This is a genomic window from Herminiimonas sp. KBW02 (assembly GCF_003852535.1).
In the GTDB taxonomy this organism is placed as follows: Bacteria; Pseudomonadota; Gammaproteobacteria; order Burkholderiales; family Burkholderiaceae_D; genus Oxalicibacterium.
The window spans coordinates 424,896-471,696 of sequence record NZ_QAJP01000005.1; the positions used below are offsets into that span (position 1 = coordinate 424,896).

Here is a 46,801-nt window from a genome sequence, read left to right on the forward strand (position 1 = left end):
ACGAAGCGCATTGCGTGTCGCAATGGGGGCATGACTTCCGTCCCGAATACATACGTCTGTCGGTATTGCACGAGCGCTTCCCGCAGGTGCCGCGTATCGCATTGACGGCGACCGCCGATCATCAGACTCGTGCTGAAATTGCTCATCGTTTGCAGCTGGATGATGCGCGCATGTTTGTCTCTTCCTTTGACCGGCCGAACATCCGCTACCAGATTGTGGAAAAAGCCAACGGCCGCAAACAGGTGCTGGACTTCATAGAAAGCGAGCATCCCGGCGATGCCGGTATTGTCTACTGCCTGTCACGCAAAAAGGTCGAAGAGACCGCCGAATTCCTCAATGAAAACGGTATCACGGCCTTGCCGTATCACGCCGGCATGGACTTCGCTACGCGCAGCAAAAACCAGGCGCGTTTCCTGCGTGAAGAAAACATCGTGATGGTAGCGACCATTGCGTTTGGTATGGGTATAGATAAACCGGACGTGCGCTTCGTTGCGCATCTGGATTTGCCGAAAAGCATAGAAGGCTATTACCAGGAAACCGGACGCGCCGGCCGCGATGGCGGTGCCGCGAATGCCTGGATGGCTTACGGCTTGCAGGACGTGGTGCAGCAGCGCCGCATGATAGATGAGTCGGAGGCTGACGATAGCTTCAAGCGGGTACAAAGCGTCAAGCTGGACGCGATGCTGGGTTTATGCGAGACGCTGCATTGCCGCCGCGCGCGTTTGCTGGATTACTTCGGTCAGACGGCGACGCCTTGCGGTAACTGCGATACCTGCCTGAATCCGCCGCGCTCTTTTGATGCGACTGTCGAAGTGCAGAAATTACTATCGACGATATACCGTGTCGGCCAGCGTTTCGGCGCGATGCATGTGCTGGATGTATTGCGTGGCGTCGACTCAGACAAGATCAAGCAGTGGCAGCATGAAGAAGTGTCTACCTTTGGCATCGGCTCTGATCGCAGCGAAGCCGAATGGCGCGCTATCTTGCGTCAGTCGATAGCATTGGGTCTGGTCAGTGTTGATCATGAATCGTATGGCGCGCTCAAGCTGACCGAAGCGGCACGTCCGGTACTGAAGGGCGGCGAAAAAGTACAGTTGCGTGAATACCAGAAGCCGCTTAAATCCAAGCGTGCCAGCAGCAAGCCCAAAGGTTTTGTGGAAACCGATTTGTCGGCGGCGGAGCAGGCTGTATTCGAGAAGTTGCGCTGGTGGCGCATGGAAACGGCGCGCAAGCACAATGTACCCGCGTATGTCATTTTCCATGACGCGACGATGCGCGAGATCGCCAAGGCGCAACCAGCGTCGCTGGATGATTTGCGCGGTGTCAGCGGGGTCGGTGAAAAGAAACTGGAAACCTACGGTGCAGATATCGTGGCCCTGATTGCCGAGATGAGCTGAGGCCAGCCCGGTTCAGGAACGCGGATTTATTTTTTCTCGAACACCAGATCCCACACGCCGTGACCTAACTTCAAGCCACGGTTTTCAAACTTGGTAACAGGGCGGTAGTCCGGCCGTGGCGCATAGCCATCAGCCGTATTTTTCAAGCTCGCCTCACCACTCAATACTTCCAGCATTTGTTCTGCATATTCCTGCCAGTCGGTAGCGCAATGCAGATAGCCACCTTTTTTAATGCGTGACGACAGCAGCTCGACCAACGGCGGCTGGATCAGGCGACGCTTGTTGTGTCGCGCTTTGTGCCACGGGTCAGGGAAGAACACATGCACACCTGCCAGTGATTCCGGCGCGATCATATTGGTCAGCACTTCAAATGCATCGTGCTGGATGACGCGCAGATTGCTGAGGTTTTGTTCACCGATCAGCTTGAGCAAGCTGCCGACGCCGGGCGTATGTACTTCGACGCCGATGAAATTTTTCTCCGGCATACCGGCAGCGATTTTGGCGGTGGTTTCACCCATGCCGAAGCCGATTTCAAAAATCGTCGGCGCAGTGCGGCCGAAGGCCTGGTCTATATCCAGTGGTGCTTTGTTGTACGGAATAAAAAACTGCGGTCCCAGTTCTTCGATGGCGCGCGCTTGTGCAACTGACAGGCGACCGGCGCGTGTCACGAAGCTGCGGATGCGGTGCTCGGTCGGATCGTAGAAAAGGGGCTTTTTGCCGTCGTCGGCTGTGTGATCGGTCATGCTGGATATCTTCTGTGCAGGAAATAAATTGCGCACTTGCCTTGGAGAAAAGCCCAAAACGGCTTACGCCAAGTGCGCTGGCGGGGCGTATTGTACCGTGCAGGCATAGTTCCGGCCTTATTCCCGTTGATTTATGCGTGTGAACGGCAAGTAGTGGTACTACAATATTTATCTTAAAAATAGCTTGCAATTAAATAGCTTGCTATATATTATTCGTTTCATGAAATCGAAATCCGCAAAAACCGATAACGCGCCACGGCTGGATAATCAGCTTTGCTTTGCGCTTTACTCTACGTCATTGGCGATGAGCAAGGTTTATCGCAAGCTCTTGCCGCGGCTCGGCCTGACCTATTCGCAGTATCTGGTCATGATGGTGTTGTGGGAGCAGGATGAATTGACGGTGTCGGATATAGGCGAACGTCTGTTCCTCGATTCTGCCACGCTCACGCCTTTGCTCAAGCGGATGGAAGCAGCAGAACTGATTACCCGTGTACGGGCAGCAAATGATGAGCGCCAGGTCATTATCACGCTGACCCAAAGCGGTGATGCCTTGCGCAGCAAAGCGCTGGAAATGCAGGGTGAAGTATTGTGTGCGACGGCATGCAGCCTGGATGAAGTCGTGGCGATGAAAGAACAGCTGATCGCCTTGCGCGGCAAGCTGGCTGGAAATGGCTAGGTTTTAAAGCTGATTTTTAAAAATTCGTGGGGCAGGTGTATAAATGTCCCATTAATACTTGTATTTATATAGTGCGCTATTTAATAGTTTGCAATTAATAGGCTTGTAACTTTTGTTTTGTAATTTCGGTATGCAGCGAGCCGTATAGATTAAATCGCTGAATTTCTTAAATGATGCAACCTTCAGGAGAATGACCATGTCGATCGAAAAAGTCCTTTACCGCGCTCACGCAACTGCAACCGGTGGCCGTGACGGCCGTGCCGTTTCATCCGATGGCGTACTGGACGTCAAATTGGGTACACCGAAAGAACTCGGCGGTGCTGGCGGCGCCGTTACCAATCCGGAACAATTGTTTGCCGCTGGTTATTCGGCTTGCTTCCTGGGCGCGTTGAAGTTCGTCTCTGCCCGTGAAAAAATCGCCTTCCCGGCAGATGGCTCGGTACAAGGCAATGTCGGCATTGGTCAAATCCCGACCGGCTTCGGTATCGAAGTGGAACTGCAAATCAATCTGCCAGGCCTGGATCGCGCAGTGGCACAAGGCCTGATCGAGAAAGCACACATCGTTTGCCCATACTCGAACGCGACCCGCGGCAACATTGACGTGACGCTGACCCTGGTGTGATAGCACTCAATTAGTTTACAAGCGCTGCAACGAAAAACGGACTTGCTGAGGCAGGTCCGTTTTTTTATGTGTCTGAAGGAAGACGTGACTACGTCGGTTTAGCTGACTTGCCACGCACCGTCGCTATAAACGACTTCATCATCGAGATAGACCGCATCTGTCACTGCAAACACATCGACGTGATAGCGCGCGGTGGCACGCCGGATGAGTGCTTTGTTGTAGACACCGTGTTTGGCGCCGAGTGACAAATGGATGCCGCACATGCGTTCATAGGTGCCGATGTCATCCACCAGGCATGTGCGAGAAAACGCGCGGTTCATGCCGAAGCCAAGTTCACGTAACCAGACTTCGCCTTCGTCGGCGCGGATGTTGGCCATGACCTGGTCGAAGGCTGGGGTAGAGTCGATGACACCTGTCACGCGTCCATGATCGATAACAAGGGTAATCGGGTGTTCTGGTTTGTTGACACGGAATGCGGTGTCGCCAAAAACGAAGATTTTTACCTTGCCATGTACGGCTTCCAGATCGCGCGCTTCAGTGAATACTTCGCCTATCGGGAACTGGCCGCCGACGTTATTCATTTCGCTGTAGTCGCCGATGTTCAGTTTGGCCGGCTCGAACGGTGATGCAAAATGCAGGCGTGCACCGTCGCCTTCCACCGCACCACTGCTGGCTTTATCTATGCGCGCTTTCAGGGCCTGCCCGACGCCGCGGTAGTAGTCCTGATCGTAGGCCAGCGATGCGATGTAATGCAGTGCCTGCGTGCCCGTCATGCGCGACAGGTGTGGATGTTCTATGACCTTGAGTCCGCGTTTGAAGAGTTCGACGCGGATGCGGAACGCCTCGAGGCGGAAGTTGGTGGACTGGATTAATACCACCAGATCACCGGCCTGCAGTTCGGCAAATGCAGCGAGTACATGTTCCGGGCTGGTACTGTCAAAGTCTATGAATTGTGCACCCGGTAGGTTACGTCGGTAAGCCTCGCTCAATGTGCGTGACAATTCACTGCGCGTATCCATGACGACCAGTGCGGCATGTCCGGGTGTATGTTGTATCGCCAGCGCCAGGACGTCGCGCAAGTGTTTTTCTGCGTCGTCTATGGTGAGGTCGCTAATCGTGCTGCTGGCGGTATGCGCGTTGGGGCTGGTCATCGAATGTTGCTCGGCAAAGGAAGGAGCAAGGCGTATGTCGGTACATGGCAAACGAATAACGGTATGTTAGCGTCTGGGCAAGCCGGCACAGCGATGCGGTGACGCATGTTACACCATGCGCCACCGTGACAGAGCATCAGCGCGGATGGGCGAGCAGGTGTTGTGCCAGCGCGTGGTAGGCGGGGAGTGAGGTCGGGTCGTTGGCCGCGTTGCCGGCGACCGGATTGGATGCAAAGCGCACGATGACCATCTCCGCCTTCGGATCGATGTAGATGGTTTGTCCATGTACGCCACGGGCTGTGTAGGCGCCGTCTTCATTGTGCGTGACCCACCACATATTGCGGTAGCTCCAGCCGGGTAAGAGTGTGTAGCCGGCCTTGGCGAAAGCTTCTTTGTCGCCGCCGCGACGAATGTCGTCGACCACTGATTTCGGTACGATTTGCTGGCCGTTGTAGCGACCGTTGTTGCGCAACATTTCGCCAAAGCGGGCGAGGTCGCGCAATCCCGCATTGAAGCCGCCACCTGCGAACGGTGTGCCTATGGAATCGACAGTAAAGTAGGCGTCCTGTTCAGCGCCTAGGCGCCGCCAGATTCGTTCGGATAACAGTTCCGCAACATTGCGTCCGCTCACGCGTGCAATGACCCAGCCCAGCACGTCGGTATTCACGGTCTTATAACCGAAGGCGGCACCATGCTGTCCTTGTGGCTGCACGGTTTGCATGAATTCGTAATAACTGCGCGGACCAGTGTAATCCCTGGGTTTGGGCAAGGGATTGCCGGCCTGTGCATGCGCCCAGACTTCGGCATTCGGATCGGCATAGTCTTCACTGAATTTCAGACCAGTAGTCATATCCAGCACTTGGCGTATGGTCGCGTTGCCAAAGGCGGATTGGGTCAGTTCAGGCACGTAATCGGCGACGCGTTTGCCGGCGTCGATACGTCCTTCAGCAACCAGTGTCGCACCCATGATACCGATCACGGATTTGGTCACCGACATCGCGCCATGCTGGCCATCCGCTTTCAAGACGCCGAAGTAGCGTTCATACACAACGCGCCCTTTATGCAGCACGACGATGCCATCGGTATAGTTGGCCGCGAGTGATTCTTGCCATGTCATGCCAGGTTTGCCGTTCAGTGGCATAAAGCGCACATCGTCTATATCGTTACGTAATGCGCGCGGCAAGGCCACAGGTGCTGATAATCCACGCGAGACGTTCATGGTCGGCATCAGCTGGCGGAAATTGGATACGCTCCAGCGTATAGCCGGGAACTGGAAATAACTACCGTCTTCGAAACGCAGTGTGCGATCAGGTGGCGGCGGTGCACCCACCATCCAGCCCATTCTGGCCGGATCGCTGGCTGTGGCGTCGGGGAAGTTGGGTTTATCGTCGGCATGGGCGCTGCTGTACAGGCTGCAAGCAAGAAGGATGGTGATGATGGAAGTGCGTTGCATACGTGTTTTCAACATAATGTCCGCCGTTTCTGTGGGGGTAATGTGCTTGCAGCCGGGTAGGCATATCGACCATATACTGCCTGATTTCATGCATCAGTAACGGATATTGCAGAAAAAGGTCGGTGTGACCGGTCAATTTGCACGTAGCAATTGGCATCGCAGAAATAGATACACTCATCGATATAATGCTGATCAACTGTTCCTTCCTCTAACCCAGCAACGCAAAAAATAATGCATACCAAACGTTCCAGCCTGTGGCATACCGCATCCTTATTGGCGTTTAGCGCGTTACTGGCTGGTTGCAGCAGCCTGGTGCAATACAACATCAATGAACCGCTGACCGAGTACAAGCCGGATCACGGTTACACCATCAAGTCGATAGACCTTGCGCCCGGCGACAGCAAGATGTTTATGGTGGTGCTGTTTTCCGGTGGCGGTGCGCGTTCGGCTGCTTTGGGCTATGGTGTGCTGGAAGAACTGGCACGCAATAAGTTTCTGCAGAATGGCAAAACCAAACGTCTGTTCGATGAAGTTGACCTGGTCTATGGCGTGTCCGGAGGCTCCATACTTGCCGCCTACTATGGTTTGCATGGGCAGGATGTCTTCCCCAGTTTTAATGACAGGTTCCTGAATCTGGATTTCCAGGACAAGATCGTCAGCCAGATTATTTCCTTTTCCAATCAGTGGCGGCTGACTTCGCCGCGCTTTGGCCGCTCTGATTTGCTGGAAGAGCAGCTGGACGAAGTTCTGTTTGATAAAAAGACTTTCTCCGATCTGAAAAAAAAGAAACGCAAAGGTCCGTTGACCATCATTAGCGCCACCGATATGTCTTCCGGTGCGCGTTTCGACTTTATTCAGGAGACCTTCGATTTCCTGTGTTCCGATTTGAACCGCTTCCCGATCTCACGTGCAGTGGCTGCTTCGAGTGCGGTGCCTTTATTGTTCTCGCCGATTACCTTGTGGAACTATGCCGGTACCTGTGACTTCCACGTACCCGATACCCTGATGGCAGCGGCAGACAATAAAAACCGTGGGCGAATAGCCGCAGTCTCACGCACGCGTGCCAAAGAATTATTCAGTTATCTGGATCCGATCAAACGGCCTTACATCCATCTGCTGGATGGCGGCTTGTCCGACAATCTCAGCATACGCAGCATCCTGGATATGGAAGCGCTGGTCGGCAGCGAAGAGGTCAGACAAGACTTCCGTCTGGACGAAATGGAGAAGCTGGTGCTGGTGGTCGTGAATGCGCAAAACAATCCTGAGAACACGATAGACCAGAGCGCCGATGTGCCGGGCTGGCGCGATGTGATACGTGCGATCAGCGATATACCGATAGCGCGCTATACACAGGAAACCGAGCTGGCAATGCAGTCGTCGATAGAGCGCTGGCAGGAAGCAGGCCGCTTGCGCGCCGAGAAAAACCACACTGCACCTCCTTCGGTTTACTACATCAATGTCTCGCTGAAAAATATGACGAATGAAGAAGCCAGGACCGATTTGCTGAATGTGCCGACTTCTTTATATCTGCCGAAAAAAACCGTACGTGAGTTACGTGCAGCAGCGACCACACTCTTGCATGAGTCGCCCGAGTTCCAGCGTTTGCTGAAAGATATTTCCGCTAAACAGGACGATTGAGCGGCATACTCACATCTATATATGAAATGAGTTCCAGTAAACGAGGTGCAGCATGGGCAAGGATGATGAATTGCAAAAAGCGATTCTGAACAACATTCCCGATCAGGCATGGCTGAAAGATAAAGATTCCCGCTACATCCTGGTGAATGAAGCGTTCATCGCGGCATGTCGTTTGCCGGAAAGTGAAATCCTGCATAAAACCCCGGCCGACGTGTGGCCCGAAGAATGGGGCAACAAATACATAGACACCGACAAACGCGTGATGGAGCAGGGTGAGCGTTTGCGCTATGAAGAATGGCGGCATACCGAGGACGGCACCTTACGCTGGTATGACACGATCAAGACGCCGATCCGTAATGAGCAGGGCGAGGTAATCGGTACCACCGGCATCTCGCGTGATATCACCGACCGCAAAATGGCCGAGCAGGAATTACTCGCTTCGCGTACTCAATTGCGTGAGCTGTCGGCTTATCTGCAAGTGGTGCGCGAAGAAGAGCGCACGCGTATTTCACGTGAATTGCATGATGAACTGGGGCAAGCGTTGACGGCGATTCGTATCGGCCTCAGCGTGATAGAAACCCAGCACGAAATGCACGACGATGAATGGCTCAAGAGTTTGGCCGGATTAAAGAAAATCGCTGACTCTACCGTAGAGTCGGTACAGCGCATCGCTGCCGATTTACGCCCGTTGATTCTGGATGAACTCGGTTTGTTGCCAGCGATAGACTGGTTGCTGGAGACTTTCTCTGAAACCAGCGCGATTACCTATGAATTGAGTTTGCCGGCGACACCGCTGGACTTCAGCCGCGAAGCGAGTACTGCTATATTTCGCATCCTGCAGGAATCGCTGACCAATATCAGTCGTCATAGCCAGGCGACGCTGGTAGTGGTCGCGCTGAAAGAAACAAAAGATTTCATCACGATGAAAATTACCGATAATGGCAGCGGTATCGATAGTTCGGTATCGCGGCAAAACAGCCTGGGTTTGCTCGGCATGCGTGAGCGTGCCCTCATGCTGGGTGGCAAATTGCGGATACAAAGTCGTACCGGGTCCGGTACCAGCGTCGAGCTGCGTATCCCGAAAACCAGTGCCGCGCTTGCGGGAGAAAGAAAATGATACAAATATTGATTGCTGATGACCATGCCATCATCCGTGACGGCCTGAAGCAAATCATTTCTTTCGTGTCGAATATGGCGGTGGCTGGTGAAGCATCGAACGGCGAAGAAGTGCTGCAAAAAATTCGCGCGCTGAAGCTCGATGTACTGGTGCTGGATATGTCCATGCCGGGCAAGAGCGGAATAGCGCTGATCCAGCAAATCAATGCGATCAAACCGGACTTGCCGATACTGGTACTGAGCATGCATCAGGAGAGCCAGTATGCGGTGCAGGCGATGCGTGCCGGTGCGTCCGGCTACATCACCAAGAATACGGCGTCGAGCCAGCTGATCGAAGGAATACGCAAGGTGGCAGAGGGCGGAACCTTTGTGTCGCCGGAGATTTCCGCCAAGTTGATCAAGCAGTTACACAAGCCGGAAACGGATTTGCCGCATACCAAGCTGACGGCGCGGGAATTTCAGATTTTCAGCATGCTGGTGGAAGGTCATTCGGTCAACGACATCGCCAAAATATTGTCGCTTAGCAACAAAACTATCAGTACCCACAAAGCTGCCGTTTTACAAAAAATGGAAGCTTCCACCACCGCCAGCCTGGTGTATTACGCGCTGAAACACGGTTTGATCAATGAGGGGTACGATTGAACCGTGAGCACGCCAAGAAGCCTAGGAAAATCCCTAGATTCGAATCAGGGAATCCTGATTCCCACCTGAGGCATTGATCTTTATGCTCATCTTCCATGAACCCGATTCCTGGAGAAATGATGAGAACCACCCGCCCAGTCAGTTATGCCGAACACGGCATGGTCGCTACCGCCCACTACCTGGCGACCGGCGCAGCACTGGACGTGTTGAAGGAAGGCGGTACGGCAGTAGATGCAGCAATCTGCGCGGCCGCTACCATGAGCGTGGTATTGCCGCACATGATAGGCATAGGCGGCGATGCATTCTGGATGATCCACGACGCCAAATCAAATACCTTGTCCGCGCTGAACGGCAGCGGTACCTGCGGTAAAGACATCACACTGGATACTTACCGCGGCATGGACGCGATTCCTAATCGCGGTCCGCAATCTGCGATTACCGTACCTGGCGCCATCGATAGCTGGGCATTGGCACACGAACGTTTCGGCACCATGCCACTGAGCCGCTTGCTGGCACCGGCCATCCGCTATGCGAGTGAAGGCGTGGCGGTCACGCAAGATATCAGCCGCTGGATAACAGACGACACTGAAGATTTCCGCAAGGATCCCGGCTCGGCCGGCATCTTCCTGAAAAACGGCAACGCCTATCAGCCTGGCGAACGCCTGCAACAACCGGCATTGGCCAAGACGCTGGAAAATATCGCACAGCACGGTCCGCGTTACTTCTACGAAGAAACTGCCCAGTCGATCGTGTCTTACCTGAAGAGCCAGGGCGGTTTGTTGACGGTTGAAGACTTCCAGAACTACCACGCGAAATGGGTCAAACCGATCTCGACCAACTATCGCGGCTTCCAGGCTTTCCAGGTGCCGCCACCATCGCAAGGTATCGCTGGCCTGATGATCCTGAACTTCCTGAACGGTATCGATCTGTCAGGACTGGATGCGAATTCGCCTGAGTATTACAACGCCATGATCCAGGCCATCAAATGGGCTTTCAACAAGCGCGACAAGTACCTGACTGACCCTGAGTTCTCCGATATTCCTATCGAAAAATTGCTCGACCCGGAACTGGCAAATGCCGAGCGCGCAGAGTGGCTGGCCGATACCAGACGTACCCACGAAAATCGTCCGGGCGGCAGTGACACCACCTTCATCAGCATCGCCGATAAATACGGCAATGCAGTCGGCCTGGTGCAAAGCCTGTACTTCGACTTTGGCTCTTGCGTTACTGATCCGGGTTCGGGCGTGCTGATGCAAAACCGTGGCGCGTTTTTCTCGCTGCAGCCGGATCATCCGAACGTCCTCAAGCCAGGCAAGCAAAGTGCATCGACGCTGATGTCGGGCATGTTGTTCAAGGACGGCAAACCATACATGGTGTATGGCACGCAAGGCGGCGAAGTGCAGCCACAGACGCAGACCTCGGTCGCGACACGCGTGGTTGATTTCGGCCTGAACGTGCAGGAAGCCATCGATGCACCGCGCGTGCTGTATGGTCGCTCATGGGGCGATACATCGAACAAATTATTGCTGGAGTCCGCAGCACCGGAAGCAACCTTCGACGCCTTGCGTGAACAAGGGCATCCGGTGGAGCCGGCACAGTGGCCATTCCCGCGCATGGGTACGGCACAGGCGATTCGTTTGCCGGGCCCATGGTCGCCGTTCTTTGAAGGCGGTGCAGATCCGCGAGGCGAGGGGATTGCTTTAGGTTTTTAGTTGTTTCATCCAGAGGAGAAGGTTATGGAGATGGACTTGTTAATACACAATGTACGCGTGTGGGATGACAAACCACTGATGGACATTGGTATCAAGGATGGAAAGATTGCTGCCATAGAAGAAGGCCTTGAAGCCTCGGCAAAAGAAGCAATCGACGCAGAAGGCCGTGCCGTTATTCCAGGCATGGTTGAACCACACATGCATTTGGAAAAAGCATTCTTGCACCGCCGCTTGCCGCCGGTCCTGGGTACGCTGGAAGAAGCGATCCGCGTGACCGGTATCCTGAAAAGCAAACAGGAACGCAAGGACGTGCTGGATCGCTCGCGCCAGGTGCTCGACATGGCCGTCAAAAACGGTACGGTTGCTTTGCGCGCGCACCCGGACGTTGATTTGATCCAGGGCCTGATCGGTGTGGAAACCCTGGTCGAGCTGCGTGACGAATACAAAGATCTGATGGATATTCAGATCGTTGCATTCCCGCAGGAAGGCATCATCAAATCACCAGGCACTACGGACCTGATGGAGAAATCCATGCAGATGGGTGCGGACGTGGTGGGTGGTTGCCCCTACAACGAACTGACGTGGGAAGACACCAAACGTCATATCGACATCGTGTTTGACATGGCGATCAAACATGATGCGCCTATCGACCTGCACGCGGATTTTTCCGATGATGCCAGCGATCAGCGTTTTGCGGCCACTGCTTACGTCGCACAAAAAACCATTGATACCGGCTATCAGGGACGCGTCTCGATGGGTCACGTCACCAGTCTGGGTTCACTTGATCCGGATGAACTGAAGCCAGTAATCGAATTGCTGCGCAAGGCAGACATCAGCATCGTTACCTTGCCTGCAACCGATCTCTATCTCGGTGGTCGCAACGATGTGAAAAATCGTCGTCGTGGTTTGACGCCAGTACGTTCACTGCATGAAGCAGGTGTTAACGTCGCTTACTCGTCGAACAATATCCGCAACGCGTTCACGCCGTTCGGTAAGGCAGACATGCTGGTGATCGGCAATATGCTGGCGCACGCAGTGTCGTTCGGTACGCCTGCACATCAGGCCGCCATCCTCGAAATGGGTACCACCAATGCCGCACGTTCCATCGGCATCGGCGGTACCTACGGCGTCGCTGTCGGCAAGCAGGCTGATCTGGTCATCCTCGATACCTATCAGGTTGCCGATGCCTTGCTCGATATCCCGGCGCGCTCATGGGTAATCAAGCGCGGCAAGATCACTGTCGTTACCCAGCACAAAGCGGAAATCCATCGTCACGGCTGTTGCGGTGCGAAAGACCATGGCGCGAAAGACCATGTCTGCGAACCGGCTACCGCCAAATAATAAATACATAAGACACACATCATTTGATTAATCAGGAGACAGAAATGAAAAAGCCACCACACGCCGTTGTTGCATCACTACTCGCAGTTACCACCGTCCTTATGGTTCAGTTACCGTGGCATTTGCCAGTCTGGGCGATCTTTGTCAGCTGGGCCGGCACCTTTGCCATGGGTGGTCCGACCATCGCTAACATGAAGCGTATCTGGCCGACGCTGGCCTTCGGTTCCTTTACCGGCTTCCTGGTCGTCACCTGTTTTGGTATCGCATCGAAAAACTTCTCCGGCACCAATCTGGTGATCGCAGAAATGATCATCCTGTTCATCCTCAACACAGCGATGATCATGATGGCGCGCGTACCAGGCCTGAGCTTTGTGCCAGGTATGTTCTTCGGTTTCGCTTCGTTCTTTGCGACCATGTTCGGCGGTTTCGGTCCTACACCTAAAGATCCGCTGTCGGCACTGGGCGTTGTGATTGTGATGAATGCGCTGGGTCCTATCTATGCATGGATCACAGCTAACTTCTCGCATCGTCATGTGCCATTGGAAAATACTTTCCCTGCAGCAAAACAACAGCAGGTACAACAAAAAGTATAAGCCTGCAAGTGTCACCGCCCCCTCTGAAAGACGGGGCGGTTTTTTTTCCCCTATGCGATTACTTCGCGGCTATTATTGGCTAGCCGTAACGTTGCATGCATTACCTAAAAGAAAATAGGCAAGCTCGCATCAATCGCTGTGGAATTTGTTGGTGCGTGTCTTGTCTCAATTAAAAAATGGAGAAGACATGAAGAACAAGATGTTTCAGGATATGACGAGACGAGACTTTTTATCTGCTTCCGGTGCTATGGCACTGGGCTCGCTGGCGCCACTGTCGCTGGCACAGGATGCCAAGCCCAAAAATGTGCTGGCAACCTCGACCAAAGGCATGGTCACCAGCCCGCATGAACTGGCTACCAAGGCCGGGCTGGATGTTTTGAAATCGGGTGGTAATGCGATTGAAGCAGCGATTGCAATCGCCAGCTGCCTGAATGTCACGTATCCCCATTTCTCGGGATTTGGTGGCGACGCTTTCATGATCATCAGTGATCGCAATGGCAAAGTTCAGACCTTGTCCGGCATCGGCCAGGCTCCCCAGATACTCCCGCAATACAGCGGTTCCATTCCGGTACGTGGTCCCGGATCCATGCTGACGACAGCTGCTAACGTCGATACGCTGGGCAAAGCCTTCGATATCAGCAAGGAGCTTGCAGGACGCAAGAGCTGGGCGGAATTATTGAAGCCGGCAATAGGCTATGCACGTAACGGTTTTCCGGTGACGCCATCAGAGCGCTTCTGGATGGATTTCCGCCAAAAGGAATTGGCAGATATGCCGGCCATAGCCAATCATTTTATGGTGAATGGTAAAGCGCCGGAAGTCGGTGACTTATACAAGCAGCCGCAACTCGCCGACACACTGGAAATGCTGGCGGTGCGCGGTTACCGTGACTTCTATGACGGCAAGCTGGCTGAACGCATTGCGAAAGGTTTGAAGGAGGCAGGTTCACCATTGACTGCATCCGACCTGGCTAAAACGCAGGCCCGCATAGAACCGCCGTTGCGTGTTGCGTATCGCGGTGGTGAGTTGTTGGCCAACCAGCCGCCGACCCAGGGTATTACCACGCTGGAAATCATGGGCATACTGGACAGATTCGATCTGAAAAAAATTCCGGAAGGCAGTGCCGACTACTATCACGTCGTGGTGGAAGCAGTGAAGCGCGCTTTCATAGACCGTAACCAATACGTGGCTGATCCGGAGTTTGTACATGTGCCGTCCGCAACGATGCTGTCCAAATACAACCTCGACAAATGGGCGGGTCGTATCAAGATGGATCAGGCACTGGCCTGGCCGCATGTATTTAAACATGGCGATACGGTCTATATAGGCGCGACCGATAATCAAGGTAATTCAGTGTCCATGTTGCAGACTGTGTACTTCGACTGGGGGAGTGGCGTGATGGCGGGCGACACCGGCCTCCTGTGGCATAACCGTGGTGCTTCTTTCACCCTGAAGCAGGGACATCAGAATGTACTGCAACCAGGCAAGCGTCCTTTCCATACGCTCAATCCGGGTATGTACCTGAAGAATGGCAAGCCGCAGATCCTGTACGGCACGCAGGGGGCAGATGGTCAGCCGCAAACACTGGCGGCCATCCTTACTCGCATGATCGACTATGGCATGGATCCGGCGACGGCTTTGGCCAGACCGCGCTTCTTGTTGGGTAAAACCTTCTCGGATACACGAGATAGCTTGAAGCTGGAAAAGGATGCAGGCGAACAGGTGTTCCGGGAATTGGCGCGACGTGGTCACGAGATGAGTGTCATACCGGCACAAAGTCCATTGGCAGGGCAACCTGGGGCGATCATGATCAACCAGAAAACAGGAGTGTTTACTGGTGCGCATGACCCACGCAGCGACGGCAGGGCTTTGGGCGTTTAATGCAGGGAGCGTTCCTTGACGTGTTAACGACACGTTAAGGGAATCGCTGTGTTGTACGAAGCGAGCGCGCATAAAAATGCCCGATCAGTATCCGGTCTGATCGGGCAATAAAAAAGACAGGCAAGACCTGTCTTTTTTAATTACTGCGAATTACTTGGCTGGTGCAGCTGCTTTTGCTTTCTTAGCTTTTTTGTGTTTTTTAGCGTGTGTTTTGGTTGCTTTGGCTGGGGTTGCAGCTTCTGTTTTTGCAGCGACTGGAGCTGGGGCAGCAGCAGGTGCTGGAGCAGCAGCTTGTGCAAAAACGGTGGAGGCAAACAGACCGGCAACCAGGGCAGCGATTAATTTATTCATTTGAGTGCTCTCTCTAAAGTATTAGGAAATTTTTGCGAACTGCTTAGTCAGTTCGTACGTATATAACGCCAGCCAATTAATGCGGTTGACGCGTTTACGCAAATATTTTGAAGTGATTTTCAGAGGGAAAACTATGTGTTTTTCGTGAAAAAATCGTTAAGGATTTGTGACGATTTTTGATCTTCCGCAGTCATCTCTGGCAGCGTCCGACTACTGCATTTGCAGTATTTACTCCCGGTAATCCCATTGCTATTCTCGCCGCCATCAGCCGTCTATGTATACGGCGTGGCCAGGGAGAAGCACATGTACTTATTTACCTCTATATATAGATCCGGCTCCGTTATCTCGGTACGGCAGCAATGGGTGTTGTGTTGTGCTGCGCCGGTCTTGTTGACACTTGTTTCGCTGAATCCCGCGCTGGTCAGAGCACAAGACGTGCAAGGTATCGATGTGGATCTGGGACGGGCCATGCAGCAGCGGCCTCTTGTCCAACAAGAGCAGCAGTCAGGTAGTCAGCGCGCGCCCGCTCCATTGGCGGATAGTACGTTGCAGCGTATTGCAAATACGCTCAAGAACCTGACACCTGCAGGGCGTGACATAGTGCTGAGCAAGGCCTACACGGCGGAGCAAAGACAGCAGATTCTGAATTACATGCAGGTGCAGACTAAACAGCAGGAAATCACACCGCAACCTCAGCAATTAACGCTGGAGCAGCGCAGGCAATTGATGCTGACATCGCCGTCCGAAATGACGCAGCAACAGACTGTGCCGGAAGAAAAAAAGAAAACCGAACAGCTGACAACGCAGCAGCAAAAGCTGCCGCCGAAGACCTTGCAGCAGCAAGAGCAGGTGAAGGAAGAAATTAAACAACCGACGAAACTGACGCTTGAAGAGCAGAAACTGTTATTGCTGCCACAGCAGCTGGAGCAACAGAAGAAGATAGAGCAAGTTCAGACTGAGCTGGCAAAAGAACAAATCAAGCAGACTGAAAAACCGACGCCAGAACAGCAAAAGCAGCTGTTGGTGATAAAACAGTCTGAGCCACAAAAGCAGCCGGAAAAAATTCAGCCACAGCAATTGAAAGAAGTCATCAAGCAAGTCGAGCAACCTGCCCCGGAACAAGCAAAGCAAATCTTGCAGACCACGCAAACCAGCCCGCCAGCAGTTCTGCCCCCTAATAGCCCGGCGCAGTTGAAGTATCAGACCTTGCTGGATGCAGGTGTGTTCTCCGCCAGTAGTGGTACGACGTCAGTTCCGGATGCAACGATGACGCGTGCACAATTCGCGATGATTGCTGCCAGGCTGCAGGAATTGGCGACCCAATCAGGCGCTACCTTTTCCGATATACCAAGCTTGCCATGGGGTGAACTGAGCGGAGCGCAGACGATCGGCACGATAGAGGGCGTTGCTAAGCCTTCTGTCACTGTCGTTTCCGATGACAAGAAAACTTCGGCTGATTTTATGGAACTGCTGGCGGCATACAGCAAAGGAAAATTGAGTCAGGCAGAGCTCGATCAGTTGATAGCAAAAATCGGTTCGGCTAATTTACCGACGAGCCAAACTACAACTCCCGTAAAAAGCGATGCTCCTATCCTTAACGCAAATAAGGCCGTCGAGGGGATAGTCGTACCTGGCGGAACGGCTGTGGCAGCGGGTGTCGCGGGTATAACAGCTGGTACGCTAGGTATGATACAGGCGGCATTAGCGGCAGCGCAGGCGGCTGCCATTGCAGCATCCAGTAGTGCGAACAATATCGATCTGGAAACCGCCGTAACAGTCGGCGCTAACTACACGGTGGTCACGCCGCGTGCCAATTTTCCCGCCAATCTGAATGCAACTTTTAATGGCCGCATGACCGGGACCCTGAGCGATAGTTCGACAGTCGGCGCTAACCTGACCATGAACGTCAACTTTACCAACATAGGTAATGGCACACCGATAGGCGGCAACGTCCAGTTCGACAACAACAAAGGCAGTGCAAGCTTTAATAGTGTTGCTTACATCGGCGGATATGTCGGTGGTGGCATGAGTGGCACATATAACAATCAAGCTATGACTGGCTTTATTCGAAACGGACAGTTCTTCGGCCCGGCTGCCAACGCAGTCAAGGGTTCCTGGGATATGACCACAAACAGCGTCAGTGGCGGCGGCAGCTTTGCTGCTACACGTTGATGTCACGCCAGACATTTACTCCCTACCCATTTCATCCATGAATCATATTCTCCGTTCGGCTATCGTCGTCTTAATGTTTTCTGTTCCTGTGGCTTACGCGGCGACAGCTACTCCCGATAGTCAAAGCGAATTATTGGTGGCGCGTTTGATGCAGGAAAACGGTCGGCCGGATATGGCATGTGCATTGCTGGCAGATACGCCTGTAAACAGTGTGGATGCAGATCGTCTGTATGTACTCGCGCGCTGCAATGCGTCCCTGCAGCGGATAGATACGGCGATTGCCTACTATCAGCGTGTGATCGCTTTAAAGCCGGCGGAAGCCAATCCGCGCGTTGAGCTGGCTGCGATCATGGTTGCGCTGGATCGCAAGGATGAAGCGGCACAGCTATACAAGCAAACCTTGCCTTTGCTGCCAGCCGGACAAGTATCGACCCAGATGAATAACCTGATCGAGCAACTGGGGCGTGATGACCCGGCTGCCTTCGCACGCCAGGCATCGGGCAAACCCTGGTCGCTGGAGTTCTATGCGGGGCTGGTACATGACAGCAATATCAACGGCGGCCCCGTGTCGAATATAGTCCCGGCGACTGTCGGTGGTTTTCCAGGCAATTTCATTTTGTCACCCGATGCGATGCCGCGTTCTTCATGGGGTGCAAGTGGCAGTCTGACCGGCAGTTATCTGGTGCCGCTGAACGAGCGCTGGTCGGTGCTGTATCAGGGTGTATTGCTGGGGAATGGCTACTTCGATACGTCCGATTTCAATAATGAATACATGTCCTTGTCGGCAGCCTTCATTTATCGCGCCCAGGACTGGAGTATGAGCATACAACCGAATATTGGTTTTTCGCGCCAGGCGAATCGCATGAATGAAACGACACCTGGTGTAATCGCACGTTTTTCGCGTAGCCTGAATCCGACCTGGTCACTGACCGGTTCGCTCGGCTACATCAACCGCACCGTGCATCTGGATAACAATAGAAACGCAGATGGTGTGCTCGGCAGCATCGGCGTAGTCGCGCAAGTCCAGCCGAATTTGCAGGCGGGTACTGATTACAATGTGCAGCGTGAGCACGCCGATGCTGCGGTGTACTCGCGTCGCCTGGAAGGGCCTAGCGTGTTTGCTGTCTATCGCATTAAGCCGCAATGGACGGTAGTCGGCAACTATAGTCATTCCAAGGTGAAGTATGACGAAGGCAGCTTCTTCTTCCCGGCACGTAAAGATACGCAAAAGACTGCCAGCCTGACCAGTCTGTGGGACATCAGCGCATGGGCCGGACGCAATATGGTGGTGCGGGCGCAATATACCCAGATCGATAATCCGTCGAATATCGGTTACAGCAATTACTCACGCAATATCTTCAGCGTGGGTATGCAGACGCAATTCTGATACGTGATTTAAAGCAGGCCCTGATGCATCGCATAACGCGTCAGTTCAACTGCGTTGTGCAGCGATAGTTTGGCCATCAGGTTTTGTTTGTGCTTGCGGACGGTGAAGATACTGAGTTGCAGCGTATCGGCGATCTCCTGTGATGACTTGCCCGCGGCGACCAGTTTCAGGATTTGCTGTTCACGCGGCGTGACGGTCTGATCTTCCTGATCCTGGAAGTGCGTCAGCGGCCCCAGTAGTTTGCTGACATAGCGTTGATTGCTTAGCACGGTCGGGATGGCTTCGAGTAATTCGCTGCTGTCCTCCAATTTTAGCAAATAGCCGTCAGCGCCCGCAGCAAAAGCCTGACGCACACTGTTCTGATCAGTTGAACCGGTCAGGATCAGGATTTTGATGTGCGGGTGTTGCTGCTTGATGCGCGCAGTGAGGGTAATGCCGTGGCAGCCGGGCAGGTCAAGATCGAGCAGCAGCAAATCGACGGAGTGCTGTGTCAGCAATTCCTCGACTTGCATCCCGCTACCGGTATCCGCGACGATCTGCATGTCCGGGACGTGCGCCAGTAAGGAGCGGAGTCCTTCGCGGATCAGGGTGTGATCTTCTGCAATGAGGATATTGGTCATGGAGCCGGGCGCGTGATAATTTCCGCTGGGACTTATATTGTTGCACGGTAATAATAAGCAGATATTACACTGCGGGGCAGCGAGCATCCATTTTCCTTGTTTTTGGCGGGACATCCATGAACTATCAGCCAGCTGCGTCAGCAGTTGAGATGCGCATATTCGACGAACTGGTGAATGTCCTGTACCGGCAGGCGACGCCTATTTTTTTTGGCAACTTTTCAGTTGTCATCCTCTCGGTTTACCTGCTTTGGAATGAGCTGGCACACAGCGTATTGCTGTCATGGGCCGCTGCCATCTTCCTGCTGACGCTGATCCGGATCGTGATCGTACGCCGCGATTTGCGTCTGACGCATCGTCCGGATCAGGCGGCACGGCGTGCATGGATTTATACCTTGTTCGCCGGGTTATCCGGCTGCTTGTGGGGTTCTATCGGGATATTTTTCTTTGCGCCTGATAGCACCATAGTGACCGTCTTCATTTGCATCCTGCTGGCTGGCATGACCGGTGGTTCAGTTGCATCGCAGTCTTCCTTTCCGCCGGCGTATTACGCGTTTGCCTTGCCCACTGTCTTGCCGTTTGCCATCCGCTGCTTCATGTATGGTGGCCCCTTGTTTTCGGTGCTGGCCTTGTTGTCGCTGTTCTTGCTCGGCGTGAATCTGGCCTACAGCAGGAATGTCCATCGCACCGTACGTGAGGCGGTATCGCTGCGTTTTGAAAATAACGAACTGATTGCGCAGCTGCGACAGGAGAAGGAGCGTGCCGAATCGGCCAGCCGTTCCAAGTCGCAGTTCCTGGCCGCCGCCAGCCACGATTTGCGCCAGCCTACGCATGCACTGGGTTTGTACATCGCCACCTTGCGCGCCATGTGCAACGCGCCCGCAGTACGCGGTGAGGAGGTCGGCAATATCGCCGGTAAATTGCAGACTGCCTTAAAAGGCCTGGTGCAGTTGCTGGATGTATTGCTGGATATTTCCAAACTGGACGCCGGGGCGGTCAAGGTCAAGCGTGAAGTATTTGATTTGCAGGATGTACTGGAAACGATAGACCAGCAATTTTCCGCGGTCGCGGTTGAGCAAAAACTGCGCTTCATTGTCAGGCCGGCTGCGGTACTGGTACAAACTGACCGTGCCTTGCTGCACAGCATACTGGCGAATTTTGTGTCGAATGCCTTGCGTTATACCGAGCGTGGCAAGGTATTGGTTGGCGCGCGCAGGCGCGGGGATTTTGTCGAGGTACAAGTGCTGGATACCGGCATTGGTATTGCGGCCGGGCAGTCACAGCTGATTTTCAGCGAGTTTTATCAGGTGGGGAATGCAGCACGGCGTCGTGAGCATGGCCTGGGCCTGGGGCTGGCGATCGTCAAGCGCACGGCAGACTTGCTGAAGATACGCATAGGACTGCGTTCGACACCCGGGCGCGGCTCGGTCTTTTCCGTCTGGTTGCCGCTGGCTCCGCCGGTCGAGGCAGTAGCGAACCGGGAAAAGCCGGTGCCTGTGGCGTCCGGTACCGCGAAAAACATACTGGTGATAGATGACGATGCAAGTGTGCTGGATAGCATGCGTTTACTGCTGTCATCCTGGGGGCATCAGGTTACTGCCGTTTCGTCGCTGGGCGCGGCTTTGCAGGCGGTGAAAACACAGCAGGGCGGGAGCGGGCTGGCGTTTGACCTGATCCTGAGCGATTTCCGGTTGACGGAGAATGTCAGTGGTGTCGACGTGGTGCAGGCGGTACGGCAAGCCAGTGGCTATACCATCCCGGCGGTGGTGATTACAGGTGATACCTCGGTGGAGAGCATACGCAGTATCGCCGATGCGAATTTACGTATCCTGCATAAGCCGCTGGCGCCGGAGATGTTGCAGGAAGTGTTGCGTGATTTGCACTAAATTTTGGTTTTAACCGTCAATTCAGTTCATAAAATCTGCATACTTACGCAAACTGCGTTTAAAGTAAGTCCGAGAAGTAGATCCGAGCCGTCATGGTATACGCTTGTTAATAAAGAAAAATTTCGTAGATAGAAATCTTTCCTAAAACTATTAAAGCACCAGTGCATCTAAAAGATGCATGCTACCAATGCAGTAGCCACGGGACATCGAATGCGACCAAAAACACCGGAGCGCTTGCGGCTAGCTACCCTAGTGACGATAGGGGTGTGCGCGACCGTGATCGTAACCATGCTGACCTTGCTGGTGCTGATCGATCATTTCGCCGCAACCTACGCCAAGCAACAGGCGCAAGAACGATTGCAGCAACTATCGTGGCAAATGCGCGATTCGATGGATCGCGGTATGAGCCGCATGATAGATCATGCGCAAGTGATAGCCGACCTGGCTCCGGTACGTGACGGACAGAATCCTGCCGAGATCAGGCGCGTATTCGACAGCGTGCGTAAAAACTTCCCCAATTACGCCTGGATAGGCTTAACCAACCCTGAAGGCGTCGTTTACGCTGCAGCCAGCGGCTTGCTGGAAGGCGCTGATGTCAGCCAGCGCCCATGGTTTAAAGGCGGGGAAAAACGGATCTTTGTCGGCGACTATCATCCTGCGCTATTACTCGAAGATAAATTACCAGAGACCGAAGAGCGCTGGCGCTTTGTTGACGTCGCCTTGCCCGTCACGCACAGCGATGGCAGCTACCGTGGCGTATTGGGCGTACATCTGAGCTGGAACTGGGCGCGTGGCATAGCGAATAACCTGCTGATCCCGGCAGACCGGCAATACATGGTGGAAGTGCTGGTGGTGCGCGCAGACGGCGTGGTGATGCTGGGGCCGGATTATCTCGAAGAAAGCACCATCGTGACTGCCAGCCTGGATTTGGCACGTACCGGAAGCACTGGCGCGATCGCCGAAAAATGGCCGGACGGACGGCGCTATCTGACCGGGTATGCGCAAACCGGCACACAGATACGGGCAGGACAGCCGTCACTGAAATGGGCCATCCTGATCCGGCAGCCGGAAGAAATTGCCCTGGCTGATTTTCGCGACCTGCAACGTCAGGTCTTGTGGGTAGGTAGCGCCATCGGCTTGTTGCTGGCTTTGATCGCGGTTGCCCTGGCGCGCCAACTGGCGAAGCCGCTGGATGAGTTGAGCGTAGTGATTACGCAGCGCAAGGAAGGCACGGCGGCCGCTATTCCTGTGATAGATGGTTACCATGAGGTGCACTTGTTATCGCGCACCCTGGCCGACATGGTGGCACGTGAACAGCAACACGTGGGCAAGCTGCGCGCGTTGAATGAGAACCTCGAAAACCTGGTGCATGAACGCACCCAGGAGATAGAACAAAAAGCCCAGGCGCTGGAAGACGCCTTGCAACAGCAATTGGTAATACAGGACAGATTGCAGGAGAGCGAAGCCGAGCTCAGGGCGACGCTGCAAAACGCCAACGATGCATTCATCTCCATGGATCAGGACGGCATTATCGTCGACTGGAACGAGCAGGCCGAACACTTGCTGGGCTGGACCCACCATGAAGCAGTCGGGCAGTCGCTGGTCGAGCTGGTGGTGCCGCCGGCGATGCGGGATGGATATGCGAAAGACTTCCGGCATTTCCTGGAGACTGGTCAGAGCAATATTATCAATCGCCGTGTCGAACTCACCGCCTTGCGTCGCGATGGTGTCGAATTCCCGATAGAGCTGGCGGTTGGCTGTGTCGCCCGTCGTAAAGGTTATTTATTCATCGCCTTCCTGCACGACATCACGGAAAGAAAATTAATGCAGGCGTCATTGATGGGGATGGCGCTGAAAGATCCGCTGACCGATTTGCCGAATCGACGTGCGCTGATGCAAAAGTTGCCGGAGTCTATCGCGCGCGCAGCACGTCTTGGCAAGCCTATCGCAGTACTGTTCCTCGACCTTGATGGCTTCAAAGGTGTGAATGATGGTTATGGCCACGAAGCGGGTGACGAACTATTGCGCACGATAGCGCAACGCATGATAGCTGCAGTTCGTACTACGGATACCGTGGCGCGCCTGGCAGGTGATGAGTTTGTGGTGGTGCTGGAGATGTTGAATGGCGATCAGGATGCGATGGAAGTTGCAGACAAAATCCTGCACGCACTGCAAGAGCCGTTTGTCTTATCGGCGGCGACAGTATCTATCTCGGCCAGCATAGGCATTGCCATGCACTGGCCGGAGGACCATACCACGCCGGAGCAATTGATTACGCTGGCAGACGGCGCCATGTATGCCGCGAAAAAGCAGGGCAAGAATCGCGCCGTTGCGGTTTAGTCCTGGCTCTCCCGTATTACTCCACGGTTTCCCACGCATTCGGTTCTTGCCTTGCATCGAGGAAGCGGCGATAGGTTCGGCCTCCCAGCCACAAGCCGAGTGCGATCAGCGTAAAGATCATCTGACCTGCCGCCAGCGCGATGGGTGTATGCGAGAGAACCGGCGCAATTACGCCTGCAACCAATGCGCCGAGTATCGTCAGCACAAAGGATTGGCAGGAGGCGACGATGCCGCGGATATTCGGGAACAAATCCAGCACCAGTAGTGTGGCGCCCGGCGCCACCATGGACATGCCGAAAGTATAGAAAAATAAAGGCGCGACCGACCATGGCAGGGCCGGAGGAAACAGCGCGTGATAGGTCACGTTAAACACAGCCGCACCGATCAGGAAACCAAAACCGATCAGCACCTGGCGTGAAATCGGGATATTGCCCGCCAGTCGATTCGCGGTCAGCGCACCACAGAAAATGCCTGCCACAGTAGGGATGAATTGCCAGCCGAACTGATCCGGCCCGAGTCCGAGATGCTCAACCAGGAACACCGGAGCTGCCGCAACATACAGGAACATGCCGGCAAAGTTGAAGGCGACTGCTCCTGCCTTTAAATGAAACAAGGGTGAACGGAATACGCGCTTGTAGCTGTGATACAGGAAGTGCGGGTTGAAAGGCTGACGCTTTTCCGGTGGCAGTGATTCAGGTAAACGCTTGTAACAATAAATCAGCAACAGCACTGCATAAGCGAACAACGCGAGGAAGATGGTGCGCCAATCGCTATGTTTGACTATCCAGCCACCGAGTATCGGTGCGATGGCTGGTGCGATGGAAAAAATCATGGTCACCAGTGACAGCAAACGCTCGGCTGCCGAACCTGCATACAGATCACGGATGATGGCGCGCCCGATCACCACACCCGCACCTGCAGAAATCCCTTGCAGCATGCGGAACACCCAAAGGTATTCAATGCTATGCACGGCAGCACAGGCGAGCGTTGCGACTGCAAAAACTGCGAGCGAAACCAGGATGATATTGCGGCGTCCGAATGCATCGGATAAAGCGCCATGCCACAGGATCATGACGGCGAATGAAAACAGGTAAGCAGTCAGCGTTTGCTGTACTTCAAGCGCGCTGGCGCCGAGCGAAGCCTGGATATTCGGGAATGCGGGCAGATAGGTATCTATCGAAAACGGGCCGAGCATGGACAGCGCGGCCAGCATGACAGCCAGCGCGCTGCTGTTGATAACCACGGCTGCGGCTGTGCTTGCAGGCAGCGTGTTCGTTTCTTTTGTGTCTGACATCGGTATAACTCTTTATTGTTGGTACTACGCTTGTGACCGATGTGATGGAGCCATGTAGTTGTGCGGGTTCAGATACCGCCCATGCACAGGTATTTGATTTCCAAATATTCTTCTATGCCGTACTTTGAACCTTCACGACCCAGGCCGGATTGTTTGACGCCGCCAAAGGGCGCAACTTCATTTGAAATCAGGCCGGTATTGATGCCGACCATGCCGTACTCGAGTTTTTCAGCGACGCGCCATACGCGACCGATATCACGTGAATAGAAATAACTGGCCAGGCCAAAATCGGTGTCGTTGGCGGCGGCGATTGCTTCTTCTTCGGTTTTGAACCTGATGACCGCTGCCACCGGGCCGAAGGTTTCTTCATGCATGATCAGCATGTCGGTGTTGATGTTGGACAGCACGGTCGGTTCATAGAAGTAACCGCCCAGCGCATGCTGTTTGCCGCCGGTCACGATGTGCGCGCCTTTGTTCACGGCGTCGCTTACATGTTGTTCCACTTTTTTGACGGCTTGCGCATCGATCAGCGGTCCTTGCAATACGCCCTGTTCAAAGCCGTTACCGACTTTGATCTTCGCTGCACCTTCTCCCAGCTTTTGTACGAAGGCATCGTAGATCGATTCATGTACATAGAAGCGATTGGTGCAGACGCAGGTTTGTCCGGCATTACGGTACTTGGATTGCAAGGCGCCGACCACTGCTGCATCCAGGTCGGCGTCATCAAAGACGATGAAGGGCGCATGGCCGCCGAGTTCCAGCCCTATCTTTTTAACCGTAGGTGCGCACTGTTCCATCAGGATGCGGCCGACCGGCGTCGAACCTGTGAACGATACATGGCGCACGATAGGGCTGGAGCAGAGTACCTTGCCGACAGCGATAGACTGGTCAGCATCCGACGTCACCACGTTAACGACACCTGCCGGGATGCCTGCACGGTGCGCCAGTTCTGCGATGGCCAACGCGGACAAGGGCGTTTGCTCGGCGGGTTTGATGACGATGGTGCAGCCTGCTGCTATTGCCGGAGCGACCTTGCGCGTAATCATCGCAATCGGGAAATTCCACGGTGTGATCGATGCACATACGCCGATAGCTTGCTTGAGTGTGACCGTGCGTTTGTCGCTCCAGGTTGATGCCATCACATCCCCGCTGACGCGCTTGGCTTCCTCGGCAAACCATTCGATGAAGCTGGCGCCGTAGATAACTTCGCCACGTGACTCGATCAGCGGTTTACCTTGCTCCGCTGTCATCAGTGCTGCCAGGTCGTCTGCATTTGCGATGATGAGATCAAACCATGCACGCATGATGTTGGCGCGTTCCTTGGCGGTTTTGGCAGCCCACGCAGGGAAGGCGACATGCGCCGCCTGTATCGCCTGCTCGGCTTCCGTTGCGCCCATATTCGGCACTTGCGTGATGTGGCTGCCATCAGCCGGATTATTTACGTCGAAGCTGGCCTTGGCCGTCACCCATGCGCCGTTGATATAGGCCTGATTGCGCAAGAGGCTCAGGTCTTTTAACTGTAAGGTGGCGTGGTTCGACATGGCATGCTCCTGCGTGGCAAAAGGAAAAGCATAGCCCAATCAAGGCGAGCGCGCTGACGACGGCCGTAAACGTTGGCAAAGCTATCACGGACACTTATGCTGGATGCGTTTAGTTGCAGTCCATCTGACGCTTCATCGCGCGCACAAAGTCGGCCAGGCGACGGCCGCTGACACCAGTGTAGGAGCCGCCATCGGCCAGCGTCTGTACGCGGTCCAGCCGGAACGAGCGGAAATCGCTGCGGGTTTCGCACCAGGCGGCGATAGACCAGGTATTGCCCCAGAAATATAGTGCCAATGGCCAGATGGTGCGGCAACTGGCTTGCTGTTTGGCATCGATGTAATTGAGCAAGAGTTTGTTTTGCTTGCCGATAGCTTTGCGTATGTTTTCCAGTCGTTCACCGTGGCTGGCTTCGATATGAAAGTCCGGTGCAAACAAAGGTGTGGCTTCGACGAAATCACGTTTTTCGCGCGGCAGGGCGAGTGTGATCTTGGCCAGTGCTGCAGCTCCGGATGCGGCCAGTTGTGGGCCACCCCAGGCTTGCACCATGCGTACACCGGCGACCAGCGCTTCGATCTCGTCGCTGCTAAACATTAACGGTTGTAAATCGAAGCCAGCCTTGACGCGATAACCGACGCCTGCTTCACCTTCAATCGGTACGCCAGACAGCGACAGGTCACGGATATCGCGGTAAATCGTACGTTCGGAGACGTACAGCCATTCTGATAATTGCAGGGCCGTGGTCAGCCTTCGGCCACGCAAATACTGTGCGATCTGGAACAGGCGTTCAGCGCGGCGCATGGTGTTGGTTCCTGATCAGACTTGGCTGCATGGCGAGGAGGTACATGGTGAGCGGAAGAGCGGTTGGTGCAACAAACAATGTAGCAAAGGATGCCGCAAATGAAGCTGCCACATTTTGACAAATGCGCGTACCACCGTCCAGTTGTATCGGTGGACAGGCAGTGACAGGAGCGCGTCCGGTCTTGTGTGTGCTTAAGGTGGTGTAGCAGTACAAGCCGGATATCCGGGTACCGTGATATGTTGCCCGATCAGTGTCCTGGGTGTGCCGGGATAAACATTGAATGCTTCCAGCACCTCGCCGTCAATGGCGGCTCCCTCGATGCGATGACGTACATTGCCAGTGGCTAAGATACGGGCACCGTCTGCGCTGCAGAGGACTTGCATCGCCTGGTGCTGGCGTCGCGGCAGTTGCCGTACTATTCCGCTGTGAGCGATCTTGATCACCACCATGCCTACCCGGCCTGAGCGTCCGGTTCTCATGTTCGCGACTTCGGGGCGTACATCCAGGCGATATACTTGTTCAGTGCTTATTTCGCTCAGTGGCTTGAGCGTGATGGGTTTGCTTTGACCTGGTAGCAAGGTCATGCGAAACGGTGTGGCGTATAGGGTCGGGCTTGCGGTCTCGCTGACGGCCTGTAATTGTTCGTCTTCCAGTGGTACCCCGGGATTCTGCAGCCGCGATAAAGTTACGGAAACATACTCCGGCTCTGCCCCATGATTGGAGACAGTGACTTGCATCTCTTGGTCCTGTACCGCGATTTCCCTCGGATCGATGCCGATGTGGGCGTGCGCGATGGCAGGAACGAGCAGAATGAGCACCAACATAATCGAATTCGTAGGCAGCATATACATTTTTATAAAATCATCCGACGGTGTTGACGCGACTTGCCGTTGGCAGGGGCGGCAAGTCAGGGTTGCAATTTGGCGAGCAGGCACATCATTGCTATTTCATCAGGGTGGATTCGCTATAGTGAGGTAGAGCGTGTCCATATAGTCACCGGGCTTCGAGGTGGGTAGGACTTGGGTCGTATAGCTCGCGTCAAAGCAGGTTCTTCCGCTGTTACTGAAATTCTTTACCCAGAATGCGGTCGGGCCTTGGTTAGGCATTCTGTAGGCGCCACCAACCAAGGCCGTTCCGCGCAAGAGCATGCTATAGGGTATGACCGCAGTGGGATCGTCACGATGTACCAGCTTGAACATATTCGTGCCCATTTTTCCATTGAGGTTGCTTACGTTTAATGTGAGCTTTTCGCTATAGATGGTAGAGGGATCGTAAGACAAACAAAATTTTTCGCTCAATGCGATATCTTGATCCGCCTGGGCCGTATCCAGAGTTCCGAAATTCCAGTCGGGAGCCTCGACCAGGAGGTTTTTCTTTTTCGGTCGTGGTGGCTTGGTTCCTGGCAAAAATTCCTTGCATGCGCTGCTATTCAATGCACTGCTTTCTGTAAGGTAGACTCCAGGGGCATCTAAAAATATGTCGGACATGGTGCTGCGTATCGACATGTTGATACCGACGCCAGGCCATTCTTGTATGTCGATACTATTCACCGCGACCTGGATGTCGACCTTGCCTGCCGATATGCGGTGCCAGCTATTTGCATATGCCGGTATGATCGTATCGGTTTGTGGACCTGAGAAAAATTTCACCAAGGGAGCGGGTCTAAAGCCGTAGCCATCTACAGAGGGTATCTGATTCAGCTCAACCTGCACACTGGAAGGTACGGTTTTCATATTCCCATTGCGATCCAAAAAAGATACGCCCACACCCCAGGTAGAGAATTGCCTCCCTTGCTGGGACATCATTCCAAACGCTCCTACCAGATAGGCGTTGACTCGAAAAATGGTTTTCCCGTTTGGGGTAGTTGTCACCGCACAGTTGTTATATCTGGCTCCCGTTGTAAGGTAAGCAAGATACTGTGCATGGGTGGTACGCGGAATGAGCATGCCGCTCAGTAGCAATACTCCACACAGAAGATAAAGAATGAAACGACCGTGCGATTGCGCAACGCGATGGTACGAACCATGCAGATGTAGTGTCATGATGCTTCCCTTTTTGTAGTCATCAGTCGTACGGGTGTCCGATGCATAATTTTCTTTATCGATGGCTGTATAAACCGTACTGCTAGTGCGTATTCCATAAGAAGGCGACTCAAGAAGACGATGTAAGGTGGCGACTTAAGGAGGGGTTTGTGCTACAGGTTCAAAGATCATCGACAGTTGTCCTGTATAAATGCCGCCGACTTCTTGCACCCTCCCGTCTGGAGGTTGAGCGCGGATTTTCAGCATGTAGTTGCCTGTACTGATATCTCCGGGGCCCGGTGCTGTCCCACCACTGCCTGTGAGGTAGATTGTGTTGGTGAAGACGAGTATGGCGGGGGTGAGCGGGATTAATTGTGCGGCGCCGCCCGATGCGGGTTCCAGCTTTACTTCGACAGATTGGAAGCGGTGACTCTCACTGACCAAAGTCGGATTCGCTGCCAGACTTACCTGAAACTTGGCAGGTAAGGACCGCACCATCAAATTCAGTTGGGCCTCGAAGGGGGAGTTCAGGCCACCGGACTGTTCCAGCACCAGCACATTTGGCCAGTGACCTTGCGCGTCGGTGACCTCGATGTATCTTTTGGCTACAACTTTCGCCCGAATGACACTGTGCGTCTTGCTGCCTGCTACGATTTCGATTTCGCACCATGCTGCGCCAGGCATCAGCATCTGGGCGAGCAACATAGCGGTTAATAAGAATTTTTTCACAGAAGCTCCATTTCAAAATAGCCGGGGCTGATTTATTTGTCCGGCATTTGATAGATCAGTACGCCATACCCGATGCTGAGTGACAGCGGGGCAGCGGCCCCATCTGTCAACTCTCCTGCGATGGTGATTTTTTCGCGCGGCTGGAATGTCACACGCCACACTTGCGGTGTGCCCGGCCGCTGTAGTTCCCGTAGCTGGATCAGGTAGCGTTGCCCCGGTCCAAGTGCCAGTCGCAGTGGCGCCACCAGCAAGGTCGGTTGTTCGATTTCCTGCAGCGGCACCAACTGCTCGGGCCGCTCGCCAGGGTTGCGCAGCAAGCGCTGCAGGACATCCAGATACAACATGGAATCGCCGACGTTCTCCGCATATAGTTCCGCTGTACTTTGGTTCGGGCCCAGCCAAATTTCGACATTCGATAGCTTCAATACACCGGCAGCCATGACGTCCGTCATTGACCATAGCGATAGGCACAAGAACAGCACACAGCGCGCGCGTCGCGGAGCCAGGATGGTCAGTTTGGCACGCCATAAAGATGGAGCTAGGGACTGCATGTCTTATCCATGACATGCCAGTGTTTTGGGTTGGTCGTTTTCTACCCAGTTCAGCTGTTTGCCTTCTATGCGCTGCGTTGTGCCGGGGAACAAGGCGCGTGAAGCCGGCGTGGTTTCCTTATCACTGCTGACATCGGTCAGCAAGACGCGCACGCTGCCGGTGTTTTCCAGCACGATCGCATTGTTCTCGCAACGGTGCGACCAGCTTTCGATTTGCCTGGCTGGTGGCGGCATATGACGCAACAGGACGCCGTAAGCGATAGTGATGGACATCGGTGCGGTGATCTTGTCCTGCGCTGCGCCTTCTTCCAGCTGTATGGCGCGCGCGGGTACGACATACAGGCGGTACAGCGCTTCTGTACTCGGTTCGTACAATGATCTGACGAGAACCTTTCTTGACTGGCCTGCACCCAAAGTCACGCGTTCCGGGCTGGCGAGCAAACCGGGGCGTTCCACTTCGGCCAGCGGTACTTTGTCTTCCGGCATCAGGCCTGGATTCCTGACTTGCAGGAGCGAGATATTCAGGTATAGCGGTGCGCTACCCATATTTCTTAAGGTGACGAAGTAGTCGTGGCCCTGAAAAACCTTGAGGGTGGCCGGCATAACCATCAGTTCACCATCCGCTTGGGCAGATGATGTGCCCAGCAGCGCAAGCAGAATGATCCAGCGTATTTTCTGTAATGCTTTCATCGTTTTAATTCACCTATATGTGGCAGATCTGTTTCATTTGAGGGCGACTTCACCCTGCTCACGTTTAGCCCTGGGCAGGTCGTCTGTAGTTACTTTCGGTTGGCAGCGGTAGTAGCCATCCCGGATCTGCTGCGACAGATCGCAGAGGTAAATCAGGCCATTTTTTTGTTGTACCGAAATGCTGGTGAGTATGGTCTTGACCGAAATTGCGAACAGGCCGTTGGGATAGGCTGTGTCGCCGGTTTCGACGATGTGCCCACCTACCGGTTGCTCGTCAGGGCCTATCAGCAAGCCGTTGTAAGCCATGTTGAGATCGACCTTGGCTTCGGCGCTATAGACCTGACCCGGATGCGCGCGCACGATATTTGCCGGTACCTCGATGTTCATATCCAGCACCTTGCTGCTGCTATCGACGCGGGCGAATGACACATCGCCATATGAGGTGACAGGCACTGCATAGGTGCCGCCACTGCCGACCGGATTGCCATTCACGTTGAAGCCATAGGGAGTCCCGGCGAGGTCAGGTGTTTTCAATAGCATGGCGCTGCCGCCAGAGCTATAGCGTCCCAGTGCAATGCCGTCCGCGTTGGCGGCGAGCATGCCCTGGATGTTCAGGTTCATGTTGGTACGGCCATCACTGGTGGCGCCTACGTTGAGGGTTGCATCTCCGCGTGTGCCTGAACGCGAGACATAGGCATTGATGCCCTTGCCCATGGTTTGGCGTACTGCATTCACGCCGACCGAGGTGGTGCCGTAGTTGTCCTGGAAGCTGCGCTTGTAGTCACCACTTAGTTGCGTTTGACCGCCATATTGCGAGGCGCGGATACTGCCCTGTGATTTGTCCAGTGTCCACGTCGTATTGAAGTAGAGCGCGTAACCACCGTCGCGGCCTACCATGTACCCGCCTTTTTGCACGCCCAGTGCAAAGGTTGACCATAGCCCGTTCGGGTTGTAGTTCCAGCGTAGTTCGGCCTGGTGCGCGCTGGTAGTGCTGTACTTGTAATAGTTGTAGAACAGTAAGGCGCTACCGGTCAATGCGCGGTTGTACGAAAAATTGGTACTCGGCGAGCCACGGTAAAAACGTGATATGTCCGATATCTGATAACGGCTCATTGTCAGGTTGCCCAGCACCGGATCATTCAGCATGAGATTGCCGTAGATACCGTAGCCGCGTTCACCGCCCAGCAGGCCTATAGTCGGCGTGATGTTCATGGTGCCGATTGCGCTGGGGCGAGTCAGGTTGAGCTCACCTGCCCAGCGTCCTTTTTCGCCAGTGACGACTGAGCCGTTCACATAGAACTGGCTCAGGTTGCGACTGACTGAGGCTTGTATCAGACGTTGACCGCTATCCATTTCCTGGCCTGCGGTGACGCGCCATGAATTGCTGCCACCGGAAAAATTCAGGTTGTTGATGTCGCGTACTTCGGTACTGAGTATGTTGCCGTTACGATCAAGCAGGCGTATCTCCAGCGGGTAGTAGCCGCCAGGCAGCGAAGCGAAGCTGATTTCATTGCGCCCCAACTCGGCGGGACGCCGCCAGATCAGACGACCACCGCGATAAAATTCGTAATTGCCTTCGACCGTCGCGTATAGCACCAGTGAACCAAGATCACGCGTGTTGCGCAGATTTTCCTGGTTACCGATGGTGATGAATTTATCGAAGCTGGGCGTGAGCATGGTGCTGACTGCACCGGATCCATAGTCAATCGCATTTTGTTTGCCTATGCGCACATAGGTTTCAGAGAAATTCTTTTGCACGTAGTAGGAGGAAATTCCCTGCATGCTGCCTTTGCGTCCCTGCAACTCGCTGCGGCTTGCGTACCAGTTCATGTAGCCAAAACTGCGTTGCGGCAGTCCCAGGTAGGTATTGCCGCTGGTATAGATGGAGCGGTAACTGTCGGACGAGCCGCTCAGGTTCAGGGAGTAGTTGTTGACGAATCCCCAGTTGGTCTCCGGTGCCAGATAGTCGGAGCGGGTGCTGCGTATGACGAGCGTACGACGCAGCTTGTCTATCGTGACGTAGTAACTGGCATATTCTTTGTCGCAGCCGTTGACGCATTGCTTGTAGTCGATCAGTGAGACCACTTCCCTGATTTTTGCAATTTCTTCAGCCGGTATGCCGTTGGCGGCATATTGTTTTTCGTCGAATACGAGTTGCTCCTGTTGCTGTGAATAGCGGATCAGGCCGGGCAGTGTTTTGCCATCGAAGGTGGACACATAGCTCGCTGTGTTGTCCATTTCAACAGCATCGAACCCTTCAGGCACGCCATAGCTGATCTTGACTTGTGCATATGCAGATAGCGATATCATCGTACACAGTTCAAGACCTAGCTTTGCGAGACGAAAAGGAAGCCATCCGGTGTGCATACCTATGCTTGTTTGTATTTGATCAGGAGAGAGAAAAGAAAAGGCGGGCATGGTGCTGTCCAGGCCCGCCACGGTGCATTACATGTTCAGCAAAAACGGGATTAAGGAGTAATCGTCGTTGCTTCGAATACCATTGCCAGATCACCCGTGTACGCGCCGTTGCGGGAAACGCCTTCTGGTACTGTCGGGGAAATCGCTTCGATTTCGAGGTCGTACTGCTGATCAAAGGAACCTGCCGGAGTGCCGGAGCCTGCCGGAGTGACCATTTTGATTTTTTGTGCAGTACTCGATAGCGTCACGCCGGCGAGTTTCGCTGTGCCGGTCATGGTGAGGCCACCATTAGCCAGTTGAAATGGCGATGCCAGCAAGACCTGGAAACCGTTTTTGGTGGAGTAGATGCGGACAGGCAGTACTTTGGTGAACTTCGTTTGCAGGAAACCGTCCGGTTCCAGTTCTTCAGTACCGTACCAGCTCGAGCCATCAGGTTTCGATACAAAAATCGAATCGTTGATGGTCGCCTTGAGGTTGATGGACTTGTTCAGCGAATCAGCGGAGGCAACGCCTATAGACGCAGCACCCACAGCAATTGCAAGTATAAGTTTATGTAGTTTCATACTGACTTCCTTCAGAAGGTGATATTCGAATCCCCGCAACTTAGGGGCCTGAGATTTCCAGGTTAGATATTGCCAACCTGGATGGCTAGCCATTCTCGAATAGTGATTGGTATGAAGCTACGAGAGAAATCCTGAACAAATTAAGTTTCCATATGGAAACTTAATTTATCGGAATTTCCATATTGTTTTTTGTTTGGAAAGTGTTTACAGGTGACCAAGGTGCTTCACTTGGCTGTAAATTGTTGGCGGCTGAATAGCCCGGTCAGGTGTGCGACGCTCCCCATCCCCTGCAGCACAAACGTGTATGCAGGGTGACGGAGAGATACTTACATCGAATGCAATGCGTGACGCTTAAGACATCGCATGCAGTCCGATCAGATTGCCTTCGGTGTCGACGAAATGCGCCATATAGCCGATGTCGTCAGGCAGCTGTGTCTTCGGTACATATACTTTGCCGCCGGCCGGTACGACGCGTTGTATGACGGCATCGATAGATGCGCCTGCATCCAGGTAAATCATGGTGCCGTTGCTGCTGGGTTTTTGATGTTCGCTGTGTGTGACACAGCCACAGCTGTCACCAGCAGGGCTGGTGAAGATAGCCATCTGCATCAGGTCGGCAGTGGCGCCTTCTATCTGTAGCTTGGTATCAAACAGCGTTTCGTAAAAACGTGTGGCACGAGCAAAGTCGTTGGAAGGGATTTCGAACCAGTTTATTTTTGTTTGCATGATGTCCTCGCATGAAATGCCAAATGGCAGCGAGCATCATGCGCGGGTGCTCCTGACAGCATACTGTCAGGAGACTTCAGGAAGTTTACTGTTTAGTTTCAGTCTTGGGTATCGCTTGTTCACGGCGGTTGAAGCCAGCGACCATATCGAAACGGAACAGACGGCATTCCAGCGCTCCGTTGAAGAAAGGTGTTTTACGCGCTTCTTTCAGGCGCAGTAATTTCGGCAAGCCGAGATCAGCGGTAAAGAGGAATACTTTCCAGCCGGCGAAACGTTGCTTGAGCGTGGTGCCAAATGCGCTGAAGAATTCCTTCGCCATATCATCTGCTTCCATCGTGCTGTCACCACGCACACCGATACGTTCGCCGTAAGGTGGATTGGTCAGCAGGATGCCTGGTGTTTCACTCGGCGCTTTGACTTCCTGTGCTTCGATTTGCTTGAGCGGGACTTCGAAGCGTATGCCGGCCTTGTTCAGATTGTTGCGTGTCATGGCGACCATATCGCCCGAGATGTCGCTGCCGAAGATGGTAGGTTCAGTCGGCAATGGATTCGGTTTGACGCTGGCTTTGATAGCTGCCCATTCTGCTTTGCTGAAACCAGCGAATTTTTCGAAGGCGAAGTCACGATGCAAGCCGGGTGGGATGCCTGCCAGCATTTGCGCAGCTTCTGCCAGGATGGTGCCGGAGCCGCACATAGGATCAAACAAGGTCATGCCCGGTTTCCAGCCGGAAGTGCGCAGCAAGCCCGCCGCGAGGTTTTCGCGCAGTGGAGCGTCGCCGGTTTCCATGCGCCAGCCACGTTTGAACAGGGCTTCGCCGGATGTGTCCAGGTAGAGGGTGAAGGTACGTGCATCGAGGAAGCCGACGATGCGCATGTCCGGCATTTTGGTGTCGACCGAGGGACGGCGATTATAGATGTCACGGAAGCGATCACAGATGGCATCCTTGATTTTCAGCGTGGTGAATTCCAGGCTGCGCAATGGCGATTTGATTGCGGTGACGTCTATGCGTATGGTGTGGTCGACTTCAAACCAGTCTTCCCACGCTTGCGCCAACGTCAAATCATAAATATCGTTTTCGGTGGTGTAGCTGGCGTGCGCCATGCGCATCAATACACGCGACGCGATGCGCGAATGCAGGTTGATGCGATACGCATCCTGCAAGCTGCCTGAGCAATGCACGCCGCCCGGAACCTGGGTATGCACCTTCAGGGTTTTATCGAGCAGGGCGATTTCGTTGAGCTCTTCAGCAAGAGCGATTTCCAGACCGCGTGGGCATGGGCAGAAATAAGAAAATGATGAAGACATGTGGGGAACCCTTTATCCGTTATAAAAATAGACGCGCGACCACATCGTGATGTGTCGCGCGTAGCTTGTTGCAACTATTGCGCTTATTTTTGGAAAGCGCGTTCGACGAAGTCCAGTCTGTCCTGACCCCAGAACGCTTCTCCGTCGACGATATACCACGGTGCGCCGAAGACACTGGCCGCCATTGCATCATTGGTAAATTGTTCGTACTCGTTTTGCACGCTGGTGGTTTCCGATGCTTTTACCAGCGCGTTACCGTCATGTCCGGCGGCACTTGCCAGTCCGCTCAGGGTTTCAGCATCCATGATGTTTTTATCGTCGGCCCAGAATGCGTGCATGATGTCACCCGTCAATTTCAGGGCGGCGTCAGTGCCATGCGCAAACTTGGTCGCGATGATTAGTTTGGATGCCGCATCACCGGAGGCAGGTGAAAACTTGGGCTGCAAATTCAACGGCAAGCTCAGGTGTGCACTCCAGCGCTTGAGTTCGACCAGACGATAAGCCTGGCGTTGTGGCGGACGTTTAGCCAGTGGCAAGCCACCGGATACGCTGAACAACTTGGGCAAATCGATAGGTTTCATATCGATTTGCACATCGTATTGCTGCGCCAGTGCGATCAGGCGCGCATGGCCGAAGTAGGCCCACGGTGACTGGGGTGCAAAATAGTATTCGCAGATCTTGGCCATGAAGGCTCCGAAAAATGTTTAAAACGGTTTGACCACGACCAGGATCACGATGGCGAGCAGCAGGACGATAGGTACTTCGTTGAACCAACGAAACCAGGTGTGACTGCGCTTGTTGACGCCATGCTCGAATTTTTTCAGTAAAGAGTTGCACGCATGCTGGTAGCCGATCACCAGGATGACCAGCACGACCTTGGCGTGCAACCAGCCATTGCCCGGCCCCTGGCCGAAGCCGTAAAACAGCAGGCCGACGCCAAACAGTACCGCTGGCACCGCCAGGATGGTGGTGAAGCGATACAGCTTGCGTGCCATCAGCAGCAGGCGGGTGGTCGCAGTGGCATCGGTTTCCATCGCCAGATTCACGAAGATGCGCGGCAGGTAAAACAAGCCGGCGAACCAGGAAATGACGAATACGATGTGCAGTGCTTTGATCCAGAGCATGTGATTTTCCTGCTAAGTGAGAAGGACTTACGCAGGGCAATCATCTGCGCCTGCGGAATTACATCGTACTAGCTACGAACCTCTCCATGACCAAAGACGACATATTTCAGTGACGTCAATCCATCCAGACCCACAGGTCCGCGTGCGTGCAGTTTGTCGTTGGAAATGCCTATCTCTGCGCCAAGGCCATATTCAAAGCCATCAGCAAAACGGGTCGATGCATTGATCATGACCGATGCCGAATCCACTTCACGCAGGAAGCGCATCGCACGGGTGTAATCCTCGGTCACGATGGCGTCTGTGTGTTGCGATGAATAGGTGTTAATGTGATCGATGGCTTCATCCAGGCTGCCGACGATTTTGACCGACAGGATGGCGGCCAGGTATTCAGTGCTCCAGTCTTCTTCGGTCGCACTGGCCAAATGCGGATAGCCCTGCAGGATGGCGCGCGCTTCATCATCGCCACGCAATTCAACTTCTTTCGTCGCGTACAGTTTGGCGAGCTCAGGCAAGACGGCTGCGGCGACGCTGCGTGCGACCAGCAGGGTTTCCATGGTGTTGCAGGTGCCGTAGCGATGGCACTTCGCGTTGAAGCAAATATCCAGCGCTTTTTTCAGGTCAGCCTTGTCGTCGATATAGACGTGGCAAATACCATCCAGGTGCTTGATCATAGGTACGGTGGCTTCGCGCATCAGGCGTTCGATCAGGCCTTTGCCGCCGCGTGGCACGATGACGTCGACGTACTGCGGCATGGTGATGAGTTCACCGACTGCAGCGCGGTCTGTGGTTTCGACGATTTGTACGGCATCGGCGGGCAAACCGGCAGCAGCCAGGCCTTCGTTGACCAGTTTTGCCAGTGCCTGGTTGCAGTGGATGGCTTCGGAGCCGCCACGCAGGATGGTGGCGTTGCCGCTCTTGATGCACAAACCGGCAGCGTCGACGGTCACGTTAGGGCGTGCTTCGTAGATGATGCCGATGACGCCCAGAGGCACGCGCATCTGGCCGACCTGGATGCCGGTCGGACGGTATTTCATGTTCGAGATTTCGCCGATAGGATCGGGCAGTGCAACGATTTGCTCCAGGCCTTCGGCCATGGTCGCAATCGCTTTGTCAGACAAGGTCAGGCGATCGAGCAGGGCGGGTGCCAGGCCGTTGGCACGGGCTGCTTCCAGATCGCGCTGGTTGGCAGCGCGCAAGGTGTCTGCTTCGCGTCGTATCGCCGCAGCGATGAAGAGCAAAGCCTGATTTTTGGCTGCGGTGTCAGCTTTGGCCATGGCGCGCGATGCCTTGCGGGCGCGCAGACCAACTTCTTTCATGTATTGCTTGATGTCCATTTTGCTAAGGAATGGTTGGTGTGACGATTGATGAATAACTAACTGTTGATACTTAAGGCCTGAACAACTATATGCTGGGCGTCCCTCGATATTGCAAGTTGTGACAACTGCAAACTAGCCGCGTGCGATTTTCAATCCCAGTTGCAACATGGCATCCCAGGCATCGCCGGAAAATTGTTTCGCCCGTAAACCTTTCACCATCTTATCGATTTGTGCCGCTTCTTGCAGCGCACTTTCCAGCGTCGATAATTTGAGGCGACGTAGCGCAGGTTCTATCAGGCGTTCGCGCGGCCCCCAGATACGATATTCTTTCGTCAACTGACTCAGCGGGCGGCCTTGCGCTACGCCGGATTTCAGTTTCAGCAAGGTACGGACTTCTTCGGCGACGGCCCACAGTACCAGCGGCAAGGCTTCGCCTTCCCCTTTCAAACCTTCCAGCATGCGTACGAGGCGGGTGGTGTCGCCGCTGAGCATGGCTTCATTCAGTTTGAACACATCGTAACGCGCTACATTCAGTACGGCGTCGTGGATTTGTTCAAAACTTAAAGGCCCTTCCGGATAGAGCAGGGCCAGTTTCTGGATTTCCTGATGCGCCGCCAGCAAATTGCCTTCGACCCTATCCGCGATGAAGTCCAGGCATTCGCGGTTTGCGCTCTGCCGTTGTGCTGTCAGTCGTACGCCCAGCCAGGCCGGTAATTGCGCGCGTTCAACCAAAGGAATGTCGATGTACACACTGGCTTGCTGCAGGCTGGCAACCCAGGCGGCCTTTTGCGTGGCCCAATCGAGTTTGGGTAGCGTAATCAAGGTCACGTTGTCGGGGCTGAGCGATGCAGCGTAGTCCTGTAGTGCCTTGCTGCCATCCTTGCCCGGTTTGCCGGTCGGGATGCGCAGTTCGATCAGCTTCTTGTCGCCAAACAGCGATTGCGACTGATTCGCAGCAAGCAATTCACCCCATTTGAAACTGCGATCGACCACCAGCACTTCACGTTCCGAATAAGCTTGCGCGCGCGCCGCCTTGCGTATCTTGTCAGCGGCTTCCAGTGCCAGCAAATGCTCATCACTCGTGATGACATACAAGCCGGCCAGCGGCTTGTTCAGATGAGCGTCTAGCGCATCAATTCGCAGTTGCATTGTCCACCGGCTTGATGGCGGCGATGCGGCGCAGGATCTGTTGCACCAGGTCAGATTGCATGTCGCGGTACAGCATCGACTCTTCTGCTTCCTTCGCCAATACTTGCGATTCGTTATAGCTGAGGTCGCGCTTCAGCGTAATCGTGGTCGGCGACATGTATTCGATGCCGGCATTGTTACGTACGCGAACGGTGACGAGGTAGTTCAACACGTATTCACGTACACGTCCCTGGCTGTTCAGCGACAGGATGACTTTGTTGCGTTGCTCACTGACGATATCCAGGATGGCTTCTGCGTCTTCCGGCCTGTCCTTGATGGCCAGCTCACCGCTGCCGCGGATATAGCGACGTAATTCACCACCTAGTGTGGAGGTTGCCGGCGCGGCGATGTAAATTGACTTGAACGGCAGATCACCGCCCAGTATGGTGCCGCGCAGCTTGAAGCCGCAAGCAGTCAGCAAGAGGCTGGAAGCCAGTACCAGGGTCAGGAGACGACGGTTCTTTAACATGAATAATCCTGCGTCAGTTGTACTTCAAATGTTGTGCACAAAATTTAAGCAACGATGTTGACCAGCTTGCCCGGGACCACAATGATTTTCTTTGGTGTGCCTTCGATGAATTTCTGCACGCTTTCATTCGCCAGCGCTGCTGCTTCTATGCTGGCTTTGTCGGCGTTCTTGGCGACGATAATGCTGCCACGCAGCTTGCCGTTCACCTGAATCATCATTTCTATCTCGGCTTGTTCCAGCGCGGCCGGATCGACTTGCGGCCATGGCGCATCGAGGATGTCGCCGTGTACTTTAGCAAATCCGAGTTCCTGCCACAGTGCATGCGTGATGTGCGGTGCAACCGGATTCAGGACGCGCAGGAAGATGCTGAGACCTTCACTGATGACGGCATTCGACTCAGCCGAATCGTCCAGCTTTGCCGCTTCCAGTGTGTTGAGCATCTTCATGCCGGCTGACACCACGGTGTTGTACTGAATGCGTTTGTAATCGTTGTCGGCTTGCTGCAAGATCTTGTGCGTTTCACGGCGCAAGGCTTTATGCGTTTCCGGCAGCTTGTTCAGATCGACAGCAGTCGTGTTAGCCACGCGTGCCGCCTGGTTGTATGCATACGCCCAGACCCGGCGCAGGAAGCGGTTGGCACCTTCGACGCCGGCACCTGACCATTCCAGTGTTTGTTCGGGTGGCGAAGCAAACATGGTGAACAGACGGGCGGTATCTGCGCCGTACTGATCGATTTGCGCTTGCGGATCGATGCCGTTGTTTTTCGACTTCGACATTTTTTCCGTGCCGCCGATTTCCACTGCCTTGCCATCGCTGTTCAGGACGGCGGAAACAGGACGACCCTTGTCGTCGAGTTGCAGTTGTACATCGGCCGGGTTGAACCAGGTCTTCTTGCCGCTGGCATCTTCACGGAAGTAGGTTTCGTTCAGCACCATGCCTTGTGTCAGCAGATTGGTGAACGGCTCGTCGAATTTGACCAGGCCGAAATCACGCATGACTTTGGTCCAGAAGCGCGCGTACAGCAAATGCAGGACTGCATGTTCGATACCGCCGATGTATTGATCCATCGGCATCCAGTAATCATTCCGGCTGTCGACCATGGCGTCGCTGCTGTTAGGCGAGCAATAGCGCATGTAGTACCACGAAGAATCGACGAAGGTATCCATGGTGTCGGTTTCGCGACGTGCAGGCTTGCCGCATTGCGGGCAATCGACATGCAGGAATTTTTCATGCTTGTTGAGCGGGTTGCCGCTGCCGTCCGGCACGCAATCTTCCGGCAGTACGACAGGCAAATCTTTTTCCGGTACCGGTACATCACCGCAATCCTTGCAGTGAATGATAGGAATAGGCGTGCCCCAGTAACGCTGGCGCGAGATACCCCAGTCGCGCAGGCGATAGGTGATTTTCTTTTCGCCGAGGCCGAGTTCTTCCAGGTCAGCGGCGATGGCGTCCACCGCTTGCTGGTAGTTCAGGCCATCGTATTTGCCGGAATTGATGCAGCGACCATTTTCCTTGTCGCCATACCACTCATGCCAGGACACATCGGAGAAGGTTTTGCCTTCTACGGCTATGACCGGATGGATAGGCAGTACGTATTTTTGGGCAAAGGCGAAATCACGTTCGTCGTGCGCTGGTACGCCCATCACGGCGCCGTCGCCGTAGGTGATTAGTACGTAGTTGCCGACCCAGACTTCGACCAGTTGGCCGGTCAGCGGATGTTTGACGAAGAGGCCGGTAGGCATGCCTTTCTTTTCCATCGTTGCCATATCGGCTTCGATGACGCTGCCGAGTTTACATTCGGCGATGAAGTCGGCGAGTTCTGGATTCGATTTGGCAGCGTAGGTCGCCAATGCGTGTTCCGGTGCCACGGCGCAGAAAGTAACGCCCTTGATGGTGTCGGCGCGGGTGGTGAAGACCCACAGCTTGCCGTCATTGATGAGCTTGCCTTCGTCGGCGATGTCGTGCGTGAACGCAAAGCGCACGCCAGTCGATTTGCCGATCCAGTTCGATTGCATGATGCGTACACGTTCCGGCCAGCCTGGCAATTTATTGTCGACGTGGTCCAGCAATTCTTCCGCGTAGTCGGTGATGCGTGCGTAGTACATCGGGATTTCACGCTTTTCGATCAGCGCGCCCGAACGCCAGCCGCGACCATCGATGACTTGCTCATTGGCGAGCACGGTCTGGTCGATAGGGTCCCAGTTCACGGTACCGGTTTTTTTGTAGATGATGCCTTTTTCCAGCATCTTCAGGAACATCCACTGGTTCCATTTGTAGTATTCAGGACGGCAGGCGGTCATTTCGCGCGACCAGTCGATCGCCAGGCCCATGGAGGCCATCTGCGTCTTCATGTAGTCGATGTTGGCGTAGGTCCATTGTGCCGGCGGTACATTGTTCGCCATCGCCGCGTTTTCAGCAGGCATGCCGAACGCATCCCAGCCCATAGGCATCAGCACGTTGTAGCCGTTCATCCGCAGGTAGCGGTACATCACGTCATTGATGGTGTAGTTGCGCACATGCCCCATGTGCAGCTTGCCGGATGGGTACGGCAGCATAGAGCAAGCGTAGAATTTCTTCTTGTCGTTGCCGTTTTTATCCTTGGCGTTTTCGACGGCTTTGTAAGCGTCGATTGCCTGCCAATGGTCGTGCGCCGATTTCTCTACTTCGGCGGGGCTGTATTTATCTTGCATGACGGATGGAGCCAAAAGTGAATGTGAACCTGTGATTATACTGGTTCACCACCTAGAACTCATTTCCTAAATGCGTGCGGTGCGACTGCGGCTGCTTATAGGGGCGCTAAATCAGGCCAGTTTGAGTTCCAGTGCGGGATTTTCACCGTAATCGGCGTAGCGTTCGTTGATCGCTTCTATGCAGAAAGCGACATCTTCGAGGATGTCCGGGGCTTTTTTCTGCAGAATATCTGCGTGATCGACGATGATCTGGAGTTTTTCTGCCGGTTTTAAACGGAATTTCGTCATGCCGTCTTCATCGCGCAGATAGCTCATGCAATCGACCCAGGCATCCATGTTGTCGCCATAGAAATCCGGAAAGCCGAAAGCAGTCTTGCAGGCGCTGTGAAAGGATGGCCAGTCGGTGATGTGTTCACCGTTTAAATGTACGACGGCCATGGACTTATTTCTTGGTGGATTGCGGTGTTTCGGTCACAAAGCCTAGCTTGGCGATGCCATTGCCCTGCGCCGCTGCCATGACTTGCGCTATGACTTCATAGCGAGTGCCTTTGTCAGCGCGCAATTGCACTTGCGGTTGTGGCTGCTGCTGCGCGGCGGCTGACAGCCTGGTGTTCAGGTCGTCCAGTGTGACCGGATCGTTATTCCAGAATACTGCGCCCGCGCCATTGATGGAGAGCGAAATCGTGGTCGGCTCGGTCGGCGCCGGCGCTGATTTGGCGCTAGGCAGGTCGAGTTTGATGGCGTGCGTGAACAGCGGGGCGGTGATGATGAAGATCACCAGCAATACCAGCATGACGTCCACCATAGGCGTGACGTTAATGTCGGCCATAGGACCGGCTTGCTGCTTGTCGTTGAATCCGCCGAATGCCATGTTTCTCTCCCGGATTACTTGCCGACGCGTGCGCCGGTAGTCAGGTAGGCGTGCAAATCATGCGCGAAGGCGTCAAGTTCAGCCAGCGTGATGCGATTGACGCGGGTGAAGGCGTTGTAAGCCAGTACCGCCGGGATCGCGACCGCCAGACCGAGCGCAGTCATGATCAGCGCTTCGCCGACCGGGCCTGCTACTTTGTCGATTTGTATGGTGCCGGATGAAGAGACAGCAACCAGCGCGTGGTAAATCCCCCAGACTGTACCGAACAAGCCGATAAATGGCGCGGTAGAGCCAACGGATGCGAGCAGTGTCAGGCCGGTTTCCAGGCGCGACGATACACGGTTGATTTCCTGACGCAGTGTGCGGGTGATCAGTTCGCCCGGATCGGTATTGGCGTTGAGCGAATTCGCATGCGGCTTGATGTTGGCGGCTTCGACACTTTGTGCCGCCAGCGGTGTGTAGACGTTTTCGCTGTCGCTCCGCTTGATGGTCGCGATTGCATCTGTCAACGTTGGTGCTTGCCAGAAACCGTCCAGCGCGGCTGCGCTGCGACGGATGCGCCATGAGCTCCAGGCCTTGGACAGGATGTAGTACCAGCTGAGGATGGACATGATCAGCAGCACATACGCAACGCTATGCGAAACGGCATCGCCCTGTGCCCAGTAGTGCGCGAGTCCCAGGCTTTGCTCTGCTGCTGTTGAGTTCATGTGGTCTATCCGAGAGTTGTTTTAGTCAGTCCGGCAGGGATCAGCGCAAGCCGAGTACGTCCTGCATATCGTACAAACCGGTTTTCTTGTCGGCCAGGAAGCGGACGGCGCGTAAGCTGCCGTGTGCGTAGCTGACGCGGCTCGACGATTTGTGCGAGATCTCTATGCGTTCGCCGGTGCCGGCAAACAGCACAGTGTGGTCGCCGATGATGTCGCCGCCGCGTACGGTGGCAAAGCCGATCGATGACGGGTCACGTGCACCGGTCACGCCTTCGCGTGCCCATACCGCAACATCGTTGAGTTCTTTGCCCAGCGCGCCGGCAATCACTTCGCCCATTTTGATCGCGGTACCGGATGGTGCATCGACCTTGTGGCGGTGGTGTGCTTCGATGATTTCGATGTCATAGCCTTCGGAGAAATTCTTCGCGGCCATTTCCAGCAATTTCATGGTGACGTTCACACCTACGCTCATATTCGGTGCAAACATGATGGCGGTCTTTTCAGCGGCAGCAGCGATTGCCGCTTTGCCAGCCGCATCGAAGCCGGTGGTGCCGATGATCATTTTGATGTTGTGCGCGGCGCAGTATTCAAGGTGCTTGAGCGTGCCTTCAGGGCGGGTAAAGTCGATCAGGAAGTCGGAATCTGCCAGGCCCTGGGCGAAATCGGATGCGATCAATACGCCGGAAGGTTTGCCGAGGAAAGCTGCGGCGTCAGTGCCGATGGATGGTGAGGCTGCGATATCCAGTGCGCCTGCGAGCTTGGCATCCGGTGCTTCCAGGATGGTTTCGATCAGCATATGGCCCATACGGCCGGACGCACCGGCTACTGCGATTTTCAGTTGATTCATGTGTTCAGAATTCGTTGATTATTTGTTTGCTGCTTTGGCTTTGTCCGCAATGCGTGCCAGGTAGTCTTTTTCGGTAGGCAGGTCGCCACCGCCTTCGTAGGACGAGACCAGCTTGTCCTTGAAGTAGACTGTGACGCGGCTGCTGGTGATTTCGCCATTACCTTTTTGCATGCGGAACGCGTAGTCCCAGCGATCAGCATGGAATAAGTCGGTCAGCAAAGGTGTGCCGAGCAGGAAGACAACCTGATCCTGCGTCATGCCTTCTTTCAGTTGGGCGACCATTTCTTGCGAAACGAAGTTGCCTTGCTGGATGTCAGGACGGTAAGGGGAGAAAATGCCGAGGAAGCGTTTTTCACGTTTGACCTGTACGCCGCTGGCCGTTGTGCTTGCGGCTGGTGCCGCGGCTGCAACTGCCGGTTTGGCTGCGTCTGCGGCTACTTTTTCTTCGCTGGCTGCTACCGGTGCTGGCTGGGCGGCTGGTTTAGCTGCAGGTTTGGCCGCAGCAGCTACTGGCGCGGGTTCGTCTATCAGCGGGTTTTTCGAGGCGCAGCCTGAGAGTACGCCTGCCAATGCCAGGCAAAATGTACCAGCGAGGAGCGGGGCGCGATTAGAATGACGGGGCAGCATTTGCATATGGGGTCTCAAGGGATTGAGCAATTGTACGAAAACACTATATGATAAGGCAGATATCCTTAATATGAGCAAGAACATGCCGAACAATCCATCCGAGTTAAAAGCCAGCGGTCTCAAAGCGACGCTGCCACGTCTGAAAATCCTCGATATTTTCCAGACTGCCGAAGTACGCCACCTGAGCGCAGAAGACGTCTACAAGATGTTGCTTGCTGACAATCTGGATGTCGGCCTGGCAACGGTTTACCGTGTTTTGACGCAATTCGAGCAAGCAGGCCTGCTGCAGCGCAATCACTTTGAAACCGGCAAAGCCGTGTTCGAACTGAATGAAGGCTCGCACCATGACCATCTGGTTTGTCTGGATTGCGGCAAGGTGGAAGAGTTTTTTGATGCTGAAATCGAAAAGCGCCAGGTGCGTATCGCTGAAGAGCACGGTTTTGAAATTGCCGACCATGCTCTGGCTCTGTACGGACACTGCAAGAATTGCAAAAAAGCTAAAAAATAAGTATGGCTTTTCATGAAAACCATGCTGGCGGAAACGCCCGCATGGTTTTTTTACAGCTTTTTATTAGAACTCATTTCATAAATATCCGCGAGTGCGAAC

General features: G+C 54.3%; 43 protein-coding genes (1 of these 43 running past the window's edge). 15 read left to right on the forward strand and 28 right to left on the reverse strand.

Translation table 11 applies throughout. The annotated features are described in order from the left end of the window. Positions 1 to 1,397, forward strand: partial view of a DNA helicase RecQ gene (gene recQ, locus DBR37_RS11415; protein WP_124574589.1) — the 3' portion only. The gene continues 427 nt to the left of window position 1, outside the view; the window shows 1,397 of its 1,824 coding nt (coding positions 428-1,824); its start codon lies beyond the left edge, outside the window; its stop codon occupies positions 1,395 to 1,397. 26 nt (positions 1,398 to 1,423) lie between these two features. On the opposite strand, the gene trmB is transcribed toward recQ, so the two are convergent. Beyond that, positions 1,424 to 2,140 carry a tRNA (guanosine(46)-N7)-methyltransferase TrmB gene (gene trmB / locus DBR37_RS11420; protein ID WP_124574590.1) on the reverse strand — a complete coding sequence of 239 codons (717 nt, stop codon included), beginning with the start codon at positions 2,138 to 2,140 and terminating at the stop codon, positions 1,424 to 1,426. Between the two features lie 220 nt (positions 2,141 to 2,360). Between trmB and DBR37_RS11425 the strand changes: the two genes are divergently transcribed. Together DBR37_RS11425 and DBR37_RS11430 are read left to right on the forward strand one after the other, a co-directional pair. Continuing rightward, on the forward strand, positions 2,361 to 2,816 hold the full coding sequence (locus DBR37_RS11425; RefSeq protein WP_124574591.1) for a MarR family winged helix-turn-helix transcriptional regulator: 456 nt from the start codon (positions 2,361 to 2,363) through the stop codon (positions 2,814 to 2,816). Positions 2,817 to 3,012: 196 nt separating this feature from the next. Further along, on the forward strand, positions 3,013 to 3,438 hold the full coding sequence (locus DBR37_RS11430; protein WP_124574592.1) for an organic hydroperoxide resistance protein: 426 nt from the start codon (positions 3,013 to 3,015) through the stop codon (positions 3,436 to 3,438). 98 nt (positions 3,439 to 3,536) lie between these two features. On the opposite strand, the gene DBR37_RS11435 is transcribed toward DBR37_RS11430, so the two are convergent. Beyond that, positions 3,537 to 4,589 carry a hypothetical protein gene (locus DBR37_RS11435; protein WP_124574593.1) on the reverse strand — a complete coding sequence of 351 codons (1,053 nt, stop codon included), beginning with the start codon at positions 4,587 to 4,589 and terminating at the stop codon, positions 3,537 to 3,539. Between the two features lie 136 nt (positions 4,590 to 4,725). Further along, positions 4,726 to 6,057 (reverse strand): serine hydrolase, encoded by a 1,332-nt coding sequence (locus DBR37_RS11440; protein WP_124574594.1) that lies wholly within the window; start codon positions 6,055 to 6,057, stop codon positions 4,726 to 4,728. A gap of 216 nt (positions 6,058 to 6,273) precedes the next feature. Here DBR37_RS11440 and DBR37_RS11445 point away from each other — a divergent pair, with 216 nt between their 5' ends. From DBR37_RS11445 to ggt (DBR37_RS11475), 7 genes are all read left to right on the forward strand, one after another. Next, positions 6,274 to 7,680, forward strand: a complete 1,407-nt coding sequence (locus DBR37_RS11445) for a patatin-like phospholipase family protein (RefSeq protein WP_124574595.1) — start codon at positions 6,274 to 6,276, stop codon at positions 7,678 to 7,680. A gap of 52 nt (positions 7,681 to 7,732) precedes the next feature. Then, positions 7,733 to 8,797 carry a PAS domain-containing protein gene (locus DBR37_RS11450; RefSeq protein ID WP_124574596.1) on the forward strand — a complete coding sequence of 355 codons (1,065 nt, stop codon included), beginning with the start codon at positions 7,733 to 7,735 and terminating at the stop codon, positions 8,795 to 8,797. Next, positions 8,794 to 9,438: a response regulator transcription factor gene (locus DBR37_RS11455; RefSeq protein ID WP_124574597.1), complete on the forward strand. Its 645-nt coding sequence runs from the start codon at positions 8,794 to 8,796 to the stop codon at positions 9,436 to 9,438. Before DBR37_RS11450 ends, DBR37_RS11455 begins: the two co-directional genes overlap by 4 nt. A gap of 119 nt (positions 9,439 to 9,557) precedes the next feature. Next, the gene (gene ggt, locus DBR37_RS11460) at positions 9,558 to 11,150 is read left to right on the forward strand and encodes a gamma-glutamyltransferase (RefSeq protein WP_124574598.1); all 1,593 of its coding nucleotides are present in this window, start codon (positions 9,558 to 9,560) and stop codon (positions 11,148 to 11,150) included. 30 nt (positions 11,151 to 11,180) lie between these two features. Next, complete coding sequence (locus DBR37_RS11465; RefSeq protein ID WP_233588348.1) at positions 11,181 to 12,491, forward strand: amidohydrolase family protein; 1,311 nt, start codon at positions 11,181 to 11,183, stop codon at positions 12,489 to 12,491. Between the two features lie 44 nt (positions 12,492 to 12,535). Continuing rightward, on the forward strand, positions 12,536 to 13,084 hold the full coding sequence (locus DBR37_RS11470) for a DUF1097 domain-containing protein (protein ID WP_124574600.1): 549 nt from the start codon (positions 12,536 to 12,538) through the stop codon (positions 13,082 to 13,084). Between the two features lie 187 nt (positions 13,085 to 13,271). Beyond that, positions 13,272 to 14,963 (forward strand): gamma-glutamyltransferase, encoded by a 1,692-nt coding sequence (gene ggt / locus DBR37_RS11475; protein WP_124574601.1) that lies wholly within the window; start codon positions 13,272 to 13,274, stop codon positions 14,961 to 14,963. 150 nt (positions 14,964 to 15,113) lie between these two features. Here the strand turns inward: ggt (DBR37_RS11475) and DBR37_RS11480 are convergent, their stop codons facing one another. Then, positions 15,114 to 15,314: a hypothetical protein gene (locus DBR37_RS11480; protein ID WP_124574602.1), complete on the reverse strand. Its 201-nt coding sequence runs from the start codon at positions 15,312 to 15,314 to the stop codon at positions 15,114 to 15,116. A 303-nt stretch (positions 15,315 to 15,617) separates the two neighbouring features. Here DBR37_RS11480 and DBR37_RS11485 point away from each other — a divergent pair, with 303 nt between their 5' ends. Continuing rightward, positions 15,618 to 17,486: a hypothetical protein gene (locus DBR37_RS11485; protein WP_124574603.1), complete on the forward strand. Its 1,869-nt coding sequence runs from the start codon at positions 15,618 to 15,620 to the stop codon at positions 17,484 to 17,486. 37 nt (positions 17,487 to 17,523) lie between these two features. Next, a complete protein-coding gene (locus DBR37_RS11490; RefSeq protein ID WP_124574604.1) occupies positions 17,524 to 18,873 on the forward strand; it encodes a surface lipoprotein assembly modifier in 1,350 nt (449 codons plus the stop codon). Between the two features lie 8 nt (positions 18,874 to 18,881). Here DBR37_RS11490 and DBR37_RS11495 read toward each other — a convergent pair whose 3' ends face one another. Continuing rightward, positions 18,882 to 19,493, reverse strand: a complete 612-nt coding sequence (locus DBR37_RS11495) for a response regulator transcription factor (RefSeq protein ID WP_124574605.1) — start codon at positions 19,491 to 19,493, stop codon at positions 18,882 to 18,884. Between the two features lie 116 nt (positions 19,494 to 19,609). Between DBR37_RS11495 and DBR37_RS11500 the strand changes: the two genes are divergently transcribed. Continuing rightward, positions 19,610 to 21,376, forward strand: coding sequence for an ATP-binding protein (locus DBR37_RS11500; RefSeq protein ID WP_124574606.1), 1,767 nt, complete (start codon positions 19,610 to 19,612; stop codon positions 21,374 to 21,376). A 210-nt stretch (positions 21,377 to 21,586) separates the two neighbouring features. Continuing rightward, a complete protein-coding gene (locus DBR37_RS11505) occupies positions 21,587 to 23,716 on the forward strand; it encodes a diguanylate cyclase domain-containing protein (protein ID WP_233588349.1) in 2,130 nt (709 codons plus the stop codon). 16 nt (positions 23,717 to 23,732) lie between these two features. Here DBR37_RS11505 and DBR37_RS11510 read toward each other — a convergent pair whose 3' ends face one another. The 23 genes from DBR37_RS11510 to DBR37_RS11620 all read right to left on the reverse strand — a co-directional run bounded on the left by DBR37_RS11510 (position 23,733) and on the right by DBR37_RS11620 (position 46,200). After that, the gene (locus DBR37_RS11510; protein ID WP_124574608.1) at positions 23,733 to 25,010 is read right to left on the reverse strand and encodes a multidrug effflux MFS transporter; all 1,278 of its coding nucleotides are present in this window, start codon (positions 25,008 to 25,010) and stop codon (positions 23,733 to 23,735) included. 68 nt (positions 25,011 to 25,078) lie between these two features. Beyond that, the gene (locus DBR37_RS11515; RefSeq protein WP_124574609.1) at positions 25,079 to 26,551 is read right to left on the reverse strand and encodes an NAD-dependent succinate-semialdehyde dehydrogenase; all 1,473 of its coding nucleotides are present in this window, start codon (positions 26,549 to 26,551) and stop codon (positions 25,079 to 25,081) included. Positions 26,552 to 26,660: 109 nt separating this feature from the next. Further along, on the reverse strand, positions 26,661 to 27,350 hold the full coding sequence (locus DBR37_RS11520) for a YafY family protein (RefSeq protein WP_124574610.1): 690 nt from the start codon (positions 27,348 to 27,350) through the stop codon (positions 26,661 to 26,663). 192 nt (positions 27,351 to 27,542) lie between these two features. Then, a complete protein-coding gene (locus DBR37_RS11525) occupies positions 27,543 to 28,088 on the reverse strand; it encodes a hypothetical protein (protein ID WP_233588350.1) in 546 nt (181 codons plus the stop codon). Between the two features lie 213 nt (positions 28,089 to 28,301). Then, on the reverse strand, positions 28,302 to 29,393 hold the full coding sequence (locus DBR37_RS11530; protein ID WP_124574612.1) for a hypothetical protein: 1,092 nt from the start codon (positions 29,391 to 29,393) through the stop codon (positions 28,302 to 28,304). Positions 29,394 to 29,528: 135 nt separating this feature from the next. After that, on the reverse strand, positions 29,529 to 30,101 hold the full coding sequence (locus DBR37_RS11535) for a hypothetical protein (RefSeq protein ID WP_124574613.1): 573 nt from the start codon (positions 30,099 to 30,101) through the stop codon (positions 29,529 to 29,531). A gap of 32 nt (positions 30,102 to 30,133) precedes the next feature. After that, complete coding sequence (locus DBR37_RS11540; RefSeq protein WP_233588351.1) at positions 30,134 to 30,652, reverse strand: hypothetical protein; 519 nt, start codon at positions 30,650 to 30,652, stop codon at positions 30,134 to 30,136. A 3-nt stretch (positions 30,653 to 30,655) separates the two neighbouring features. Beyond that, positions 30,656 to 31,342 carry a pilus assembly protein gene (locus DBR37_RS11545; protein WP_124574614.1) on the reverse strand — a complete coding sequence of 229 codons (687 nt, stop codon included), beginning with the start codon at positions 31,340 to 31,342 and terminating at the stop codon, positions 30,656 to 30,658. A gap of 33 nt (positions 31,343 to 31,375) precedes the next feature. Continuing rightward, positions 31,376 to 33,652 carry a TcfC E-set like domain-containing protein gene (locus DBR37_RS11550; RefSeq protein ID WP_233588352.1) on the reverse strand — a complete coding sequence of 759 codons (2,277 nt, stop codon included), beginning with the start codon at positions 33,650 to 33,652 and terminating at the stop codon, positions 31,376 to 31,378. Between the two features lie 158 nt (positions 33,653 to 33,810). Continuing rightward, positions 33,811 to 34,323 (reverse strand): CS1 type fimbrial major subunit, encoded by a 513-nt coding sequence (locus tag DBR37_RS11555; protein WP_124574616.1) that lies wholly within the window; start codon positions 34,321 to 34,323, stop codon positions 33,811 to 33,813. A 351-nt stretch (positions 34,324 to 34,674) separates the two neighbouring features. Next, complete coding sequence (locus DBR37_RS11560) at positions 34,675 to 35,049, reverse strand: VOC family protein (RefSeq protein WP_124574617.1); 375 nt, start codon at positions 35,047 to 35,049, stop codon at positions 34,675 to 34,677. Positions 35,050 to 35,134: 85 nt separating this feature from the next. Further along, complete coding sequence (locus DBR37_RS11565; protein ID WP_199739100.1) at positions 35,135 to 36,355, reverse strand: class I SAM-dependent RNA methyltransferase; 1,221 nt, start codon at positions 36,353 to 36,355, stop codon at positions 35,135 to 35,137. A gap of 83 nt (positions 36,356 to 36,438) precedes the next feature. Then, the gene (locus DBR37_RS11570; protein ID WP_124574618.1) at positions 36,439 to 37,041 is read right to left on the reverse strand and encodes a 2-hydroxychromene-2-carboxylate isomerase; all 603 of its coding nucleotides are present in this window, start codon (positions 37,039 to 37,041) and stop codon (positions 36,439 to 36,441) included. Positions 37,042 to 37,059: 18 nt separating this feature from the next. After that, entirely contained in the window at positions 37,060 to 37,479 is a 420-nt protein-coding gene (locus tag DBR37_RS11575; protein WP_124574619.1) for a CopD family protein, read from the reverse strand. A gap of 68 nt (positions 37,480 to 37,547) precedes the next feature. Next, entirely contained in the window at positions 37,548 to 38,813 is a 1,266-nt protein-coding gene (locus DBR37_RS11580; RefSeq protein ID WP_124574620.1) for a glutamate-5-semialdehyde dehydrogenase, read from the reverse strand. Positions 38,814 to 38,927: 114 nt separating this feature from the next. Continuing rightward, positions 38,928 to 39,944, reverse strand: a complete 1,017-nt coding sequence (holA, locus tag DBR37_RS11585) for a DNA polymerase III subunit delta (RefSeq protein WP_124574621.1) — start codon at positions 39,942 to 39,944, stop codon at positions 38,928 to 38,930. Then, positions 39,928 to 40,452 (reverse strand): LPS assembly lipoprotein LptE, encoded by a 525-nt coding sequence (gene lptE / locus DBR37_RS11590; protein WP_124574622.1) that lies wholly within the window; start codon positions 40,450 to 40,452, stop codon positions 39,928 to 39,930. Before lptE ends, holA begins: the two co-directional genes overlap by 17 nt. 44 nt (positions 40,453 to 40,496) lie before the next feature. Then, positions 40,497 to 43,142: a leucine--tRNA ligase gene (leuS, locus tag DBR37_RS11595; protein ID WP_124574623.1), complete on the reverse strand. Its 2,646-nt coding sequence runs from the start codon at positions 43,140 to 43,142 to the stop codon at positions 40,497 to 40,499. 111 nt (positions 43,143 to 43,253) lie between these two features. After that, a complete protein-coding gene (locus tag DBR37_RS11600) occupies positions 43,254 to 43,580 on the reverse strand; it encodes a barstar family protein (RefSeq protein ID WP_124574624.1) in 327 nt (108 codons plus the stop codon). 4 nt (positions 43,581 to 43,584) lie between these two features. Next, entirely contained in the window at positions 43,585 to 44,013 is a 429-nt protein-coding gene (locus tag DBR37_RS11605) for a biopolymer transporter ExbD (RefSeq protein WP_124574625.1), read from the reverse strand. A gap of 14 nt (positions 44,014 to 44,027) precedes the next feature. Beyond that, complete coding sequence (locus DBR37_RS11610) at positions 44,028 to 44,720, reverse strand: MotA/TolQ/ExbB proton channel family protein (RefSeq protein ID WP_124574626.1); 693 nt, start codon at positions 44,718 to 44,720, stop codon at positions 44,028 to 44,030. 40 nt (positions 44,721 to 44,760) lie between these two features. After that, positions 44,761 to 45,567 carry a 4-hydroxy-tetrahydrodipicolinate reductase gene (gene dapB, locus DBR37_RS11615; RefSeq protein ID WP_124574627.1) on the reverse strand — a complete coding sequence of 269 codons (807 nt, stop codon included), beginning with the start codon at positions 45,565 to 45,567 and terminating at the stop codon, positions 44,761 to 44,763. A gap of 18 nt (positions 45,568 to 45,585) precedes the next feature. Continuing rightward, positions 45,586 to 46,200, reverse strand: coding sequence for an outer membrane protein assembly factor BamE (locus DBR37_RS11620; RefSeq protein WP_233588353.1), 615 nt, complete (start codon positions 46,198 to 46,200; stop codon positions 45,586 to 45,588). 76 nt (positions 46,201 to 46,276) lie between these two features. Here DBR37_RS11620 and fur point away from each other — a divergent pair, with 76 nt between their 5' ends. Beyond that, a complete protein-coding gene (gene fur, locus DBR37_RS11625; protein WP_124574629.1) occupies positions 46,277 to 46,702 on the forward strand; it encodes a ferric iron uptake transcriptional regulator in 426 nt (141 codons plus the stop codon). The last annotated feature ends 99 nt before the right edge of the window (positions 46,703 to 46,801 follow it).

Coding starts and splice junctions, on each gene's coding strand:
- DBR37_RS11440 (WP_124574594.1), bottom strand. CDS start 6,057: ATGTTGAAAACACGTATGCAACGCACTTCCATCATCACCATCCTTCTT.
- DBR37_RS11485 (WP_124574603.1), top strand. CDS start 15,618: ATGTACTTATTTACCTCTATATATAGATCCGGCTCCGTTATCTCGGTA.
- DBR37_RS11510 (WP_124574608.1), bottom strand. CDS start 25,010: ATGTCAGACACAAAAGAAACGAACACGCTGCCTGCAAGCACAGCCGCA.
- DBR37_RS11600 (WP_124574624.1), bottom strand. CDS start 43,580: ATGGCCGTCGTACATTTAAACGGTGAACACATCACCGACTGGCCATCC.
- dapB (WP_124574627.1), bottom strand. CDS start 45,567: ATGAATCAACTGAAAATCGCAGTAGCCGGTGCGTCCGGCCGTATGGGC.
- lptE (WP_124574622.1), bottom strand. CDS start 40,452: ATGTTAAAGAACCGTCGTCTCCTGACCCTGGTACTGGCTTCCAGCCTC.
- DBR37_RS11495 (WP_124574605.1), bottom strand. CDS start 19,493: ATGACCAATATCCTCATTGCAGAAGATCACACCCTGATCCGCGAAGGA.
- DBR37_RS11555 (WP_124574616.1), bottom strand. CDS start 34,323: ATGAAACTACATAAACTTATACTTGCAATTGCTGTGGGTGCTGCGTCT.
- ggt (WP_124574601.1), top strand. CDS start 13,272: ATGAAGAACAAGATGTTTCAGGATATGACGAGACGAGACTTTTTATCT.
- trmB (WP_124574590.1), bottom strand. CDS start 2,140: ATGACCGATCACACAGCCGACGACGGCAAAAAGCCCCTTTTCTACGAT.
- DBR37_RS11465 (WP_233588348.1), top strand. CDS start 11,181: ATGGACTTGTTAATACACAATGTACGCGTGTGGGATGACAAACCACTG.
- DBR37_RS11565 (WP_199739100.1), bottom strand. CDS start 36,355: ATGTCTTCATCATTTTCTTATTTCTGCCCATGCCCACGCGGTCTGGAA.
- DBR37_RS11560 (WP_124574617.1), bottom strand. CDS start 35,049: ATGCAAACAAAAATAAACTGGTTCGAAATCCCTTCCAACGACTTTGCT.
- DBR37_RS11540 (WP_233588351.1), bottom strand. CDS start 30,652: ATGCAGTCCCTAGCTCCATCTTTATGGCGTGCCAAACTGACCATCCTG.
- DBR37_RS11435 (WP_124574593.1), bottom strand. CDS start 4,589: ATGACCAGCCCCAACGCGCATACCGCCAGCAGCACGATTAGCGACCTC.
- DBR37_RS11425 (WP_124574591.1), top strand. CDS start 2,361: ATGAAATCGAAATCCGCAAAAACCGATAACGCGCCACGGCTGGATAAT.
- DBR37_RS11580 (WP_124574620.1), bottom strand. CDS start 38,813: ATGGACATCAAGCAATACATGAAAGAAGTTGGTCTGCGCGCCCGCAAG.
- DBR37_RS11550 (WP_233588352.1), bottom strand. CDS start 33,652: ATGATATCGCTATCTGCATATGCACAAGTCAAGATCAGCTATGGCGTG.
- DBR37_RS11500 (WP_124574606.1), top strand. CDS start 19,610: ATGAACTATCAGCCAGCTGCGTCAGCAGTTGAGATGCGCATATTCGAC.
- DBR37_RS11610 (WP_124574626.1), bottom strand. CDS start 44,720: ATGAACTCAACAGCAGCAGAGCAAAGCCTGGGACTCGCGCACTACTGG.
- fur (WP_124574629.1), top strand. CDS start 46,277: ATGCCGAACAATCCATCCGAGTTAAAAGCCAGCGGTCTCAAAGCGACG.
- DBR37_RS11605 (WP_124574625.1), bottom strand. CDS start 44,013: ATGGCATTCGGCGGATTCAACGACAAGCAGCAAGCCGGTCCTATGGCC.
- DBR37_RS11575 (WP_124574619.1), bottom strand. CDS start 37,479: ATGCTCTGGATCAAAGCACTGCACATCGTATTCGTCATTTCCTGGTTC.
- DBR37_RS11620 (WP_233588353.1), bottom strand. CDS start 46,200: ATGCAAATGCTGCCCCGTCATTCTAATCGCGCCCCGCTCCTCGCTGGT.
- DBR37_RS11570 (WP_124574618.1), bottom strand. CDS start 37,041: ATGGCCAAGATCTGCGAATACTATTTTGCACCCCAGTCACCGTGGGCC.
- DBR37_RS11545 (WP_124574614.1), bottom strand. CDS start 31,342: ATGAAAGCATTACAGAAAATACGCTGGATCATTCTGCTTGCGCTGCTG.
- DBR37_RS11530 (WP_124574612.1), bottom strand. CDS start 29,393: ATGACACTACATCTGCATGGTTCGTACCATCGCGTTGCGCAATCGCAC.
- DBR37_RS11515 (WP_124574609.1), bottom strand. CDS start 26,551: ATGTCGAACCACGCCACCTTACAGTTAAAAGACCTGAGCCTCTTGCGC.
- holA (WP_124574621.1), bottom strand. CDS start 39,944: ATGCAACTGCGAATTGATGCGCTAGACGCTCATCTGAACAAGCCGCTG.
- DBR37_RS11470 (WP_124574600.1), top strand. CDS start 12,536: ATGAAAAAGCCACCACACGCCGTTGTTGCATCACTACTCGCAGTTACC.
- DBR37_RS11455 (WP_124574597.1), top strand. CDS start 8,794: ATGATACAAATATTGATTGCTGATGACCATGCCATCATCCGTGACGGC.
- DBR37_RS11525 (WP_233588350.1), bottom strand. CDS start 28,088: ATGCAAGTCACTGTCTCCAATCATGGGGCAGAGCCGGAGTATGTTTCC.
- DBR37_RS11450 (WP_124574596.1), top strand. CDS start 7,733: ATGGGCAAGGATGATGAATTGCAAAAAGCGATTCTGAACAACATTCCC.
- DBR37_RS11505 (WP_233588349.1), top strand. CDS start 21,587: ATGCGACCAAAAACACCGGAGCGCTTGCGGCTAGCTACCCTAGTGACG.
- DBR37_RS11430 (WP_124574592.1), top strand. CDS start 3,013: ATGTCGATCGAAAAAGTCCTTTACCGCGCTCACGCAACTGCAACCGGT.
- DBR37_RS11445 (WP_124574595.1), top strand. CDS start 6,274: ATGCATACCAAACGTTCCAGCCTGTGGCATACCGCATCCTTATTGGCG.
- DBR37_RS11480 (WP_124574602.1), bottom strand. CDS start 15,314: ATGAATAAATTAATCGCTGCCCTGGTTGCCGGTCTGTTTGCCTCCACC.
- ggt (WP_124574598.1), top strand. CDS start 9,558: ATGAGAACCACCCGCCCAGTCAGTTATGCCGAACACGGCATGGTCGCT.
- DBR37_RS11490 (WP_124574604.1), top strand. CDS start 17,524: ATGAATCATATTCTCCGTTCGGCTATCGTCGTCTTAATGTTTTCTGTT.
- leuS (WP_124574623.1), bottom strand. CDS start 43,142: ATGCAAGATAAATACAGCCCCGCCGAAGTAGAGAAATCGGCGCACGAC.
- DBR37_RS11520 (WP_124574610.1), bottom strand. CDS start 27,350: ATGCGCCGCGCTGAACGCCTGTTCCAGATCGCACAGTATTTGCGTGGC.